Raw genomic sequence first — 43,449 nt, forward strand, 5'->3', positions numbered from 1 at the left:
AAAAATTTATTTGAATGGCTACCTGATTATACCGATCCACTCGGTAAACATTTTGGCTATCGTAAAAGTGCGCATTCGGGTCCGTTAGAACACGGAGAAACATATAGCTTTTACGCAGCTAATTTAGAACGTAAATATGGTCAAAATAATGCAGATTACATGCAAAAATGGCGAGAAGTTACCCTCGATAGAATGATTACATGGGGCTTTAGTTCATTAGGCAACTGGACAGATCCGAGCTACTACGATAATAAAAAAGTGCCCTATTTTGCCAATGGTTGGATTATAGGTGATTTTAAAACCGTATCAAGCGGCAACGATTTTTGGGGAGCCATGCCGGATGTATTCGACCCTGAATTTACAGTGCGTGCTAACGAAACCGTTAGTGTTGTTGCAAAAGAAGTTAAAAATTCGCCTTGGGCAGTAGGTGTATTCATTGATAACGAAAAAAGCTTTGGCCGCCCTGATTCCGTTAAAAGCCATTATGGTATTGTAATAAACACATTAGGCCGTGATGCTAAAGCAGTGCCTACTAAAGCTGAATTTTCTCGCTTAATGAAAGAAAAATATACTGATGTCGCTAAACTTAATAAGGTATGGCACTTAAACTTAGCCTCATGGGTTGAGTTTGACAAAGGTGTAACGGTTGATATAAAAAATGAAGAGCAGCTGGTCGATTTTTCTATATTACTCACCGCCTATGCTGATAAGTACTTTAGTGTGGTAAATGCCGCTATGGATAAATACCTACCAAATCATATGTATTTAGGTGCGCGTTTTCCTGATTGGGGCATGCCTATAGAAGTTGTTAAAGCCTCAGCTAAATATGTTGATGTAATAAGTTTTAACGCATACAAAGAAGGTCTAAGAGATGACAAGTGGGCGTTTTTATCACAATTTGATAAACCCGCTATAATTGGTGAGTTTCATGTTGGTTCATCTGATTCAGGATTATTTCATCCTGGGTTAATACATGCGGCTAATCAACAAGACAGAGCAAATATGTATACCGATTATATGAACTCAGTGATCGATAACCCCTACTTTATAGGTGCTCATTGGTTTCAGTATATAGATTCTCCGATTACAGGCAGAGCTTACGATGGCGAAAATTATAATGTAGGCTTTATAAGTGTCACTGATAGACCCTACATTGAAATGATTGGAGCCGCTAAAGCGATGAATGAGTCTATGTATGAGCGACGATTTAAAAAATAATTGCACATTCATCATTTAATTGTATATTTATTGGTCTGTTGTAATGTGTTAACAATAGACCATTCCTTTTTTTTTATATACACTGAGATAAGTACATGATCTTAACTCGAATAACGACTATTTATTAACCGTAGCTAAGGTCACATAAAGTAAATTAAATCTAGGAATAAATATGGCTGGTAACAGAGCAACAAAAATTTTGTCTGTAAAAGATCAAATCGCTGAACAATTACGTTCAGATATAATCTCTGGTGAAATGCCACCACAAACTAAGTTAAATGAAAAAGAGCTGGCAGAGCGCTTTGGTCTCTCCAGAGGCCCAATTCGAGATGTGATTTTGCAATTAACAAAAGAGGGTCTGTTGATTTCGCGAAACAATTGTGGCGCATCAGTCAACAGCGTACTAGAGCCTAAGCTACAGCGTTTAATGATTAAACTTCGTCGCAGCATAGAAGAGTACGCAATCACAGAGTTAAACGGTAATTTAACTGAGCAAAACATTGCTGAACTTGAAGGTATCTTAGCATCTCTAGAAGACGCACTCGATCGCGAAGATTATACCGAAGTAACTAAAATCGATATTTCGTTTCATCAGTATTTAATATACCAAGCTGGGGGCGAAGAGCTGGTAAATATTTGGTATCCGTATGTCATGCGTATGCGTTTAAACTACAAACGTATTACCTCAAGCTCTGAGTGTGTTAATGAGCATCGCGCTATTTTAGAAGCACTTAAAGCTCAAGATAGCGCCGCAGCAGTTAAGGCTGTAAAACATAATATCAAGTAACTACTTTCGAAGTCATTTTGATACTCCGTTATATAAACTAGCGGCTATGAAGTCATAAGGGCATGTTGATCTTTGTGGATTGAAACTTGTTCAATCTAGGAGCCGATTTAATCGCGGCCCGAGATTTGTAGTCTAGTGGGCTACCGAGCAAAACCTCCGCATCCAGCTCACGCCCCTTACCATCATCCATGTAGGTAAGAAAGAGTAAATCGCCCTAGTTTATATAAATTTCAGTTATAAAAAACTACCCTTTATTTATTACATTAAATGCATGAACACTCAATATCACTGAACGAGCTTTACACGCATTGAAACTGATGCGCTACGCCCTAAATTATCAACCACTCTTACGTCAAATTCGCCTACTTGCGGGTGCCAGAAAAAAGGCGTATCTCGCTCTACTTTACCAACAAAGCTGTTATCTACAAACCAATATAAAATACGTGAATCTGTATCTGTGATTGCGCTAAAAGGCAGGCCTTCTTGCTTCAATTTACTGGCTCTTATCGTGTAGCTAATTAAATTACTCGGGGATGTAATACTCGGTGCTGAGCCTCGTGTACTCGTGTCATTAATTAAGCATGAATCTAAATAAGGTGGAGGCTGGCGTTTAACAATACCTGCTTGTTTAAATAATCTGACTAAGTCAGATGGCCAAAATTCATAAACTGCCTTTGTAGTTGTAGATTCAACATACTGACAAGCACGTAATCCCGATACTTTATCAATATAAATTTCACGATGTACATCGGACACTTTAATTGGCGACTTACCTGGAATAAAAAGCCCTTTTTCTGTTTTAGGGCAATGCACATTAGGTAAATCACCTGTTGTTGAACAAATATCTACTTCTGTAATATTTAAACCACCTGGTTTTATATTGCCTTTGATTAAACCGTAACTATCTAATGAACGTATTATTTCAAAAAATAAAGGCGCGGCTGCTTGTCGCCCAATAAAAGATGGGTGCCCTTCTCCTGAGAAATTACCCACCCATGTAGCTAAAACATACGGACCAACAATACCTACTGACCATGCATCGCGAAAAGCAAATGAAGTACCTGTTTTCCAATATACAGGATATGATTGTCTTCTTTCTTTTTGAAATGAAATTTCATCAACTGCACTATTTTTACTTAGCATTTGTAAAGTCAGGTAGGCTGCCTCTGGGCTGATGAGTTGCTTAATATGATTATTTTGATTATTTGGGTTGTTTTGGTTAATAACAGTGGCGTCTTTTTTTAATATAACTTCATCCTTATACACCCCTAAATTAGCTAACATAGCGTATAACTTAACGAGCTCTAGCATCGTTACTTCACTGCCGCCCAGCGCAAGCGCTAAACCATAAAACTCTTTGGGCTGAAGCTTTTTAACATCGGCTGCAACGAGTAAATCGTATAGCCCAACTTTTTGTAAGCGATACATCAAATTAACAGCAGGCACATTACGGCTCAGCACTAGCGATTCAGTAGCCGATATAGGCCCTAAAAACTGCTGATCGTAATTCTCTGGTGTATATCCTCCAAAGCGTTTGGGGGCATCTTTTACAAGCGTTAATGGATGAATTAACCCTTCGTCTATAGCAAGCGCATAAATAAATGGTTTAAGGGTTGAACCTGGTGAACGTTTAGCTCTTACACCATTTACTTGACCTCTAATGTCATTATTAAAAAAATCCACAGAGCCTAATTCAGCAACTACTTCCATAGTTTTATAATTTAGTAAAATAGCAGACGTATTACTGAGCCCGTCTCTATGCCTGCGATTAATGTAATTTCTTGCATGGCGCTGAAGTAAGTTTTGTAAATTAAGGTCTATCGACGTTTTATATTCTCCAGGCTTTAGGTGCGGGTACTCGCTTTGTAAATTATTAATAAAATGTGGGGCTTCAAAAGGCAAGTCTGAAGAGGCATATACCTTTATCGGTAATTGCATAGCTGCTAGCCAGTGTTTATCGTCTGGGTACTTTTCAAGCCAACGAGTAAACAGTTTTTTTCTTGTTTCTAGCAATACCAGTTTAGCCGATTTTTTAATGGGATTTCGTTTGGTTGGGTTTTGCGGGATTAAGCTAAGTAATAATGACTCAGGTAAATTAAGATCAATAGCTGGTTTCTTAAAATAAATTAAACTGGCTGCACCAACACCTTCAATATTTGATCCATAAGGCGCTAAGTTAAAATACGCCTCGAGTATTTGGTTTTTACTGTAGTGTCTCTCAATTTGTAACGCTCGAAGTATTTGTTCTACTTTTCCAAAAATAACATGCGTATTCATCCCAAAGTGCAACCGGGCTACTTGCATTGTTATTGTTGACGCACCGACTCGGTGACTTCTTTTAATATAGCTAGTATAAAACGCATTTATTAAAGCAATAAAATCGATACCAATATGCTCATAAAAGTCTTGGTCTTCATACAATAAAGTAGCTTGTTGAACGCTCAAAGGGATTTTATCTATTGGCGTCCATAATCTATATCTATCGTCTGCGGCTAAATTTAAACGAAGTAATTTATCACTGCTATCGTAAAAAGCCGTTGAGTAAGCATTGGGCTGGGTAATATCCGGCTTTGGAGTAAATAAATACAACAGCACTGCAAGCAGTGCTGTTGTAAAAAAAGCCGTTTTTATTATAAAACTAAGCTTTTTATTTAGCGGCGGTAACATCAAAACGACCCGATTTTGAGTGCGCTTTAATACTTAAATCATACATAGATTCAGCATAAGCCGATGGCACTACAAAGCTGCCAGATGCAGTAGCCTTAACCTTAAAAGTAAGCTCAGTCATGCTATCGCCAAAGCTGCCATACAATATAACGCGATCCTCTCGTATATCTTTATAATCAGAGGTCCAGCGATTATAGCTATTGCGAACGCTGTCTCTGAGTACTTCAAACCCACCAGGTAGTAAATCAATAACAGCAACATCCGAAATATTTTTACCCGTTGTACTACGCACTCGTAATACAACGTTTAGTTCTTGACCTTGAACAGCGGTGGTTATCACATTACCTTTATCGTCTTGGTATTCTCTGACAACTTCTAAACCATTACTTAATGACTTTTGTGGCACGTTTGTATCAAAACCAGCTTGGCTCATCATGTAAAATGAGCGAGGTGGCGCTAATACATCAAGCGTTTTAACGTCATTTAAAAACGAGGCTTTAGGATAAGGTGTATAGGTTACGTCTAATGCCTTTTTTTCTGCCATTGTCGTTGTTGCCATTATTTTTACATCTTCAGGCTGGGCTTGTGATAACGCAACTTTTGAGTATGCCGTCATAGCAAGTACAGACCAAGCAGACGACAACGTGTTGTAGTCTCCTTTAAAAATAGGGTCAACGACATTAAACAAATCATCTTTAGTTAACTGCTTTAAGCGAGCAGGAAAATGTTTTGATAACAAATAAATATACTGTCCGTCGTGAGCTAAACGTGAGTCGTAAGCGCCCCAATTATCGTGCTGGGTATCTTGCCCAATTTTATAGCTATGGATCAGTGCTTGCGCTTTGTCGCTTGCACGTAATAGCTGATAAGTTGCGCCCATAAACGCGGACGTTATATCTTGTTGCCATACTTTGCTATTACTCGCATTTACACTTTTTTCTAAATCAGATAAGTAATTAGTTGTTACCTCACCTTGTCGTGTTAACAAATAAATGGCATAAGCGCGGTTTCTGTCATTCGTCTCTAAAGATCCGCTCGCTATACTGCGCACACCTTCAAAACCACTGCTCCACATATCATAAGGTATTGCTACGCCCGCTTCTTTTGCATCTAATAAAAAATGCATAACATAAAGAGAAGAATAAATAGATGCACTAGAATTACCCGGCCATAACATAAACCTGCCATCAGGTAACTGACGTTGACGAAGGGTATCTATTAAGTTGTTTATACGCTCATGTTTATAAGATACATCGCCCATATAACTCGGGTGTTCTAAATAACTCAGCACCGGAAACACACTACTCACTACCTGCTCGGTACACATATGAGGAAAGTTATCTAAATAACTAATAAGACCATCAACAAGCGCTAACGGGCTTTGTGAAGCGGTAATATTATTTTGTGATAAGTTAGGATATAGCTGTCTCGAAACCGCTATTTCTTTTTTACCTGATTCACTAAAGCCACTTTCAAAGCTACTAACAAATGCAACCGCAGGGCGCACACTTAACGTTGCCGTGCGTTGGCTAACATTGTCACCCGATAACGCAGTAAATGTAATTGATGCAGCGCCAAGCTTATCAAGCACTTTCACTCTAAACGTTAATGTGTCTTCTGATTTTTCATCAATATTTAGCGTTAATTTTTTATCGCTTATTATTTCAATGTTGCTTGAAGTAAGCGCTTCTACCGTAATTGGCAGTTGTTTACCTGAATCATCAACGCCATTAGCAATACCAAGTACAATATCAAACTCATCGCCTGGTGCTGCTGTCGTTAATACATTAGGAGTTAATACAAAGGGCCCTTTCACAAGTGTTGTACTTTCTTTAACACCAACACCCTCGTCATTTACGGCAATAGCAATTACACGTACCTGACCTGCAAAAGTATCTGGGATAGTAAACGTATGTTTTTTCGTTTTAGCATCAGCCGATAAAATACCAGACCAAAATGCGACTGGTTTTTGTACCTTACGAGAAAACGGGTTAAGTTGCTTGCTCTTGCGGTTCATTGCCATTGATTCTGCATAACCACCACCCGCAGCTGCAAGCTCTTGCACTAGTTTAAATTCAGGTAAAATAAGATCAACAATTTGCATGGTACTGACTTCTAAAGCACGTTTTTGTAAGAAGTGATTTAACGGCTTTGGCGTCCGATAATTCGCCACTTGTAAAATACCTTCATCTACAGCAAATAACAGAACACGTGAAGGTGATTTGGCACTATATGAAATGACTAAATCGTCACCTGGTTTTACTTTATCAGGTATGTTTACGTCAAAATCTATTGCGCGTTTACTACGATCAATCGCAAATGGTTTAACTGCGTAGCTTAATGGGCTTGTAAATATTTCTTTCGATTCAAGGCTTCGAACAAATGAAACATTAACATACGCATTGCCTTCTATCCCTTGAGGTAACGTTATGGTTTGTATGCTACTTGTTGTTTTACTCTCAAACCATTTAAAAGCGTGTACTTTATTAGTTTCAATTGTAATTAAACCCGAGCCAACATAAGGTGCTACAATACTTATTTCAATTGTTTCGCCCGGTTTGTAATCCGGTTTATTTAATTGAACTTGCAGTTCAGCATTTTTTTCAAGCTTACCCGCTAAGTTACCCGTGCCGGTTATCGTAAATGATACCCTACTAACGGTATTCCCTTTGCCATCAACGAGTTCTATTAAGTAATCACCTGGTTCAGCAGTGGGTAATTCGTAGTTTGCGCCATCTTGTTTAATGTAAAACGGATTGCTTGATACCTGTTTGTTTTTTCTAACCGATTGGTACTTATAAGTGCCGTTATTTTGTTGCACCAACGTAGATACATATTGTTGTTCTATTAAATTTAGCGATAAATCATCACGAGCTACTTGCTCAGTTTCTGAATTAATATTAATAAATTTTACAACACGTTTTGACTCTTTTGATATGTAGCTTAAATCGCCATCGGCTTTATAACCAACTAACTGCTCAACGGGTGAAACAAGCACCGAGCTGCTTGCACGAACACTTTTACCACCGCCTTCTTCATACCCTTGTACTGCAAAATTTAACTGATAAGTACCTGCCTCATAGCGAGTTAAGTCAATATCAAATTCTGCCTTGCCTTGTTCATCAGTTTTGGTTTCGGTTAATGATTCATAACTGTGTCTAATATTTTTTCCTTCACTGTGGGGATCAGAAAACACATAACCTTTGTATTCATTAAAGTAAAAACCAGCTGGAGATAAACGTAAATCAGCAGTAACACGTCTATTTTGAGCAGGTGTACCAAATAAGTTTTGAAGGCTCACCAATGCTTTAAATTTTGAGCTGTTTACCCACCCCTTTGCAGATGATTGAGAAAATTGACTACTAATTTTCAATCTATCGGGTACAAACTCTTCAACTTTAAACTGAGTACTGCCTAATTGGTCGCGGCTATTATTATTTTTAATAAGTTGGACCGATACATAATATGTTCCGGTATTGGCGCTATTTTGTGTTTTAAAGTCAAAATCAAGCAATCCATACTTATCTAAGCTCACTCGTTTATTATAAACAGTTGTCCCTTTAGGATCGGTAATTATAAGTTCAAGCGGTATATCGCCCAGTTTTGCAAAATTTTGTTGCTTCACAATCGTGGCAAGTTTAACACTATCGCCTGGTCGATAAATTCCACGGTCAGAAAAAACAAACGCATCTATTTTATTACTACCACTGAGCCCAGAACTTACACCGCTGGTATCAAACCGAGAGTAGTTAACCATTCGAGCATAACGATTATAAGGAATAAAAGACATGTCACTTTTAGTTTCGACTACAAAAGCAACGGGAGTTTGATCATCAGTAAACCACGTTGTGTTGTCGAAAAATGCGTGCCCCTCAGAATCTGTTTTAGCATTTAAAATAACTAATCCGTTTTTACCCAATAACGACACCTTCGCTTTTGCTACCGGTTTTCCTGTTTCAATAGATTGGACAAATATATCGCGAGATCCATCTGCATTATTTTTTACCAAAATACCTAAATCGGTGATAAGAATAAGTCGTTTTTCTTGGGGGCCATATACGTAATTATCTTCTGTATTTAACGCTTGAGCATTTATAAAAAATAAGCCTAAACCAACTGACTCATCATACTTACTACTCAAATCAATAGATGAATAGACCGCTTTTTTAGGTTGCTCCGATTTTAAATTAACTTGTCTGGTAAAAATTGAACTTATGTTTTCTTCTGTAAAGTAATAATTATTAAATTCTGGATTAGAAATATCACCACTGGTTTGACTTATAAGGTGGTTAATTTGATTGGCTTCTACCCTACCTACTTTAACTTGAAGTGCGTTTACACCGCGGGTCAAAAATGACAATTTATGATCGCCATTTTTTGATAATATAGAGCCCTTAGACATAATATTTACTTGTGTCGGATAAGCTGGCGTATCTAAAATAGTGTCGTATTTATTCACCATCGTAAACTCACCCGTCGACTTTAATCCCTTATCAATCGCGATATAAACTTGCTGGTTTTGAGGGGCGTCAAACGTAAAACTGTGTAACTTAGTTGTATCTTGCGCGGTAGGAATCGCATTTAACTTAACTTTTTGAGATTGCTTAAGCACTGCATCAGTAACTTCTCGTGGGCTACTGAAGTACTTATAGTTACCTTTTGAATCTTTAGTCGGTAATACGTAAGCAACCGTTTTACTAACCACATCTTGCGATGAAATATCATCTGTGAAGTCTAAAACAAGTGTTTGTTCGGGTTCCCCTTGCGTATTTTTTACCATCAACACATTGGCCGTATTTACTCTAAAAAAGCTATTTACACTTGGGATCAACACGGCGTCTTTGATCTCTTCTGTTGTTTGAGAAGGACCCATAACCGGCTTTACACCGTTATTAATAACAAAATACAGATAGCTTTCGGTATCTTGAATACGTATTTGCTCTGAAGTAATGTAAATCTCTCGTTGATGCTTGTCGTAAGTAACATCAAATTTATATTGTGCGAGTTCGTTCTTGCCATCTTGCTCAAGTGATTGAGTCAGCTTTAAATTATTTTTTATGGTGTTTATATCTGTTGGGTGAGTCGCTTTTAATGTTGCAACCACCTTGTGACTTTTTTTAACGTTAGGATCTTGATAAAAAGCGAGCGAGCTTAGTGTTAGTTCAAAGTTGGGAGTTTTAAATACATGCTCATTATCACTTAGATGTATATCACTTTTAAAAATAGATGAATCAAAACGTACCTTATATTCTTGCCCTGCTGACCAATCTTGTTTTGGGATAAATTTAAGCTGGCTTTCACTATTCCAAGACCACTGTCCAATTAGCTCAGGCGTGGCTTTTATACCTGTGGGAATCACTTTGCCAACAAGCGCAAGCTTTGCGACAGAGTAAGACACTGCATCCGTGTTTTCTACATCATCTAAAACGGGAGTAAAATCAATATAAAGCGGTTCAGGGTTTAAAACTTCAGATAAAGTGGTAACAGCAGGTGTAGAGTGAGTTGCTTTGTAACTAATTGGCTGTGGTAAGGAAAGAAAAAAACAATAGCCTGCTATAATTAATATCAACATTAGCACGGCGCTAAAAAATGCTGTTTTGCGCTCTTTAGCAAACCTAAGCACATTATTTATAGCAGTAATTAACCATTTCGGCTTATGCCAAATAATGACACCAAATACATTTAAAATAACAAAAAAAGTGGTCAGTAAAACCCACACACTGCCAACTGTTTTTTCGGTTACATTTACGTTGCCAAGTAAGCTTGCAACCAAACTAAACAAACCCGTTCCTATGGCTGAAAAAGCAATACTCATAAATAAACTAGCTATTTTGTGAGCGAGTTTACTTTGTTTAAGATTAACCTCTTTTGGGTTAGCCTCTTTTGAATCGGTTTTTGTATTCACGTTCAAAATCCTTTTTCTTTATACTGCAATATCAATAAATGAGATAACTCATACTTATAATCTGGTTATTTATATTCTTGTGGGACGAAACGGTAATGCCCCGTAATTTTAAAATCGAAAAGCATGTCGCTTTTTTCAGGTCCCCGACCAATATTATGAACAATTAATGGATTCCCTGTGTCTTTTGCTAACTCATTCACAACCATACCAATGTGCGGCAAATTACCTGGCAGCATCCACGTTACAATGTCACCCGTTTTATAGTCGTTCACGTTACTTGATTTAGCGAGCACTTGGCCATGATTTTTAAAGTAAGCCTGTAAGTTTGGCACACGGCGGTGGTCTATATTTTTATCCGGTTTGGTTAAACCCCAAATACGCTTAGAGGGATATAGCTCAAAGCTTTTTAACATGTCCTCATGCACAAGCTTTTGCAAATCAATACCTAAAAGTCGATATGATCGAATAACTACATCGGTACACACCCCTACATTAGCGGGCACATCGCCACCCGGATAAGCAATAGAGCGATAAGACCCATCGTAGGTAACATTATGTGTTGTTCTTTCAAGTAACGCAGCCACAATATCGTCATCAAACGATGCCGCATAGGCATTTACACTAAGTAAGCTCAGTAAAAAAACAGTAAAGCGTGTCATATGCAATCCTTTGAAAATGTTAATTAACTACAACGCTTGAACCACGTGTTCAGGCACGTTTATTTTCTTGCCATTATTTGTAAAGTGCTTATCAAGACCATACGCCATGACTTCAAGTGGTGCAGCATCATAACCAACCTGCTGAATTTCGGTTATGTAACGCAACATAAAAGCCTCGGCCCCAAGTTCACTCCATTGGGCTACGTGAACAAGTTCATGAAAATGCACAGCTAAATTATCAGCTACGTGAGGAAGCATGTAATAAGTGTTTTTGTATGTAGTACCTGCGGCATCCATGTCAATAAAATCGTCTAATCCCATTTCACGCAAAAAAGGAAAGTTAGGTGTGGGTATTTCATCGACAATAACGTAAAAGGCATTTTTTAAAAATTCGACAGGATAAAACCCTGCAAACTCACTAGCAAATTTCTCACAGCTAATTCTTTGGGTTTTATATTTAATATTTGTTGCATCAATCCATTGTTCTATTTGTTCGAGCACGTCCATTCTCTTAATCATCAATGTTTACTGGCTTGACCTTTCCCATTGCGATATAAGCCGATAAGTTAAATGATACCAAAACCAAGGCGAATAATCGAACTCCAAAACCTAAGAAGTGAACTTATAATAGTGTCCAGTTGTAGTTCATTTATTATTTCATCGGTATCAGCATAAACTAATGCACACGTAAAACCAGTGGGGGTAAGTAACGCTAATTAATATAAAACTTATTTTAAATCGTGTAACCATTTTACTAATTTTTGAATATGCCCGCTTGAACATAAGATTAGATGGCAAGCTTGTATGTAACCCATTGAGTGCAAAACGTTTAGTGTTTCTGTCGGTAGTTGTTGTAGTGTATCTGCGGCAATAGAATACAAGCCATTGTAGCCTTGTGTTTTGCCATTTGATTTAGTGATGTTTAGCTGCACTGCTTCAATTAAATCGTGTTTTAGTAAGGTATTGATAAAAGCGGTTGTACGTTCGCCGCCATGCATAAGCTTTATCAATTGCTCACTCACATTATTTAGATATGTGGTTGGCTCCCCTGTTTCGTTAAATAACCGTGTTCCCTCACTATTATTTACTCTTGGGTGTTGTTCGTTAATTGTAACAGCGAGATCTGTTTGCTCGGTCTTGTTAGTAAGTTTATTTCCTATTCCTAACTTAAATGGTTGTCGCTGTAAGTGTAAAGGTACGTAAGTGGCATGCCATATATCATTTTGTAAAAATAAGTTTTGCCCCTCATCAAAGCCAGTTAAAGCATACAGTTCAAACTGGCCAGTTTGATTGTTCTTCATAAAATAGACTGGGTAGTCTAATGCAAGTTGAGCAAGCTCATCGGCAACAACCGGTATGTAGTTTACTGCTTCGCCGTATTGTGTACCGCGTTCAGTTTTAATGCGAGTGTACTTATGTGTATTTTTATCGAGTAATACTGAGTTTGTCATAGTGTGTCGCTCTTATGTTTTAACTATATTTGCTGCATACCAAATTGATTAATTTGCGCTAATAATGCTTTATTGGTAGGTAATTTATTAAGTAATTTTTGGGTGTATTGCTGGTTGTTATTAACAAGCGCAATGGCCTTTTTAAAATAACTTTCTGAGTTGTCATACAGTTCGCTTGAGCCTGTAAACCCCATGCCATACATCACATATTGATAGCTTGCTGCTGGAAACACTTCTTGTGAATGATCAAAGTGGTTATCGCTTGGTGTATGATATTCCCAAAGTGATAAGTTATCTTTTAAGCTTTGTGGAATAGTATTTTGATGACAGTGCGCTTGCCAAAATGGGCTGTCGGTTCGTTTACTCAACATATAATGCAACTTTAAAAAGTCGATTATTCGCTCCCATCGGTAACTAAATATGCGGTTAAAACGCTGCGCTGTTATATTCATTACATGCCTATTGGCCGGAAATTGCTGCGCAACAAAATTGGCTGATATTTCTACCAGTAATAAAGCAGAGGCTTCCAGTGGCTCCAAAAAACCAGCTGAGAGGCCTACTGCGACACAGTTTTTATGCCAAAATTTTTCACGATGTCCTGGTTCGAAACTAAGCTTTTTAACTTTGTATTCGCTTTGCTGATCTTTATTAATATTTAAGTAATCAAATAATTGCTGCTTAGCATCTTCATCACTAATGTGTTTACTAGAGTACACATGCCCTATTCCACGGCGTGTTTGTAATCCTATATCCCAAATCCAGCCCGATGTTTGTGCTGTAGATAAAGTATGCGAGCATATTGGTTCGTCATCTTTGTATGGCATGTGTATGGCAAGCGCACTATCAGCAAATAATACATCTTTACAAGATTTAAACCCCACCCCTAAGTTCTCACCTAGTAATAACGATTTAAAGCCACTGCAATCAATAAATAGATCCCCAGCTATCTCTATTTTATTATTAAGGCTAACGCTTTTAATATCGCCATTTGTGCAATTGTTTACACCGACGACAGTGCCTACAATGTGTTTAACATTAAGATTATCAATGCAGTGGTTTTTTAAGAATGTAGCGAATAAGCCTGCATCCAAGTGATAAGCATAATTTGCTATTGCACTAAATTCGGGCGTGGTGATTTGTTTGGGAGCTAATCCGCTTTCGCATATTAATTGCTGCGCACTTACATACTGGGCAAAAGGAGGTTGTGCGTTATTAATATTAAGCCAACTAGTGGCTAAATTATTTTCAAACATACCCGTAGGTAGCTCAAGCGGGTGATAATAGTAATCATCATTTTCTCCGGTTACCCACTTAGCAAATTTAGCACCTTGCTTAAACGATACATTACATTTTTTAATAAATTCAGTTTCACGAATACCCATGTCTTTAAGGGTTCTGCGCATTGTAGGCCAAGTTCCTTCGCCAACGCCAACTGTAGGAATATCTGAGGACTCTAACAGCGTTATATTTATTTTTTTGCTGTGATGTTTTTGCAAATACGCCGCAATTATTCCTGCACTTAGCCATCCTGCAGTTCCACCGCCAACTATTACTATTGATTTAATATCATCGTTCATAGCAACCTCGTTAGTTAAAAAGCAAAACGACAGCGCTGAGCTGTCGTTTTGTATTATTTGTCAAAAACTAACTTACCATTTAGCACTTAAGCCAATGCTAAAGCGCGGACCATATTGCTCAGCAGATACTAATTGCTCTGCAAAACGACCATGGCGGCGTGTTGTTTCATTAGTTAAATTAAGTGCATCAAAGCTAACACCCAAGGTGTCGTTAATGGTGTAATTAAAACTAAAATCTAGCTGACCATACGCCTCTGTAAATGTAGGCTCAGTTCCCAAAGACAGTAAGAAATCATCGCGCCAGTTATAGGCTAAACGTACTTGGTAATCATCGTTTTCGTAAAAGCCGACCAAATTACCTGAGTCGCTTAGTCCTGCTAGTGCAATTGTTTGGTCAAAATCATACGGTTTAAACGATTCATCGCTATTAACTATCGTATAATTAGCAACGACGCCAAAGCCTGTATCAGGCACCATGTACTGCGCATTTAATTCCCAACCATCTACTTCACGATTTTGAAGATTATCTGGCGTTGCTATATCAAATGTAACAATCGGGTCTGACGCTTGGCTTAAACATGCTGGGTTAGGTGTATCTGAACTATCAGGACAACCAGGGCGAGGGTTAACACTTGGATCGCGCAACGGCTCGCCATTTACATCATTTAGCGTACCTTGCACTACGCCTGCACCAATGAAGTTTTCAACAAACTTTTTAAAGTAACCAACCGATGCATAGCTTCCGTCGTCTCCATACCACTCAACTGAAAAATCAAAGTTATCTGACGTAATTGGCAATAAGTTAGGGTTACCTTGCGATGCATTAAACGGTCCTTCAGGACGGGCGTTAATGGTAGTTGATGGGAACATACCACCAATACCTGCACGGGCTAAAGTACGACTATATGAAAAACGAGTTTTAAAGCCGTCATCTAAGTCGGCGCTTATATCAAAGTTTGGTAATATACGTGTATAACCACCTTCAAGCTCCTGCGGTGTTGCTGTTGCAGCAAATACAGGGCGAAGCTCTTCAGCATGACGGTAGTTAAAAGCAACAACCCCAGGCTTGACTGAATAACCTGTTACATCGGTGTCTTCGTAGCGCACACCGACATTCATATCAATTGGAATATCGTTAAATTCGGTTTTAAGATCAAATGATACATATATCGCGAGCGTTTGCTCCTCAACCCCATTTGTAGAAATATTTGGCTCAATAAATAATCCTTCATCTCTGACAATATCTACAAAATCGTTGGCACTGTAACGTGGAATAAATGGAAATAGCTGATCCGAACCTGAAAACTCATCAGCAAAGTCACCTTGTTCATCAAAGGTTAGCCCTAGGTTGTCTAGGGGAATATCCACAAATGAAAATTGCTCAGAAAGATAAGTATCAATTTGGTAATCGGTATACATTACACCAAAATTAATAGCGCTGAGTGCCCCACTCTTCAAATTCTCCCATTGTCCACTTGCATGATACTGCTTAATGGTATTTTTCATTTCATAGCCACGGCGCTGATATAAATCTGACACAATATTAGCTGGGTTGTAAGCCCCACCCGCCAATGTTGAATCATCAACCCCAATACTCGGAATATCACCAGAGAAGTTAGCACTGATGGATTTAACCGAACCTGGGACATTCTTTAAATTCGCGATTGTTTCAGCTGTATCACCATCTGGGTTTGAGTGCGATGTAGAGTTATGAGCGTCAAACGTAAGTTTCAATGAATCGCTTGCTTGCCACGCTAAATTTAAGCCTAATGAATCGTTTTCTTTTTCCTCGTAAAGTTCCCACGCCCAAAAATTTAACTCATCATTTGCATTTTTAATATCGACTAAAGTGCCATTTTCATCGGCGGTGCCTGTTGGGTTATCGAACCAAAATGCCATTTTATTTGTGTTACTAATTTCTTCAAAGCGCGATAAAGTGTAATCAAGGGTAGCCGTTAAGTTGTCACTAGGAGCGTACTGTAAAACCAACTGCGCATTTTGGCGTTCTCGCTTAGTTTCAAAGCGCTCCATTTCTGGCGTCCAAGGTACCCAATAAGTACCAGTTGGATTAGCTGTTGTATCAATTGCACTGCTATCAACACCTGCAGCATTTGCTCGGTTACGCACCCAACCTTGCGATGTGCCTACGCGCTCTCGGCCACTTTCTCGTTCTGAATGCGACAGGGCAAGTAAAACACCAAACGTATCATCAGCGAATGTTTGGCTAACCATTCCCGAAATTTCTGGTGTTACGTTTGATTTCTCTGAACTGGTGTCTTTAATTGCCTTTGCATTTGCAAATGCTTTAAAACCGTCAAAATCAAATGGTTTTGCTGTATTTATATTAATCGTTGCGCCAATACCGCCTGAGGCCACATTCGCTTTGCCCGTTTTATAAACGGCTACGCCCGACACACTTTCAGCCGCTATTTCTCTAAAGTTAAAGCTGCGTGAAACACCCGCCTCTTGCAATACAGAGGAGTTAGGCATTTGACGACCATTTAAGGTGACAAGGTTAAAACCTGGACCAAAACCACGGACACTAACTTGGTTGCCTTCATTGTTTGCACGGTCGATTGATACACCACTTATACGTTGCAGCGATTCAGCTAAGTTAGTATCAGGTAACTTACCAATGTCCTCTGCTGATATAGCATCAACTACGCCTGATGAATCTTGCTTTATTGAAGCAGATTTACTTAATGCGCTTCTGATACCTGTTACTTGGATAACTTCAACATCACTTTGTACAGTTGTCTCGTTTTCCTGTGCGGCATAACTTACAGGAGACGTTATCAGCATTGCTGCGCAAATCGCATTTAATTTAAATTGTGTGTTAGTCATTTTTGCACCTAAATATTGTGTTTATTACGTGTAATCGTTGACGGATTATTTACGGGATGCTTATTGTCATCATAATATTGTTAACAATTAACTTTACAATAAATTAGTTTAGCTAATTAAGTCAAACAAATTGACCATTTATTTTACAGTTAGCGTTGGTTTTGTATTCGACATTGTAAGCAAGCAGTAAAGTACTGAGACTTATGCATGACTGTTGAGCGGGTTGCTCCCTACAAAAGCGCTAGTTGGTATTAGCGCTCTAATAATGAGGTTATTTTTTGGGCGGTATTTTTAAGCTCGCTAATTACACTGTGTTTATTAGCGTGAGTGTTTAGGGTTGAGTCAAAAGAAGAAATGGTCAATGCAGCTATTAAATTTGCATTAGGCCTGCCAATTAAGACACTAAAATCGTGTACTCCGGCGATAAGTGGATTGCTTTGCATTATGTGCCCTTGCACTTTGATTGTGTTTAGCTCATTTAATAATGCTTTATAGGCGTCTTTACTAGCACTGTAAATTTCATCGTGTTCGATAAGCATTTGCCGCACTTCGTCATTACTGTTGGCTAAAAGCAGTTTACCAGCGCTTGAGCTACTAAGTGGAAATAAAGCCCCCTCTGCAATACTCAAATGCATAGGGCTTTTGCTACGCGCTTGCACTACCACCATAGCTTGGCTTTGATAAAGCATACTTAGATGACATGACTGTTCAATATTTACAGCTAGATCTTCCATATGTGGCAAGGCCGATTTTAGTACATTATCCATTGGTGAAATACTTCGCGATAAATTATACAACTTTAATGACAAATGATATCGACCAGAGGTTTCAGAGCGAATTAGATAACCGCGTTTTTCAAGCCCAATAAGTACTCTATAGACTTCGTTAGGTGTTTTTAAAATACCAGCCGCTATCTCACTTTGTGTACAAGGCCTTTTATTTTTTGCTAAAAATTCTAATATATCCAACCCCTTATCTAAAGCAGGAACTGCATATTTAGTTTTTGATTTATCGTTCATTTGTACTTATTTATGCCTTTTAAAATTGATAAACAATACGTTTGTTTATATATAAATTTAAAACTTTTTTTTAGCTTGAAATTTTCAATAATAATTTAAAATCAATAACTTAATAAAACAAAATTCATTCATATATGAATTCTATATTTTTATATAAATTACGCTTGACCTAAATGCTTAACCAAGCAATCATTGTTAACAATATACAACTGTAAGAGAAAATGGAAATATATTTATGTCACACACTTATTTAACACCACAACAAATAGCTGATTTTCATCGTGATGGTTATATTATTGTCAAAAATTACTACAGCGCTGATGAAATTGAGCTATTACAACAAACTGCTTTTAATGACGATACACTCTATGAGCGAGCATGGGACAAAAAAGACGCCGACGGCGCTGTAAGTAAAGTCTGTTTATGGCAAAAAACAGGCGACGATTTATACAGTATGTTTTCTCGCGGTCGTCGCTTAATTGAAGTATGCGAAACACTTATTGGCGAAGAGGTGTACCACACCAGCACTAAAATTATGATGAAAGAACCATTTGTAGGTGGTGCCTGGGAATGGCACCAAGATTTTGGCTACTGGCATCGTGATAACTACATGCTTTATCCAAAATCAATTAGCTGTATGGTCGCCATTAATAAAGCGACGCAAGAAAATGGTTGCTTGCAAGTACTTAAAGGCTCACATCATTTGGGACGATTGGATCACAGTAAAACGGGTGACCAAAAAGGCGCCTGTTTAGAGTTTGTAGAAGAAGCAATGAAGTACCATGAACTTATCAATGTAGAACTTGAACCAGGTGATGTACTGTTTTTCCACTGTAATTTACTGCATAAATCAAATCAAAACCGTGCTGCAGAACCTCGTTGGTCAATGATCAGTGCTTACAATGCGATTAGCAACCAACCATTTAAAGAAAACGAAGCTGTTTATTATCCTTTAAAACGCGTTAACGATGATGCTATTTTAAATTTTAAAGCAAAAGAACGCACTTAAAGTAACCTTCTAGCCTAAACCAGCTTATGCATTATAGCCCAATGCATAAGCTGGTTTTTTTATATGGAAAATTCTGTATGTTAACCTCAGAGCAAAAACACCTTATACCTCACGCTACTCCTAAAAATGACGAAGACCCGCACGGGAAAATAATTGGCCAAGGTCAATTTAAATACAAAATAGACGCCCACTGGGGGAAGTTAAACCCCAATAAATACCCTATAGAAAATTGTCATGCGATGGTGATGGACTCACAAGGGAGAATATTTATGATCACCGATAACACGACTAATAATATTTTAGTGTATAGCCAAAACGGTGAATTACTTGACGCTTTTGGAAGCTCTTTTCCTGGTGGACACGCTATAAAAATTGTAAAAGAAGGCGAGCAAGAATTTTTATACGTTGTAGATAGTGGCTGGATTGTTAATCGCCACTGGGATGGTCACAGCACAGAGCAATGGGATAGCCCTACTAACAATGTCATTCCACAGGCTGGCTTTATTTCCAAAATGACCTTAGATGGCAAACTGATTTACAGTATTGGCCATCCACAAACGTGCGGTGCTTATAAACCCGAGCAACCTTTTCGCCCTACTGATATTGCCATTGCCCCCAATGGGGACTTATATGTAACCGATGGTTATGGCAGCGACTTTTTACTGCATTATGATAAACAAGGCCGCTATATAAACCATTGGGGCGGTCACCATAATGATGACGAAAATTACAATTTACACAACACCCACGGTATTGAAGTAGACTTACGCGATCCATCAAATCCCACATTAATAGTAAGCTCTCGTTTTGAGCAATGTTTAAAAGTATTTTCGTTTGATGGTAAGTACCTTGATAGAATTAGCGCTAATGGGGCATATATTGGCGGTCCCGTGTTCAAAGGCGAACTATTTTATGCACCTGTTTGCTGGTCGCATATTGACAATAAAAATGCTGACGACTCTGGCTTTATTAGTATATTTGATAAAAATAACACGCTCATAGCTAATTTAGGAGCACCGCAACCCCAGTACAAAAATGGTGAACTACAGCCGATGCAAAGTAACGGGGACATTTTTAATCACGTGCATTGTATTTGCGTAGATCAAGACGACAACTTATATGTAGGCCAGTGGAACTCCTCTAAAACATACCCAATTAAATTAATAAAACAACCATGCTAAGTTTAACGCTCTGAGAATAGTGTTTATTTTTAATAATGAGTACCTTGTACTCATTATTAAGCATAAAACTCACAGGCTTAACAGCAAAAATACACCTAAAGCCATTCCTCGCATATTTAGTATTAGTTTATTTGTATTGTGTTAGGCAGTTGTAGCGATACAAATAAAAAACTGCGAAGCTATCATATAGATAAACCCGCAGTTTGTTTATTACTAAACCTTTATTACACGTTTTTAGCGAGTAATACGTTTACTCATTTTAAAGTTTTGTAATGTTAGTGAACTAACTGCACCACCGCTGTCAGGGAATGTAACTTCAATATTGTTAGTTTTTTTAATGTTATTATATGGCACTGGAATTTCAATAACACCAAAGAAACGCTCACGTCCAAGGCCACCATTTTTTTGATCATATCCTCTAAAATCAGTAGGAATAGCGACTCTATTACCATTAACAGTCACAACTGGCGTTAACGACTTTCCATGAGGGCGGCCAACACCTAAGCGCAATGTAGCCTCGCCATTAGCCCCTTTATCTACATTGTTAATAGTAAAGAACTGGGTCGCGTTGGCTGCAATATTTTTAACTACTGCACTTGCGTAATGCTTAGACTCTTGATTGATATTGTTAATAGCAACATTATTTTGGTGACTCACTTTAATTATCATGGTTGATTCAGAGCCCAATACAACAGAGCTTGGGAGCGTTGTTCTGTTGCTGTTATCCAATATTGGTTTTCCTTGAGCATTAGGATATAAGTGCTTAATATTTACACTCGTTACGGCGTTAGAACCCTTACCTAAAACACTTAAATCGATATCAGTCGGTGAAAATTCAAGGCTGTTTAATATCAAATAAACATCTTTGCCATCAACATACGCGTCAGCTTGAATATCCATATCGCTTGCCCAGCTATCAATTCGCGTCCCTTTTATGTCAGACCATAACTGGTAAAACTTAACCATTTCTGTGTAAACCCATTGCTCGCCGGTTTCGCCTTCACCTTCTTTAGCTTGACGCAGTAAACGCCAGTAGTAGGGAATAGTGTCGCTAATACGGCCCCATTCTGCTTTTAATGGAATAAACGGAATGGCTTTATCAATACGGTTTGGCCTTTCCATAAAGCTCATAAGCATAGAGCTCATTGCCTTTAGACATAACCAGTCACGTTGCGGAGTCCATTTAGTACCAAATGAGCCTTGTAATTGAGAGCCATATTCGGAAATAACTAACGGTTTAATACTACCCCACTTATAAGCCATATATTGCTCAACCATATCAAGGGTCGCTTCCATATTGCTGCCTTTTCTGTACTGTATTTGATGCTGACCACCAGGACCACCTGGGAAATTTGGAAAGTCATATAAGTGCATCGAAATAAAGTCCATTTTATTTCCTGCAATATCTAAAAATGCCTTGTCGCGTTGCTTCCAGTTATCGAAAAATTGTGACCCTTTTTCATAATCAGGAAACGCCACCGTAAACCCCCCTACTTTTACATCATTCAGTGAAGGGTTAGCATTAATTACATCAGCAACTGAGTTATGCAATCTAAAAATGTCATAGAGGCTCTCTTTATCATAGCCATTATGCGGAAAGTCGTGCAGTTCAAATAGTGGCTCGTTCATTACCTCAACATACGTTGGGCGCTTTTGACCAAGGCTGTCAGATGTGCCTGCTTTAAAGTACTTTTGTAAAAACTGCGCCATGTAGTCGCCCAGGGCTGTACCTAGTGGTTCACCTGCTGTATCTGTTTGCGAGAAAGACCAATTTTGATTACCAATTTTAGTACCATCAGGGTAATAAGGGTGTTGCTGTGCGGCGACAATTAAATCACTGTTACGCCCTTCATGCTTTCGCATTGTTTTAGCTTGAGCTGTTGTAATATTGGTGTAATTCCATTTAACTCCGCCACCATTTGTTGTTGCGGTTGCCGCGCTTGCATAACCTGGTTTTGCTGAATCTTCTGGTAATTGTGTTAGTTGATATTTCATGTTACCCGTATCACGACCAAAGTACACATCGTAATCTTCTAAAAAATGCGTCATTAAATCAGGATCTGCATTAGGCGCATTTAAGCTTTGAGCATTATTTCCAAACCAGTCACTTTCGGTATTTGATGAATGTAACGTAATAAATTTACGACGGTCGAAGCTATCAAACTGTCCTACGGCATGTTTTGTATCAATATTAAATTGTACCTTAACTTTATCGTTACTAACGCTTGCACCGCTGCTTGCTTGTTGCTCAACAACAAACTTATTTTGATTTGCACCACACTGCGATCTAACAACTAAGTTACTACCATTTGATATGTTAGTTGGTTGAACACATTTACCTCCCGATACATGCTTAATGGCGTTTGCGGATGTTTTAGTAAATTTAACTCGATTATCAAAATCGCAACCCGACCACAATACAAGTTGCTGTCCATCCGCCGGATTTACTAACCCGCCAGGATGAATGCATAAACCTGACTTATCGTGTTTTATACTCCCACCAGATGTCCAACTAAACCTAGCTGCGTCGCCACTACAATTATTATTTAATATTACTTGAGTACCATTTACTGCATTGCCTGCGGTTCTAAAACACATTTGCGACGACGTTTGTTTAATAACTGTGCCAGCGTGTGCATTAAAAACGCTTGAAAGTAGTAGCGCGGACGAAACCGCACAATATAATGAGCTTTTTTTCATTTTTGTTACCTATCTTGGTGTGAAAATTAATCCTTTGTGTAAAGGCATTGAGTACACAACCAATATAATGTTAACAATTAACTATTTACAACATAAAATTAACTCTTTATTTAAATTCCACACTTTAGTATCAATATCCGGCACGTTTATTTAAAGCTTAAATGAACAGCCTGAACACACCATTTACAGTTAAAAATAATATCAACTTGTAATGCCTGCGACAAAAAATCATAACTACCTGTTATAAAATGTATTTAATTTGTCAGTATTCAGAAAGTATATTTTTTGAAATATATTTTTAACTACAGATCAGAATAGTTATTTTAGAGGTTGTAGAGTTAACAGCTATTATATTTTACCCTTAAGTATTTAAGGGATTTGTAGGCTTCAATGAATGTAATTATCAAAAAGGCAGGTCTAATTAGTTAATAAAGCAGTATTATCAAACACATTAACGAGTTTACTTATGCCCTATAATTTACAAAAACTAATCATAATAAAACTAGCTCACTTACTTTCACTTCTCGTCTTTTCATTAGTTATCTTATACTTGGTTAGCGCAAAAGTGCATGCCGTTGATGCTGTATGGCCGTCAAAAACGACATACAAATATGCAAACGTAAACGGTAAAAAAATATTTTACCGAGAAGCTGGCACGCAACATAAGCAAACCATTGTACTTTTACATGGATATCCGTCCTCTTCACATAGTTATCGTGAGCTAATTCCGCTTTTATCAGGGCGTTATCATGTAATTGCACCCGATTATTTAGGCTCAGGATACAGCGAACGCCCAAACCCAGAAACTCAAAAATATACTTTTGAATTACTAGCTCAATACGTTGAAGGGTTACTCACAACGCTTAAAGTAAAGCGCTACAGCCTATATATACAAGATTTTGGAGCACCTGTAGGCTTTAGAATGTTGTTAAATAATCCTAATAAACTTGATGCACTTATTGTACAAAATGGTAATGCGTATTTAGAGGGGCTAACCCTACTGAGGCAAGCATTTTTTAAAGCCGCGAATGAAGATAGTTCGAAAGCTCAGCAAGATAAAATTTATTCGTTCACGTCTGAACAAGCCATTATTAATAAGCAGTATTTACGAGACGTACAAAGTAACCCAGAAGTGATGAGCCCAGATAGCTGGACGCACGATCTTCACTTTTTACAAACCAAAGCCGATAGAGTAATTCAAGTGCAATTGCTACAAGATTACTACAACAACCTTCTCGACTATCCAAAGTGGCAAGCTTATTTACGCAAGTACCAACCACCAACGTTAATTGTATGGGGTAAAAACGACCCTGCGTTTATAGCCGAAGGCGCTAAAGCATACTTAAAAGATGTACCGAACGCTGAACTCTATTTACTCGATTCAGGGCACTTTAGCGTTGAAGAAAAACCAGTAGAAATTGCAAAGTACATTATCGATTTTATGAATAAGCTAGCTCAATAGTAAGCCTTTTATTTTGGTTTAGTATTTATAGCGAACATAAAAAAACGCTGAGGGTATAAACCATCAGCGCTTTATTAAGCTCAAGCTAAATCCACAAAAATCACATTTAATATGGATAAGTTATACTTTTATGTATTTAACCTTCTTCTTCAATAAGCGACTCTAGTAGGTCGTGTATTTCAGCTTTAAGCTCTTTGTCTTCAATTTTATTGGCGCTGACTTTAGCATTTTGAAGGTTTTTAATAGCTTCATCTTTTTGGCCAAGCTCAAGCTGTAATGTAGCCATTGAAAAAGAAACCGACGACATGTGATCTTTGTTATTAATCGCAATCGACTTTTCTAATGCTTTTTCGTAAGTAGTAATTGCCTCTTCTAACTCTTCGGTAAAATCAGCTAAAGTTTCCCATTGTACAGGGTGATCTTTTGAGGTGTTTTCGTTTTCAATACAAATAGCTTTTAATTGAGCAAATAACGACTCAAACTTTTCACGGTTATTTTTGTTAGCCGCCGCCATTAAATCTTCTGCTAGATCATGTACCGCTTTATATACTTTTGTATTCATCATCACTGGTTATCCTTTAATGCAGCTAAACTCATTTACTCACTCAATTTAGCTAAAATGTATCATTACAGTCATTATAAAACGTATTTAAACAACTGATTTATTTAATTTGGTGTATAGCGTAATAATACATTAATAATGAACATCGCGTAGGCGTTAAACACTCTGAGATTAAACTTTATCGCAATTACTCTTGGTAAACTTATACGCTGAATAAACTTGCAACCCAATCCAACGTAAAAATGGTCGTAAAGACTTTAAGTGCAATGACAACTAAAAATAATAGGATGATTGCCACTTTAGCTTTGCTACTTTTAAGATTGTTCCAATACAATAGCTTTGCATTAAATTCTGTTTTTAACTTAGTGACAGCCTCCTTCATAATAACGCCCTGCTTAGGTATCTGCGCTCAGCAACATTTAACAATCACACAGTTGCTCAAGCGGGGTTTGTAATATTTTTCGCTACCTTTAGAGTAAACCATTAAATAAAGCCTGTACTATATAAAATGTAACAAAGGGTTTTAACTTAAGTTATTGTATCTAACTATTGTTTACACACCCAAAAATTAAAGGATGGGTAAATTCAGTAGAGCGTTAATAATAAATTTGGTGCTACACTAATAACTAACTTAAACTCGTTAACAGCCAACCAAATTAGCAAATTATGAAAGAATGCAACCAGTGTGGTAAATGCTGTATTAAATATGGCGGCGGCGATTTAAGCGCAACGAAAGAGGAAATAGATTTATGGGAGCTCTTTAACCCCGAAATTTATGAATACGTTAAAAACAACGAAATTTGGTTTGACCCAAAAACAGGCTTAAGACTTCAAGTGTGCCCATTTTTAGAAATTGCGCCTAAAAAAGATCCTCTCGCTAAAAATATGTATACCTGCAGTATTTACCTCGACCGCCCAGAGGACTGTCGCCACTACCCAAGCCTCATTCCTGAAATGATCAGAGACGAATGCGAAATGATTGAACCTATCGACATAAAAAATCAAACCAGGGCTCAACATAAACTAGATATACTTATGATTGATAGTCGGTAACTCACTTTTAAACTGCGACAGGTTATTGGTTATTTTTTTTATTTTTAAATAAGAGTAAACGTGTATACCAACAACCTATAGCCACAACAATAGAGCCAAAGCAAATTACAAATAAGGGTATTATAGGCTCATTCCATCCCATTGGAATAATTATAATAAATGGAGTTACACTCGCTAAAAAAACCATAGGTAAATTAAAAACATTAAATTTTTTTAATAAAATTGATATTGGTACCCCATAAACAAGTAGTGCGGGATAAACATAAAATAAGCTTCCGCCAACCATTAAGGCATCTGTTTTCTTTTCGGCCAATAGCACAAGTAAATATAATACACATAAAGATCAATCACTAATGCATACGAATTATGCCATCTATTTTTAAAATTTAATAAGACTTCTGTGATAATTAAAGATTGTCTATGAATTTAAAAAGCGGACGAATAACAACTAAGGCCACTAATAATTAGTGACCTTGCTTTTTATATCATAACAAATAGTTAGTTTTTTAAATTAAATATCATCACTGTACTCAAACGCTTGGAGCGTCACGCTGCTAACAAATCCGCCATCATCTGGGTATGTAACTAATATCGTATTATTGGTTTTTAACAGCTCGTTTGGTACTTCGATTTCAAGCATACTAAATACTTGTGGGCGAAATACTTGCTCATCACCGGCATAATCGGTTGGTACAGTAACTAAAGTGCCATTTACTTTGACGATAGGTTGTTGAGCTAAATCATGCTCTCTACCAAAACTTAAACGCAATATACCTTTACCATATTCACTTGTTTTTACATCGTTAATGTTAAATTTAAGCGCTGTATTGGCTTTAATTGCCTGTTTGTAGGTTGTTGCATAGTATTTATGCTCGTCAGACTCAGCAATAATTTTTATATTGTCGCTGAACGTATATTCAATAATTACTGTGGCTTCTGCGCCTATGTTAATGCTTTTTGGTAACTCATTTTTTACACCAATATTTTGTGATGTTGTTGTAAGTGTTGGCTCACCATTAGCAAAGTGCAAGTGCTTAATTTTAATGTTATTAATCGGATTGCTTGGTAGCTCTATTAAATTTAGCAAGGCGCTATTAGCACTTGTTTCTAAATTACTGATAATTACATATGCTTTGTTATTGTTTACATAACTATCTACTAGTAAGTCGGCTTCGTTTGATTCAGTATTAACACGTGTGCCATTTACATCTGACCACAATTGATAAAATTTAATAATGTCGGTGAATACATATTCATCGCCTGTTTCACCTGTTTTTTCGTCATTGTGGCGTAGTAAGCGCCAAGCATAATCGCGTCCCTCATTACCACTCCACTCTGCTTTTGCTAAACTAAATGGAATGGCTTTAAGTATGAGATTAGGTTTAGCCATAAATTGCATCATCATAGGGCTAAACGATTTCATAGTTTGCCAGTCATTTATTGCAGTCCATGGCGTTGCTTCTGTTTTATGGTCACGCCCGCCGTATTCCGAAATCATGAAAGGTTTTACCTTACCTAGTTTAAGCTTTTCGTATTGCTCCATCATATCCATAGTGGCTTCTATACGGGCTCCTTTAAAGTTAGCAACGCCTTTATCGCGGTTTAAGTAGCCAAAGTCATAAAGGTGAATCGAAAAATAATCCATGTATTCACCGCTGGTATCTAAAAATAGCTTCATTCGCTCATCCCAACGATTGAAATTGTTATCGTCAAACCATGGAAAGGCAGTGGTGTACCCACCAATCTTAATACTTGTATTAACTTTTCGTATGCCTTGGGCTACTTCGTTATGAAAAATAAATGTATCGATAGGCTTACCGTGATGTACATCAACAAGTTCGTAAAGTGGCTCATTAAGTATTTCAAGGTATTGTGGGCGTGCTGGGCCTTTGTTCGGTCCTTGGTTGTCATTTCGATAAAATTCATTTACAAAATGTCCCATGTATTGACCCACGGCATCGGTATTAGCAAAGCTCCATTCGCCTTTGCCTTTATGATTACCAATCCAAAACTGATTAATTTGCCCGCCTATCATTACATGGGCTCTATTGTCGTATTTATGAAGCTTCGACAACGTTTTACCATAATAATCTTCGCGAGCAGTTTTGCCATAAGCAGCGATACTCTCAGGGCTTGCGTACCCTAGATTATTTGGGTTTTGCTCAACTTGAGTCGCGTAATACGGCATAGAGCCGTTATCACGACCAAAGTACACATCAAGGTCGTTAAGTAAGTAGTCGAGCTTATCTTCTTCCCCCTTCCAATCGGTTGTTGTTAGCATCGAGTGCATAACAATATATTTGCTTCTATCAAAGGTTGATAGGCCGTCAATACTTCGCTTTACGTTTAAATTTACGGATACTTCTGGCTGTGCGACTAAATTGCATGATGCAGTACATGCAAATGCAATTAAAAGTGAGCTAATGACTTTCATGGGTTATCTCCTTATTTTAATTGTGTGTGAGTTTTGCTTTCTAATTGAGCAAAAAAGATCATAGTTTTAGCTACATGTTCGTGCCAATACTCCCAGCAATGGGTGCCTGCAAAAATATCGAACGTATGAGGAACATTTTCATCAACTAGCTTTTTTGCAAGCGCAGTATTAGCACTAAAAAGTACATCGTCTTTTCCGCAATCAAATCGCAGTGGCGGTAATGTCTTTTTATTCGCGCTCAATGTTTTAAACACGTCGCCTTTGTACTTATCAGTGGTTTTTTTTAGTGGCTTTAGAGTGTGTTCATCAACAAAGTGATTAAAGTCGTCAAGCTCAGTAATTGATGAATGCGCTGATATACCGCTAAAAATAGTTGGATGCTTTGCACCTAAACATAATGCTCCATACCCTCCCATTGAAAGGCCCGTAATATAAATATTTGATGAGCTCGAGCACATTGGTTGAGTTTGAATAACAGCGCTAATCACATCATCAACTATCCATGCTTCATAATCTGCATTTTTAAGTGGCAAATACCCGCTGCCCTCGGCGTGCGCGCCATCTGATGGCATCACTAATACAAACTCGTTAAGGCCACTGCTACGAAGCTGCTGATACACTTTATGTACACCCCCTAGCTGGCTCCACACCCAGTGGCTACCATACACACCATGCAGTAATACAATCATAGGTACATTTTTATTACTGGTTGCTTCTTGGTAAATGCTTATATCACCTCGCCCTTTTAAGTGGCTGCTATACGCGGTTAGCGTTGCAAAGTTATCAGCGGTGTAGCTGCTATTTGATATTTCTAAACGATGAATTGCCATTTTATACTCCTTTAATCATCAAACACGACGACACCTTTAGCGATACGCCCTGCTAGCATGTCGTCAAAGCCTGTTTGTAACTCATCTAGCGAGTAAGTTTTTGTGACTAGCTCATCGAGCTTGAGCTTTTTTGCGTCATAAAGGTCTAGTATTTGAGCAAAGTCGCGCTTAGGATTACATTGCCCGTAGAGCGGATTTATATAAATTTTATCCCACTCAAATAGTTCGCAATCAAAATCTATTTTTTGCTCAATGCCACTCACTTGCACCGCAACGCCCGCGCTGCGTATTAATGCTAATGGCGCTGAACCAAGTGCCGGCACTGCTGTACACTCAAAGGCATAATCGGCTCCGCGACTATTTGTTAGCGCTTTAACTTCGTTTATCATGTGAACTAAATCAGGGTCATACTTTTTAGCAAGTACGGTATGTGTAGCACCAAATGCTTTAGCTTGTGTTAATCGCTCCGGTGACAAATCAATTGCTATTATTTTAGCGGCGCCTGAAATTGCAGCCCCTTGTATTGCATTTAGTCCTACGCCTCCACAGCCTAATACGGCCACTGAAGAACCTGCTTTTACTTTAGCTGCATTAACCACTGATCCATAACCGGTCATTACGCCGCAACCAACAATACTTGCACTTGGAAAAGGAATGTCACTGTGTATTTTTATAACTGCAGCAGCCTTAACGACGGTGTATTCGCTCATCGTACCTAAATGAAATGAGCGCTCTAAGCTATTGCCATTATGCTCACACGCTTGTTTACCTGCGTGTCCGCATAAACCATTGCCAGTTACGGGGCTATTTACTTCACAAATGTGTAAATTACCCTCTTGGCACTGGAAACACTCACCACACGGAATTGCCCAATTTAGTATTACTTTATCGCCGATAGTAAATTCCGTTATACCTTCGCCCAACTCAACAACGGTTCCTGCGCCTTCATGACCAATGATAAATTTTTTATTCCACGTTTTAATTGAATCCCAATCTGTATGACAAATACCTGAGGCTTTTATTTTAATTTTTACTTCGCCAGCACTTGGTTTTCCGACATTAACGGTATCGAAGAAAAAACCGCCTTTTCCATCTGCAATTGCAGCTTTTGCCTTGTACATGTAGACTCCTAAGTCTCTAAATATAAGTATTATGTTATGAAGCAACCGACAATTTACTGTGAACCGTTTTGTATAAAAGACGGTTACGATTTCGAAATTCATCATGTAAGTTATCTTCAGCACGATAGCTATTCATGTTTTATGCACTTTCATCAGGTGCATGAATTTATATTTTTTGAACAAATTGACGGCACTTATTTTTATCATCAAGGTGAATCGATTCTTTCTGATTTTGAGGCCGTTTTTACACCCGCTATGGAAACCCACGACTTTGCTTTAAATCCGCGCCCTAAATCTTGGTATATTGTGCAATTTATGCCTGAACGCCTTAATAATCAGGCCTTACAAGAATTTATAGAATTACTAAAAACTGGTTTGCATTTAAGCTTTAGCATTGAAATACAAAAAAGGATTCATAAGTTGCTCGCTTGGATGCTTAGCGAATTTAACGAAAATCCTAAAAGTAAAACCTGTGCTCAACTGTTTGATAGCTTAATCACTATGGTGTGCGAATATGGTAAAAGCAGTTTATCTAAGCAGCAAACGTCATTAAGTAGCTCAGCAAGTTTTAAAAAGCTTGCTCCGGTAATTAATGAGCTTAAAACAAATAACGGCCTTAACCTGTCACTTGAGCAAGCCGCAGCCCTTTGCCATTTATCACCTTCGTATTTTTCAAGGGTATTTAAAAAGCACTTTAGAGTGCCTTATTCCGACTACCTGATTCAGCACAAGTTATATAATGCCGCACGGTTACTCGGGCAAAGTGATGTTTCGGTGACTGATATATCTTACGATTTAAGCTTTTCTAGCCCGTCGTATTTTATTAAGCAGTTTAAACATCACTTTAAAGTGACTCCGCATCAGTATCGACAGCAGTTACGCCTGAAATAACTGAGGTTTTGCAAGTGCTATAGTCAAATTGTTCAATACCTGTTTGTTTACCTTTAAACCTTGCTTAATAGCCTGTGTGCCGAGTACATAGGCCTTTGCATAATTAACAGCTTCCACACAAAGCAGTGTGTCGTTATTAAAGTACCAAAGTGAAAATTGACCGGGAGCTTCTTGGCGCTTAATAATCTCGTTATAGCCTTGTGATAAACCTACTATTTGTAATTTATATTCGTATTGATCTGACCAAAACCAAGGGAGTGCAGGAGCTGACGTATTATTTTTAGCTAAAAACTGCGCAGCAACTTTAGCTTGGTCAACTGCGTTTTGTACCGACTCAAGTCTGATCCAACGATTATAAATTTTATTAAAATGAATAGTGCAATCACCAATTGAGTAGATATCAGGGTGTGATGTTTGGCATACGTCATTTACTTTTATGCCTTGATCAACCACCAGCTCAGCATCTGTTGCAAGTTGTGTATTTAGCCTTACACCTACGCCAATTAAAATAAAATCGGCGGGATACTCACTGCCATCACTACATTGCACATAATGTTTATTGTTTGTGTGCTTAATTTGTACAATATCTTTTGCTGTTTGCAGGTCTACCCCCTTCGCTTTGTGTAAATCAGTTAAAAAGTTAGACATAGCAGATGATGTGACTCGCGATAGTATTTTTTCTTGTTTTTCGATAACCGTTACTTTAGCGCCAAGTGCAATAAAGGATGACGCCGATTCGAGGCCGATATAACCTCCACCAATAATCACCACTTCTTTGTTAGTGCTTGCACTTAGCGCTTTTTTTATTGCTACGGCATCACTATGTGTTCGCATTGCGAAATATTGAGAGGTGCCATATTCATCTACAGTTTCACTAAGGCCTGTAATTGGAGGAATAAAAGCTGAGCAACCGGTTGCGATTACTAATTTATCAAATGCTAGATGCTTATTATTTTCAAGAGTAACTATTTTATTATCTTTATTAATTGCAATAACACGCTTACCTAAACATAAATCTATATGGCTATCTGTGTAGGATTTTTGCACCTTTAAAGGTATTGATTTTACCTCTAACGATTGCAGCGTTTTTTTAGACAGCGGTGGCCTGTGATATGGCAGTTCAGGATCGCTATCGAGTAATGTAATTTTACCCAGCCAACCTTGCTGGCGTAAGTTAAATGCAAAGTTAACGCCGCCATGGCTTGCACCAATAATAACAACGCTTTGCTGCAGTGAGTTTGGCTCTAATTGTGTGTTTTGCATAATGCTGTCCCCGCTTTTAATTGGCTACTCTGAAGGTCATGCCATCAATATTTTCAGACACCTCAATTTGGCAACATAAACGGCTGTATTGCGTTACGTTATCGTCCAGCTCTAGCATGTCGCTTTCTATCTCATCGGGTGTGCCTACTTTTTTAAAGTCATCCGGTGTTAAGTAAATATGACACGTTGCACACGAACATACACCGCCACAATCACCATCAATACCAGCAACACCATTTGCTGATGCCAGTTCCATTAGCGAGCCACTGTCGCCTTCTACTTCAACTGCATCGTTTGTTTTGGTTATAAATATTACTTTCGCCATCGTATTAATCCTCTACTTTTACTTGTTACTATATTTATTTAACTATTTTCTACGGTGTTTTTATTTTGATTTAAAGCTAACGTGCAGACTGTTAAAGCCAACCTTTCTTGAAAACTCACCGAGTTTTTCAATATTTTCATCTGCTTTTATTGCCTCTATTTGAGCAACTTTATTAGCAAGCGATAACACTAGTTGACGTAAAATTTGGCGGGCATGCGTTGCGCCCAAACAATTGTGATGGCTAAAACCAAAACTAATATGCGGGTTAACTTTTCGATCGAAGTCGACATTGTTAGGGTTTTTGAATACCTTTTCATCGCGATTAGCCGACGCCCAACATAACGAAACTCGTGTGTCGGCTTTTATAGCGTGCTCACATACACTTGTGTCTTGCGTAGCGACACGGCCCATTTGCGTAAGCGGCGAAAAATAGCGAATTAGTTCTTCTACGGCCCTGTTTAATATTTCAGGCTCATCATCAATACGCTTTAAATCGCTGATGTTTTCGCTAAAGTAGGCAATAGAGTTTGTGATCGCGTTTATAACGGTGTCGCGCCCCCCTGCAAAGGTGAGGATCATCACACCTTTTACTTCTTCTTTACTCAGCTTTTTACCGTTCGCCTGTGAATTTAAAAGCACTGAATATAAATCATCACCCGGGATTGCAATGGCGTTTTCTATTTGCTCATCAATGTAGTTGTATAGAATATTGGCTTTATCGCCATCAAGGTCACTGTCTTCACTTCTAAATACATGAATACCCCAATCTATCCATGTTTGTGCTTTATCCATTGAGGTATTAAGTAACAGCGTTAACGCTTTAGATTGAAGTGGTAAAGCAAATTGTGACACCACATCAAACGACTCTGCTTTAAAGGCGTTTTCAATAGTTTCATCAATAATGGTTTGTAAACGCGCTTGGTAACATTCATCTAATGGGCGTTTAAACCAAGGGTTTAATAATTCACGAAAGCCACCGTGCTGAGGAGGGTCTACTTCAAACGGAATTTGGCGTGTTTCACGTATTGCCACTTCTGATGGAATTACAATACGTCCAGGTTTAGCACCCGATTGAAAAACAGCACAATTATGCGCTGCTTTTCGTACATCTTTTAAGCCTAAGATCATATTTACAGGATCGTTTTGGTCATCCATTTGACCCATTCCTGTTACTTTTCGTTGCTGTGCAAACGCATCGGGAAACTCGCTAATACCAGTTACTTTTGACGTCATAATGAAACCTAATTTCTATTATTAATCTATTTTTGTTACACCATTTTAATCGCAACTTTATTATACAAATACACTGATTTTGCTTAAAAATGGTAATTTGATGCTCTTTATTGCTATTTTAAATATAAAAAAGCCAGCAATTAAAGCTGGCTTTTGACGGAGTTGTGAGAGCCCCTAACTAATTAATTTAAAATCTAGGTAATGAAGCTATTCTCGGTGTGAATTGCAACCAACAGTTTTACAGCAGACTAAGCAATTTGGGTTTGTGTAAAACAATCAATATTTGCAATGGCAATAACTATTTACCTTTATAAAAGCGTCCACAAAATCAGTACTCATAAATTAAAACTTATGACAAAGAGATTATCATTCATTCCTTGATAAATAATTTCTACACTGAATTTGTGGACACACAACAACTCTTTTCTTTTATTACTAATTTTTCTAGTTACGACTGTTTAATTAAATGTGTTCTCATTAGTTGAGGGTCAAATTCTACACCCGTCCCAATTATATCTGGCGCGCACGCTTGCCCATTTTCAAGCTTTAAAGGACGTGTTGTATATTCATCTATAGGGAATGAATGAACTTCTAAAAAACCAGCGTGAGGCTGAGATGCCAACAGTGATACATGTAGTTCATGCATGCCATGGCTACAAATAGGTAAATTATGGGTATATGCCATACTCGCTACATGTAACCACCCTGTTATGCCACCAATATTTGATGCATCTGGTTGTAAAAAACCTAATTTAGCTTGACTAATCGCATAGCCAAATTCGTGCAATGTATGTAAATTCTCACCCATTGCAAGCGGTATCGAAGTAGCTTGCGCTATACGAGCAAAGCCTTTGTAATCATCAGGTATGGTAGGTTCTTCAAACCAAGTAATGTCGTATTTTTCAATTGATTTGGCAAAACGAATAGCTTGCTCGACACTCATTGAATAATTAGCATCTACCATAAGCGTTTTATCTTCGCCAATTAGATCTCTTACTGCGGCTACGCGTTCTATGTCTTCTTTAAAGTTGGGTTTACCTACTTTAATTTTTACTGCATTAAAACCACGCTGCAGGTAACCACCTATATTATTAAGCAGCTTTTCTTGGCTAAAGTTTAAATCTATTCCACCTGCATAACATTTTGTTTGATTACAGCTACCGCCCGCGACTTGCCATAATGGCGCGTTTAAACGCTTACATTTAATATCCCACAGCGCTATATCGACTGCAGATATGGCAAAACTAAGTAAACCACCACGGCCAACATAATGAAGTTCCCACTGTAATTTGTCCCAAATTGCCATGATAGACATTGAATTTTGTCCAATTAGACCAGGCTTAATTTCATCGTTAAGAAGTGAATAAATTGCACGACCGCCTTTACCGCCAGTGTAGGTATACCCCATCCCCTCATAACCATCATGAGTTATAATATGCAGTGTAATAACTTCAAAGTGAGTGTGATCACCGTGCTTCGCATCACTTAGCACTTCAGCTAACGGAATTTGGTAATACTCGACTTTTACACTTTTAATTGTTTGTGATGATACTTTCATTAAGCCACCGAATTAGTTTACATAACACTGTTCATTGTTAACAATCTACAACAGCTAGTGATCGTTGTAAAGTCTATCTCGTTAAATAAAACGAAATTAACTTAGTTAAATATTAATGCATTCGTGTTTTAGTTTATGAAACCCCACACGCTATCACTGTGTTTAAAAAAGTTTGAAATTAGCTATAGAAAAAGCGAAGTTATTTTAAATCAAGTGCAAGTAGTTGCGTATGCGCTGTTATATAAACGCGATTTTGTGATTGATTAAACGTTAAATTAGCACTAATATTTGGCATTTCAATTTGAGCTAATAGCTCAGCGTTTTTATTAAACAGCCATAACCCGTTAGGTCCAGTTGCAAAAATAACCCCACTTTTATGTACCTTTAAACCATCCGGTAAACCTTTGTCGTGCTTAGTTACTGATGGTAATTCATAAAATAATGATTTACTTATCACTGCCCCACTATCGTTTAAATGATACTGATACCATGCGGGTTTATTTGCATTGGATGCTGCTACATATAAGGTTTTATTATCAGCTGATAATGCGACCCCATTAGGATAAATAAGATCACGATCTAGCAAGGTAAGCTCCCCTGTATTTTTAAGTGAGTATACTCCCTGAAAATTAAGCTCTTTACTTTCGTCATCTAATTGATTGGGCGAACCATAGGGGGGATCGCTAAAATAAAGCGTGCCGTCGTCATTAAAAGCACCATCATTAGGGCTGTTAAATTTTTGCGTATTGAAATGACTAACTATGTGTAAGTATTTTGATTTAGGCACACTCAATGATGCCTTCATTTTTGATATTACACGTGAGCGCGATTGTAAAAGCACAAGCTCATTTTGCTTATTCACAATTAAACCGTTTGAATAGCCGCTGTGTGCTAAATACAAACTTGCTCCTTTGCCTGGAGTGTATTTATATACCTGATGATTAGGTATATCAGAATATAATAAATACCCTCCTTGGTTAATCCAAACAGGCCCCTCTAGCCAAGCATAACCCGAGGCGAGGGTTTTAACATGGCTATTTAAGTTAAGCACTTCAAGCGCTTGCTCATTAAATATTTTGTAGGGGCCTTGCTCGAATAAAAGTGTGTTACTTTGCTTAGCAGATACACCCAAACATAAAACACACAATGCGCTTAGTATATATTTAATTTTTAGCATTGTTATACCTACGTTCATACAACGATTTATTCATGCTTTTAGCTGCATCTACAAGCGGTTTGTATGGAATATCAGCTACATTTACAAAGCCTACATTATAGTTTTCACCATCGTATGCTCGTCCGGTTAGTGGAGAGTCGATGTATTGAAACCAATGCGCACCAACAAAATATGGGTTGTCTATAACGCTATTCATGTATTTTTTATATTTAGTACCACGCTCTTGCTGAGATTGAGTATGTATAAGTCCTGGATTTAATAAACCAGAATCAAGCGCACCATTATGAAATTCACCTATAATGCTTGGCATGTTTATATCTGATAAAAACGCCCAAAAATCTTCGTTTAATCCCTCCCGGTAATAGTTATAGCTCATCACATCTACATGCGCGGCAGCGGCGGCTCTTATTTCAGGCGTCATACCCCAATCGGCAAAACGTGCCCCCATATTTAACTGATTTGGAAGGTGTTTAGCAATAGCCGCGTCTACCACGGCAAAATACTGATTAGCGTAATGAAATAACATAGTAGATAAATCTTCATTAGTTTGCTCGTTAAACTGCGTAAGTGCGACGCCTGCAGCAAACTCATCCCATGAGGCAAGGCGTATATTCCATGCTTCATTCAGTTTGCTAATTTTGCTGTACTTATTTTTCATTAAGGTAACAAATTGTGCTTTAGTCGGGCTATTTTGGGCGTTATTTTTAAGTGTATTAATAGCAATACCATAACGTGCGGCGTCAGAATTCATCATGCCCCAGCTTTTTTCGTTATCAATAAATACACCAACACACCAAGGGCTGTTTTTAACTTGTTGGGCTACTTTTGCAAGCGTTACATCAGCGCGCTCAACAAATAAGGAATCAAATGGGTCAGGTAATGGGCTCCAGTAGTCGTTGCCACTGCTTACCGTTTTAAAATTACCAATGATCCACGCATTAGCAAAATAAGGTAATTTATTAGTATGGTAATAATCTTCTTCTATCCAATTACCAAATGAAGTAAAACCCCATGAAAGCATGCGTTTCACTGTGGTGTTTTGCCACTGTTTCATTAAATTGTTATTATTGTTGGTTTGATATTTTCGCTGTAAATTAGCGCGATAAAAGCTAAACGTTTCACCTCTTTTAATTGCACCACTGTGAACTTCGCGCCTATAGCCGTAATTATCTGCTAAAGGGTTATTTTGCTCGGGTAACCAATTAAACATATCAGCTCTAAGTGCTGAGCTTTTATAGCGTGTTGGCCACGCTGACTCTGGGGCCGGGTTTAACCCAAGAGAATCCTCTGGTGTTAAATCACCAGCTTCACGCTGTTTGATATAGCTTTGATCAAAATCGTAACCGGTTATGGTTGAAGTATTTGCCATACGAACGTTATCAATGCCGGTTGAAAAAAACAGATAACCTTCTGGGTCGACTAAACTCCATTTCCCTTTGTATTTTTCGGTTCTAAAATATCCCGTTGCCTTTAATTGTGGGCCGTTTTTCCAGCCACTATATTTAGAACGTCCTTTCATTGGTGAGTTTTGTAAGTTAATTTGCTCTTTTTGAGAAATAACTTGTAGCTGCTCTGTTGAAGATACTTTGTTGGTAAAGTCTAATTTTACATTTTGCCCAAATTTATCAACTAACCCTTTAAGATAGTGAGTATCAAAATTAGTTGGTTTGATTAAGCGAACGTTATCTATTAAAAAACGTTTATCCTCAAGTAATCCCTTTACTCCAAATGATACTTTAACAATGCTACTTACATCGATATTTTTTTGTCCGCCTCTATATACTATTGGCGTATAACTGCTCTTCCAACTTGGTGGGTTTGAGCGAATACCTGAATTAACATTCAAATTTACGCCTTTTAATTCTATATAATACGTGTTTTGCGACTGAGCAGGCACAACAACACTTCGAGTTTGAAATTGTCCCGACTTGTCTATTGTCTTTATGTATAGGTGAGTAGAAACCTCATCAGGGTTTTGTATATCAAGTGCAAGGGCAAAGTTTCCTGTTGCTTGCCAATCCCATCCTTTTGGATTAATGAATTCAAAATCACTTTCTACATTAGATTTAGATTTTAATGTAACCGCTAGTTTATGGTTTCCACCTTCCTTTATTAATGTACTAAAGCCATTAATTGTATTTATATATTGGCTGTAATTATCCTGTTCAAAATCAAAAATTATATGCTCTTTTTTTAATGGAGTGGCCCCTTTAGTTGAATCTTGATCTGAAGTTTTCGCATTGTGACACCCTGCAAGTACCGATAAACAAAAAAACGAGGATGCTAATTTTACACTGTAAGGATTGAGAAACATGTTGGCCTACTATTGTGCGTGTTTAAATGTGTACTTTTGAGCAATAATTGATAGCTAAAAAGCGTTAAAACTACACAAGATAATTACACAAACAACGACATAAAACAATTAACTGTTAACAATATGATGGATTTTAGAAGTGTTTTATAATAGAGGGAGCTATTAAAAAATATAAATTATAGGTAAAAAACATAAAATTCAATACTTTAAACACTACTCTCCATAATCATTAGCAGATATTCTTTGAGGGTACTACGAGTAGATTTGTTACAGTAAAGTAGAGTTAATGCCAGATTAACTTCTATAGTAGAGCAAACAGTTTATCGGCACTTTTAGTGGTTTGAACGCAAAATACAAAGTTATACTATAACATTGTTGATTCGTTAATTTTGCGGTGTTATATTATATCACAACATAATAACCACGAACCAATATATCCATGACAAAGTTAACATTAATCTCCTCTGCTATTTTTTCTGTTTTATGTTCTCAATCAGCTTTGGCTGCAACCGTTACTGGTAAAGTAATGGATGATAAAAATCAACCAATTAAAAATGCCTCTATCCATGTGCATGGCAAAAACCAAAGCGTTAAAAGTAATGATTTAGGCGAGTTTGCTATCGATATAGATGCAAACAGCCAATTACATATTAGTAAAGACAACTACATAGACTCTCGTATTGCTGTTACCGAATCTTCAAATAATCTGTCTGTGTCACTTAAACCAACATCGGTTGAAACAGTGGTTGTTTATGCCTCTGCACTTCATAAGAACAGCCTAGAAATGATATCGCCAGTAAGCGTGCTCTCAGGTGATGAATTAAGAAATAAATCTAAACCAACACTTGGCGAAACTCTTAAAGGTTTACCAGGCGTAAATGCAAGTTACTTTGGCCCTGTATCATCAAGCCCAATTATTCGTGGTTTAGATGGCCCTCGCGTTAAAATTACACAAAATGGATTAGATGCCAGCGATGCGTCGCGTATTGGCCCAGACCACGCGACATCAAGCGACAGCCTAGCGGCAGAGCAAATTGAAGTGTTGCGCGGTCCAAGTACCCTACTTTATGGCTCTGGTGCAATTGGTGGCGTTGTAAACGTGGTTGATAACCGTATTCCTACTAGCAATATCGACGAGCTTACAGGCGCTGCTGAATACAGCCACGATACGGTGTCAAATTCAAACACCGTAGCAGCAAAACTTGAAACAGGTAATGAAGGCTTTAACTTTCATTTTGATGGTACTAAGCGCAGCGGCGATGATTACCAAACACCGACCTTTACTATTGCCGACGATGATGGCGATGTTGAAACCGAAAGCTCGGTAGAAAATACTTTTATTGATAGCGAAACACTCAACTTTGGTACCAGCTATGTTGGCGATCATTTAACGATTGGTTTTTCTTACGGTAGTATTGATACTGATTACGGTATTCCTGGGCATGAGCATCATCACGATCACGAAGGTGAAACTGAAGAAGAGCATGCAGGACATGAAGATGAAGCAGCTGAAGAGCCGGTTTACGCACATTTAGAGCAAGATCGCTGGCAAGGGCTTGTAAGTTACGCTCTTCATAATAACTGGATTGAAACCATCAACCTACGTGTTGGCTATACAGATTATTCACACAGCGAAATTGAAGATGGCGAAATTGGTACTACTTTTAAAAATAAAACGACTGAAGCACGTTTAAATGTAGAGCATAAGTTTGCTGATTGGCACGGAATGATGGGCTATCACTACAGCGATTCTGACTACGATGCAATTGGTGAAGAAGCATTTACACCCGCGAGTGTAACTACAACTAACGCATTATATTTACTAGAAGAGCGTGAATTTGGCAACGTGACAATAGAGCTTGGTGCACGTGTAGAAGATTACAAAATTGAAAGCCAAATCACGGCACACGAACATAGCCACGATGAAGTAGAAATAGATCATAGCGACGAAGAAACTATTGGATACAATAAAAGCTTTACCAATTTAAGCGCCTCTGCCGGTGCCATTTGGCAGTACAAGCCGGGTCATAGTATTGCGACAAGTATTTCTCATTCAGAACGAGCACCACTTTCGGCAGAGCTTTTATCAAATGGTTTACACATTGCAACTGGCACTTATGAGCTAGGTCTTGGTTACAACATTGAAGATAATGAAGCGCATTTTGAGCCAGAAAATATCAAGCAAGAAACTTCAACAAACCTAGATTTAAGCTTTAGGCGTTTTAGCGGTGATTTTGGTTACACCGTTAACTTTTTCTATAACGATATTAAAAACTTTTATTTCCAAGAAAATACGGGTTTAGTTTACGATGAAGAAGATGGTTTAGAATCAGCTATTGGTGCACATGACGATGCTGTTGCGGTTTATCAGTTTACAAGTAAAGACGCAGAGCTTTATGGAATTGAGTTTGACGCACATTACCAAGTAACCCCAAGCGCTATGGTTAAAGTATTTGGTGACTCAACTCGTGCAAAACTAAAAGACGACGAAGGCAATTTACCGCGCATCCCTGCCAATAAATTAGGCTCTGAGTTACAGTACGATTTAGGTGACTTACAACTAACACTGACGGGTACTCATTACTTTGATCAAAACGATGTAACTGCATTTGAAACAAAAACGGACGGCTATACGTTATTTGATGCACAAGCTAATTACCAATTAGGTTTAGGCAGTGTAGATGCACAGCTTTATATAAACGTGGATAACATTACTGATGAGTTAGGCTTTGTGCATAGCTCATTTATTAAAGATAAAGCCCCACTACCTGGCAGAAACTTCCGCTTTGGTGTTCGTGGTTATTTTTAATAATTAAAAATAGTTTTTAGTTTATATATTTACAAACCGCATTTTATTAATGCGGTTTTTTTATTTTTAGAATATATAATATCAACACGCAGTAATACTTAATCGATTTGAAGGATTAAACCTGACGCTAACTGCGTTAAGAATTGCTGATATACGACTGCATGGATGCTGGAGGTAGAGCAATGCAAGAACAATTAGTGGTAACAACTAAACAACGAAATTTTTGCCTTGTTATCGACACAATTTTCTTAGCGAAAAATAGATCACTTAATTAAGCTAATTGGTATAAAACTCTTAAATTACAAACACAAAAAAGCCGTATTCAAATTGAATACGGCTTTTTAAATTCTTAAATTAAAATTTATTTAATTTAAGAAATGATTTCGTGTAGCTCAACATCAAATACAAGCGTTGAGAAAGGTGCGATTGCAGCACCTGCGCCACGTTCACCATAAGCAAGCTCATGAGGAACGTAGATACGCCATTTAGTACCTACAGGCATCATTTGTAATGCTTCAGTCCAGCCTTTGATCACGCCACCAACTGGAAATTCAGCTGGTTGACCGCGCTCGTATGAGCTATCAAACACAGTACCGTTAATAAGTGTACCGTGGTAATCAACACGTACTGTAGACTCAGCTGTTGGCTTTTCGCCTTCGCCAGTTGCTAGTACTTCGTATTGAAGACCAGACTCAGTTACTGTGATTTCAGGACGTTTTGCGTTTTCTTCTAAGAATGAAATACCTTCTGCAGAAAGTACTTTAGACTCTTCTTCACGACGAGCTTGAATCTCTTCGTTTATTTTTTCAAATGCAGCTTGGATCTCAGGGATCTCAACTTGAAATGCGCTACCAGCGTACGCATCTTTCATGCCTTCAAATACTGAATTTAGGTTTAAGCCTTCAAAAGGATTAGACTTAAGTTGCTCACCCATTTGTAAGCCAATACCGTAACTTGCTTTTTCAGCATCTGTAGTAAAATTATCTGACATAATGTGTTTTTCACGTTTTGTTAGTTAAAAGACGCGACTATGCTATCACAAAATAAACCGCGTTTGGGGCTAGTTTTTGCTGAGTTTTAGCTTAATTAGGCCAACAATATAACTACAAAGCGGCAAACTGAATAAAATTCCAACAAGTAGAGGTATTGTTAGTAATCCTGATTCGCCAAACAGTAAAAATGGCACTACAAGCAGCCCTATACAACCAATAAAAACAGAGCCAATAACTGGCCAATGCTTATCGTATTTGGTAATAAGATGGGCAGCTAAAACATTAAAACCAACACCATAAATTAAACCGGTAATTAATGGATACTCTGGTTGAGCGTCTATAGCCATTTTTACTAATAAGCTAATAGCACTTTGATAGCAGTAACCAAATACCGTCCATAATAAAAGA

General features: G+C 37.9%; 29 protein-coding genes and 1 pseudogene. 8 read left to right on the forward strand and 22 right to left on the reverse strand.

Features of this window, described 5'->3' with window-relative positions:
* Window positions 1–1,218: pseudogene (locus tag P20429_RS19880) on the forward strand (beta-galactosidase); the annotation flags it as partial.
* 172 nt (window positions 1,219–1,390) lie between these two features.
* Window positions 1,391–2,005: a GntR family transcriptional regulator gene (locus P20429_RS03170; protein WP_007586156.1), complete on the forward strand. Its 615-nt coding sequence runs from the start codon at window positions 1,391–1,393 to the stop codon at window positions 2,003–2,005.
* A gap of 285 nt (window positions 2,006–2,290) precedes the next feature.
* Here P20429_RS03170 and pbpC read toward each other — a convergent pair whose 3' ends face one another.
* The 8 genes from pbpC to P20429_RS03130 form a co-directional block, all read right to left on the reverse strand.
* Window positions 2,291–4,672, reverse strand: a complete 2,382-nt coding sequence (gene pbpC, locus P20429_RS03165; RefSeq protein ID WP_007586157.1) for a penicillin-binding protein 1C — start codon at window positions 4,670–4,672, stop codon at window positions 2,291–2,293.
* Complete coding sequence (locus P20429_RS03160) at window positions 4,653–10,577, reverse strand: alpha-2-macroglobulin (RefSeq protein WP_007586159.1); 5,925 nt, start codon at window positions 10,575–10,577, stop codon at window positions 4,653–4,655. The genes pbpC and P20429_RS03160 overlap by 20 nt, the downstream gene beginning before the upstream one ends.
* Before the next feature lie 65 nt (window positions 10,578–10,642).
* Window positions 10,643–11,236, reverse strand: coding sequence for a DUF1287 domain-containing protein (locus P20429_RS03155; RefSeq protein ID WP_007586160.1), 594 nt, complete (start codon window positions 11,234–11,236; stop codon window positions 10,643–10,645).
* Between the two features lie 27 nt (window positions 11,237–11,263).
* Window positions 11,264–11,743, reverse strand: coding sequence for a hypothetical protein (locus P20429_RS03150; protein ID WP_007586162.1), 480 nt, complete (start codon window positions 11,741–11,743; stop codon window positions 11,264–11,266).
* Window positions 11,744–11,964: 221 nt separating this feature from the next.
* Window positions 11,965–12,687: a SapC family protein gene (locus tag P20429_RS03145; protein ID WP_007586163.1), complete on the reverse strand. Its 723-nt coding sequence runs from the start codon at window positions 12,685–12,687 to the stop codon at window positions 11,965–11,967.
* A 23-nt stretch (window positions 12,688–12,710) separates the two neighbouring features.
* On the reverse strand, window positions 12,711–14,264 hold the full coding sequence (locus P20429_RS03140) for a tryptophan halogenase family protein (RefSeq protein ID WP_007586165.1): 1,554 nt from the start codon (window positions 14,262–14,264) through the stop codon (window positions 12,711–12,713).
* Window positions 14,265–14,336: 72 nt separating this feature from the next.
* Entirely contained in the window at window positions 14,337–17,108 is a 2,772-nt protein-coding gene (locus P20429_RS03135) for a TonB-dependent receptor (RefSeq protein WP_007586166.1), read from the reverse strand.
* Between the two features lie 251 nt (window positions 17,109–17,359).
* Window positions 17,360–18,127, reverse strand: a complete 768-nt coding sequence (locus P20429_RS03130; protein WP_007586168.1) for an IclR family transcriptional regulator — start codon at window positions 18,125–18,127, stop codon at window positions 17,360–17,362.
* 235 nt (window positions 18,128–18,362) lie between these two features.
* Between P20429_RS03130 and P20429_RS03125 the strand changes: the two genes are divergently transcribed.
* Window positions 18,363–19,136, forward strand: coding sequence for a phytanoyl-CoA dioxygenase family protein (locus P20429_RS03125; protein WP_007586170.1), 774 nt, complete (start codon window positions 18,363–18,365; stop codon window positions 19,134–19,136).
* A gap of 77 nt (window positions 19,137–19,213) precedes the next feature.
* Entirely contained in the window at window positions 19,214–20,317 is a 1,104-nt protein-coding gene (locus P20429_RS03120) for a hypothetical protein (protein WP_007586172.1), read from the forward strand.
* A 234-nt stretch (window positions 20,318–20,551) separates the two neighbouring features.
* Here P20429_RS03120 and P20429_RS03115 read toward each other — a convergent pair whose 3' ends face one another.
* Entirely contained in the window at window positions 20,552–23,017 is a 2,466-nt protein-coding gene (locus tag P20429_RS03115; protein ID WP_007586175.1) for a ricin-type beta-trefoil lectin domain protein, read from the reverse strand.
* Window positions 23,018–23,582: 565 nt separating this feature from the next.
* Here P20429_RS03115 and P20429_RS03110 point away from each other — a divergent pair.
* Complete coding sequence (locus P20429_RS03110; RefSeq protein ID WP_007586176.1) at window positions 23,583–24,479, forward strand: alpha/beta fold hydrolase; 897 nt, start codon at window positions 23,583–23,585, stop codon at window positions 24,477–24,479.
* A 136-nt stretch (window positions 24,480–24,615) separates the two neighbouring features.
* On the opposite strand, the gene P20429_RS03105 is transcribed toward P20429_RS03110, so the two are convergent.
* Window positions 24,616–25,044 (reverse strand): hypothetical protein, encoded by a 429-nt coding sequence (locus tag P20429_RS03105; RefSeq protein ID WP_007586178.1) that lies wholly within the window; start codon window positions 25,042–25,044, stop codon window positions 24,616–24,618.
* 663 nt (window positions 25,045–25,707) lie between these two features.
* On the opposite strand from P20429_RS03105, the gene P20429_RS03100 reads away from it, so the two are divergent.
* Window positions 25,708–26,094, forward strand: a complete 387-nt coding sequence (locus P20429_RS03100; RefSeq protein WP_007586180.1) for a YkgJ family cysteine cluster protein — start codon at window positions 25,708–25,710, stop codon at window positions 26,092–26,094.
* A gap of 22 nt (window positions 26,095–26,116) precedes the next feature.
* On the opposite strand, the gene P20429_RS03095 is transcribed toward P20429_RS03100, so the two are convergent.
* From P20429_RS03095 to P20429_RS03080, 4 genes are all read right to left on the reverse strand, one after another.
* Window positions 26,117–26,407 carry a hypothetical protein gene (locus tag P20429_RS03095; protein ID WP_139047194.1) on the reverse strand — a complete coding sequence of 97 codons (291 nt, stop codon included), beginning with the start codon at window positions 26,405–26,407 and terminating at the stop codon, window positions 26,117–26,119.
* Window positions 26,408–26,605: 198 nt separating this feature from the next.
* Window positions 26,606–28,528: a hypothetical protein gene (locus P20429_RS03090; RefSeq protein ID WP_007586184.1), complete on the reverse strand. Its 1,923-nt coding sequence runs from the start codon at window positions 28,526–28,528 to the stop codon at window positions 26,606–26,608.
* 11 nt (window positions 28,529–28,539) lie between these two features.
* Entirely contained in the window at window positions 28,540–29,358 is an 819-nt protein-coding gene (locus tag P20429_RS03085; RefSeq protein WP_007586185.1) for an alpha/beta hydrolase family protein, read from the reverse strand.
* A gap of 11 nt (window positions 29,359–29,369) precedes the next feature.
* Window positions 29,370–30,479, reverse strand: a complete 1,110-nt coding sequence (locus tag P20429_RS03080; RefSeq protein WP_007586186.1) for a Zn-dependent alcohol dehydrogenase — start codon at window positions 30,477–30,479, stop codon at window positions 29,370–29,372.
* A gap of 36 nt (window positions 30,480–30,515) precedes the next feature.
* Between P20429_RS03080 and P20429_RS03075 the strand changes: the two genes are divergently transcribed.
* Window positions 30,516–31,370, forward strand: coding sequence for a helix-turn-helix transcriptional regulator (locus P20429_RS03075; protein WP_231611814.1), 855 nt, complete (start codon window positions 30,516–30,518; stop codon window positions 31,368–31,370).
* Here the strand turns inward: P20429_RS03075 and P20429_RS03070 are convergent.
* From P20429_RS03070 to P20429_RS03045, 6 genes are all read right to left on the reverse strand, one after another.
* A complete protein-coding gene (locus P20429_RS03070; protein WP_007586188.1) occupies window positions 31,356–32,633 on the reverse strand; it encodes an NAD(P)/FAD-dependent oxidoreductase in 1,278 nt (425 codons plus the stop codon). The two genes, P20429_RS03075 and P20429_RS03070, sit on opposite strands and share 15 nt — an antisense overlap.
* 16 nt (window positions 32,634–32,649) lie before the next feature.
* On the reverse strand, window positions 32,650–32,958 hold the full coding sequence (locus P20429_RS03065) for a 2Fe-2S iron-sulfur cluster-binding protein (RefSeq protein WP_007586189.1): 309 nt from the start codon (window positions 32,956–32,958) through the stop codon (window positions 32,650–32,652).
* Window positions 32,959–33,018: 60 nt separating this feature from the next.
* A complete protein-coding gene (locus P20429_RS03060; RefSeq protein WP_007586191.1) occupies window positions 33,019–34,191 on the reverse strand; it encodes a cytochrome P450 in 1,173 nt (390 codons plus the stop codon).
* 448 nt (window positions 34,192–34,639) lie between these two features.
* Window positions 34,640–35,749 (reverse strand): mandelate racemase/muconate lactonizing enzyme family protein, encoded by a 1,110-nt coding sequence (locus tag P20429_RS03055; RefSeq protein WP_007586195.1) that lies wholly within the window; start codon window positions 35,747–35,749, stop codon window positions 34,640–34,642.
* Window positions 35,750–35,948: 199 nt separating this feature from the next.
* Window positions 35,949–36,926: an SMP-30/gluconolactonase/LRE family protein gene (locus tag P20429_RS03050; protein WP_007586196.1), complete on the reverse strand. Its 978-nt coding sequence runs from the start codon at window positions 36,924–36,926 to the stop codon at window positions 35,949–35,951.
* Window positions 36,913–39,240 (reverse strand): hypothetical protein, encoded by a 2,328-nt coding sequence (locus P20429_RS03045; protein WP_007586197.1) that lies wholly within the window; start codon window positions 39,238–39,240, stop codon window positions 36,913–36,915. Before P20429_RS03045 ends, P20429_RS03050 begins: the two co-directional genes overlap by 14 nt.
* A gap of 439 nt (window positions 39,241–39,679) precedes the next feature.
* Between P20429_RS03045 and P20429_RS03040 the strand changes: the two genes are divergently transcribed.
* The gene (locus tag P20429_RS03040; protein ID WP_007586199.1) at window positions 39,680–42,049 is read left to right on the forward strand and encodes a TonB-dependent receptor; all 2,370 of its coding nucleotides are present in this window, start codon (window positions 39,680–39,682) and stop codon (window positions 42,047–42,049) included.
* Between the two features lie 370 nt (window positions 42,050–42,419).
* Here the strand turns inward: P20429_RS03040 and P20429_RS03035 are convergent, their stop codons facing one another.
* Together P20429_RS03035 and P20429_RS19890 are read right to left on the reverse strand one after the other, a co-directional pair.
* A complete protein-coding gene (locus P20429_RS03035) occupies window positions 42,420–43,040 on the reverse strand; it encodes an FKBP-type peptidyl-prolyl cis-trans isomerase (protein WP_007586200.1) in 621 nt (206 codons plus the stop codon).
* Window positions 43,041–43,109: 69 nt separating this feature from the next.
* Window positions 43,110–43,449, reverse strand: a 340-nt coding sequence (locus tag P20429_RS19890) for a hypothetical protein (RefSeq protein ID WP_033027104.1), incomplete at its 5' end; no start/stop codon positions are given.

The sequence above is a fragment of the Pseudoalteromonas sp. BSi20429 genome, from assembly GCF_000238895.1.
GTDB lineage: Bacteria > Pseudomonadota > Gammaproteobacteria > Enterobacterales > Alteromonadaceae > Pseudoalteromonas > Pseudoalteromonas arctica.

Excerpts from the sequence above, each read along its gene's own strand:
- P20429_RS03050 (WP_007586196.1), bottom strand. The coding sequence starts at position 36,926 with ATGCTAAAAATTAAATATATACTAAGCGCATTGTGTGTTTTATGTTTG.
- P20429_RS03055 (WP_007586195.1), bottom strand. The coding sequence starts at position 35,749 with ATGAAAGTATCATCACAAACAATTAAAAGTGTAAAAGTCGAGTATTAC.
- P20429_RS03135 (WP_007586166.1), bottom strand. The coding sequence starts at position 17,108 with ATGACTAACACACAATTTAAATTAAATGCGATTTGCGCAGCAATGCTG.
- P20429_RS03065 (WP_007586189.1), bottom strand. The coding sequence starts at position 32,958 with ATGGCGAAAGTAATATTTATAACCAAAACAAACGATGCAGTTGAAGTA.
- P20429_RS03080 (WP_007586186.1), bottom strand. The coding sequence starts at position 30,479 with ATGTACAAGGCAAAAGCTGCAATTGCAGATGGAAAAGGCGGTTTTTTC.
- P20429_RS03125 (WP_007586170.1), top strand. The coding sequence starts at position 18,363 with ATGTCACACACTTATTTAACACCACAACAAATAGCTGATTTTCATCGT.
- P20429_RS03140 (WP_007586165.1), bottom strand. The coding sequence starts at position 14,264 with ATGAACGATGATATTAAATCAATAGTAATAGTTGGCGGTGGAACTGCA.
- pbpC (WP_007586157.1), bottom strand. The coding sequence starts at position 4,672 with ATGTTACCGCCGCTAAATAAAAAGCTTAGTTTTATAATAAAAACGGCT.
- P20429_RS03105 (WP_007586178.1), bottom strand. The coding sequence starts at position 25,044 with ATGATGAATACAAAAGTATATAAAGCGGTACATGATCTAGCAGAAGAT.
- P20429_RS03060 (WP_007586191.1), bottom strand. The coding sequence starts at position 34,191 with ATGACGTCAAAAGTAACTGGTATTAGCGAGTTTCCCGATGCGTTTGCA.
- P20429_RS03155 (WP_007586160.1), bottom strand. The coding sequence starts at position 11,236 with ATGACACGCTTTACTGTTTTTTTACTGAGCTTACTTAGTGTAAATGCC.
- P20429_RS03150 (WP_007586162.1), bottom strand. The coding sequence starts at position 11,743 with ATGGACGTGCTCGAACAAATAGAACAATGGATTGATGCAACAAATATT.
- P20429_RS03070 (WP_007586188.1), bottom strand. The coding sequence starts at position 32,633 with ATGCAAAACACACAATTAGAGCCAAACTCACTGCAGCAAAGCGTTGTT.
- P20429_RS03130 (WP_007586168.1), bottom strand. The coding sequence starts at position 18,127 with ATGAACGATAAATCAAAAACTAAATATGCAGTTCCTGCTTTAGATAAG.
- P20429_RS03035 (WP_007586200.1), bottom strand. The coding sequence starts at position 43,040 with ATGTCAGATAATTTTACTACAGATGCTGAAAAAGCAAGTTACGGTATT.
- P20429_RS03115 (WP_007586175.1), bottom strand. The coding sequence starts at position 23,017 with ATGAAAAAAAGCTCATTATATTGTGCGGTTTCGTCCGCGCTACTACTT.
- P20429_RS03120 (WP_007586172.1), top strand. The coding sequence starts at position 19,214 with ATGTTAACCTCAGAGCAAAAACACCTTATACCTCACGCTACTCCTAAA.
- P20429_RS03145 (WP_007586163.1), bottom strand. The coding sequence starts at position 12,687 with ATGACAAACTCAGTATTACTCGATAAAAATACACATAAGTACACTCGC.
- P20429_RS03075 (WP_231611814.1), top strand. The coding sequence starts at position 30,516 with ATGAAGCAACCGACAATTTACTGTGAACCGTTTTGTATAAAAGACGGT.
- P20429_RS03045 (WP_007586197.1), bottom strand. The coding sequence starts at position 39,240 with ATGTTTCTCAATCCTTACAGTGTAAAATTAGCATCCTCGTTTTTTTGT.
- P20429_RS03040 (WP_007586199.1), top strand. The coding sequence starts at position 39,680 with ATGACAAAGTTAACATTAATCTCCTCTGCTATTTTTTCTGTTTTATGT.
- P20429_RS03085 (WP_007586185.1), bottom strand. The coding sequence starts at position 29,358 with ATGGCAATTCATCGTTTAGAAATATCAAATAGCAGCTACACCGCTGAT.
- P20429_RS03170 (WP_007586156.1), top strand. The coding sequence starts at position 1,391 with ATGGCTGGTAACAGAGCAACAAAAATTTTGTCTGTAAAAGATCAAATC.
- P20429_RS03100 (WP_007586180.1), top strand. The coding sequence starts at position 25,708 with ATGAAAGAATGCAACCAGTGTGGTAAATGCTGTATTAAATATGGCGGC.
- P20429_RS03090 (WP_007586184.1), bottom strand. The coding sequence starts at position 28,528 with ATGAAAGTCATTAGCTCACTTTTAATTGCATTTGCATGTACTGCATCA.